Annotated in this window: 54 protein-coding genes, 5 tRNA genes and 1 pseudogene (1 of these 60 running past the window's edge); 21 read left to right on the top strand and 39 right to left on the bottom strand. The window is 59.3% G+C overall.

Annotated features, from left to right (window positions below; all coding sequences use genetic code 11):
• Positions 1-1,406: the 5' portion of a DUF1631 domain-containing protein gene (locus BLU75_RS00305; RefSeq protein ID WP_084376371.1), read on the bottom strand. It extends 778 nt beyond the left edge of the window; only the first 1,406 of its 2,184 coding nucleotides appear in the window; its start codon is at positions 1,404-1,406; its stop codon lies beyond the left edge, outside the window.
• Between the two features lie 278 nt (positions 1,407-1,684).
• Between BLU75_RS00305 and nadC the strand changes: the two genes are divergently transcribed.
• On the top strand, positions 1,685-2,533 hold the full coding sequence (nadC, locus tag BLU75_RS00300) for a carboxylating nicotinate-nucleotide diphosphorylase (RefSeq protein WP_084376372.1): 849 nt from the start codon (positions 1,685-1,687) through the stop codon (positions 2,531-2,533).
• A 72-nt stretch (positions 2,534-2,605) separates the two neighbouring features.
• On the opposite strand, the gene BLU75_RS00295 is transcribed toward nadC, so the two are convergent.
• The 4 genes from BLU75_RS00295 to BLU75_RS00280 form a co-directional block, all read right to left on the bottom strand.
• Positions 2,606-2,911: a DUF6388 family protein gene (locus BLU75_RS00295; RefSeq protein WP_084376373.1), complete on the bottom strand. Its 306-nt coding sequence runs from the start codon at positions 2,909-2,911 to the stop codon at positions 2,606-2,608.
• 135 nt (positions 2,912-3,046) lie between these two features.
• Positions 3,047-3,119, bottom strand: a tRNA-Thr gene (locus tag BLU75_RS00290).
• A 39-nt stretch (positions 3,120-3,158) separates the two neighbouring features.
• On the bottom strand, positions 3,159-4,577 hold the full coding sequence (locus BLU75_RS00285) for an O-antigen ligase family protein (RefSeq protein ID WP_090221338.1): 1,419 nt from the start codon (positions 4,575-4,577) through the stop codon (positions 3,159-3,161).
• A gap of 70 nt (positions 4,578-4,647) precedes the next feature.
• Positions 4,648-5,061 (bottom strand): pilin, encoded by a 414-nt coding sequence (locus tag BLU75_RS00280; protein ID WP_084376514.1) that lies wholly within the window; start codon positions 5,059-5,061, stop codon positions 4,648-4,650.
• A 249-nt stretch (positions 5,062-5,310) separates the two neighbouring features.
• On the opposite strand from BLU75_RS00280, the gene BLU75_RS00275 reads away from it, so the two are divergent.
• From BLU75_RS00275 to yacG, 4 genes are read left to right on the top strand one after another with little or no spacing between them, the layout of a single operon-like run.
• A complete protein-coding gene (locus BLU75_RS00275) occupies positions 5,311-6,519 on the top strand; it encodes a type II secretion system F family protein (RefSeq protein ID WP_084376375.1) in 1,209 nt (402 codons plus the stop codon).
• A gap of 2 nt (positions 6,520-6,521) precedes the next feature.
• The gene (locus BLU75_RS00270) at positions 6,522-7,394 is read left to right on the top strand and encodes a prepilin peptidase (protein WP_084376376.1); all 873 of its coding nucleotides are present in this window, start codon (positions 6,522-6,524) and stop codon (positions 7,392-7,394) included.
• Positions 7,391-8,014 carry a dephospho-CoA kinase gene (coaE, locus tag BLU75_RS00265; protein ID WP_084376377.1) on the top strand — a complete coding sequence of 208 codons (624 nt, stop codon included), beginning with the start codon at positions 7,391-7,393 and terminating at the stop codon, positions 8,012-8,014. The genes BLU75_RS00270 and coaE overlap by 4 nt, the downstream gene beginning before the upstream one ends.
• Positions 8,011-8,211 carry a DNA gyrase inhibitor YacG gene (gene yacG, locus BLU75_RS00260; RefSeq protein WP_003188437.1) on the top strand — a complete coding sequence of 67 codons (201 nt, stop codon included), beginning with the start codon at positions 8,011-8,013 and terminating at the stop codon, positions 8,209-8,211. Before coaE ends, yacG begins: the two co-directional genes overlap by 4 nt.
• Here yacG and BLU75_RS00255 read toward each other — a convergent pair.
• Both BLU75_RS00255 and BLU75_RS00250 read right to left on the bottom strand, forming a co-directional pair.
• Positions 8,208-8,423, bottom strand: a complete 216-nt coding sequence (locus BLU75_RS00255; RefSeq protein WP_084376378.1) for a hypothetical protein — start codon at positions 8,421-8,423, stop codon at positions 8,208-8,210. The two genes, yacG and BLU75_RS00255, sit on opposite strands and share 4 nt — an antisense overlap.
• 63 nt (positions 8,424-8,486) lie before the next feature.
• Positions 8,487-9,176 (bottom strand): energy-coupling factor ABC transporter permease, encoded by a 690-nt coding sequence (locus tag BLU75_RS00250; RefSeq protein WP_084376379.1) that lies wholly within the window; start codon positions 9,174-9,176, stop codon positions 8,487-8,489.
• A 228-nt stretch (positions 9,177-9,404) separates the two neighbouring features.
• On the opposite strand from BLU75_RS00250, the pseudogene BLU75_RS00245 reads away from it, so the two are divergent.
• The 3 genes and pseudogenes from BLU75_RS00245 to BLU75_RS00235 all read left to right on the top strand — a co-directional run bounded on the left by BLU75_RS00245 (position 9,405) and on the right by BLU75_RS00235 (position 11,719).
• Positions 9,405-10,035 (top strand): annotated as a pseudogene (locus BLU75_RS00245) (DUF1780 domain-containing protein).
• A 151-nt stretch (positions 10,036-10,186) separates the two neighbouring features.
• Positions 10,187-10,360 carry a DUF3094 family protein gene (locus BLU75_RS00240; protein WP_084376381.1) on the top strand — a complete coding sequence of 58 codons (174 nt, stop codon included), beginning with the start codon at positions 10,187-10,189 and terminating at the stop codon, positions 10,358-10,360.
• Between the two features lie 60 nt (positions 10,361-10,420).
• A complete protein-coding gene (locus tag BLU75_RS00235; protein WP_084376382.1) occupies positions 10,421-11,719 on the top strand; it encodes an NAD(P)/FAD-dependent oxidoreductase in 1,299 nt (432 codons plus the stop codon).
• Positions 11,720-11,847: 128 nt separating this feature from the next.
• Here the strand turns inward: BLU75_RS00235 and BLU75_RS00230 are convergent.
• The 7 genes from BLU75_RS00230 to rluD form a co-directional block, all read right to left on the bottom strand.
• Positions 11,848-11,924 (bottom strand) — tRNA-Pro (locus BLU75_RS00230).
• A 96-nt stretch (positions 11,925-12,020) separates the two neighbouring features.
• Positions 12,021-12,096 (bottom strand) — tRNA-Lys (locus BLU75_RS00225).
• A gap of 5 nt (positions 12,097-12,101) precedes the next feature.
• Positions 12,102-12,178: transfer RNA gene (locus tag BLU75_RS00220), tRNA-Pro, on the bottom strand.
• 9 nt (positions 12,179-12,187) lie between these two features.
• Positions 12,188-12,263: transfer RNA gene (locus tag BLU75_RS00215), tRNA-Asn, on the bottom strand.
• A 407-nt stretch (positions 12,264-12,670) separates the two neighbouring features.
• Entirely contained in the window at positions 12,671-15,235 is a 2,565-nt protein-coding gene (clpB, locus tag BLU75_RS00210; RefSeq protein ID WP_084376383.1) for an ATP-dependent chaperone ClpB, read from the bottom strand.
• Positions 15,236-15,389: 154 nt separating this feature from the next.
• A complete protein-coding gene (gene pgeF / locus BLU75_RS00205) occupies positions 15,390-16,115 on the bottom strand; it encodes a peptidoglycan editing factor PgeF (protein ID WP_084376384.1) in 726 nt (241 codons plus the stop codon).
• Positions 16,112-17,074, bottom strand: a complete 963-nt coding sequence (gene rluD, locus BLU75_RS00200) for a 23S rRNA pseudouridine(1911/1915/1917) synthase RluD (RefSeq protein ID WP_084376385.1) — start codon at positions 17,072-17,074, stop codon at positions 16,112-16,114. Before rluD ends, pgeF begins: the two co-directional genes overlap by 4 nt.
• Before the next feature lie 149 nt (positions 17,075-17,223).
• Here rluD and BLU75_RS00195 point away from each other — a divergent pair, with 149 nt between their 5' ends.
• Both BLU75_RS00195 and BLU75_RS00190 read left to right on the top strand, forming a co-directional pair.
• The gene (locus BLU75_RS00195) at positions 17,224-18,249 is read left to right on the top strand and encodes an outer membrane protein assembly factor BamD (protein ID WP_084376386.1); all 1,026 of its coding nucleotides are present in this window, start codon (positions 17,224-17,226) and stop codon (positions 18,247-18,249) included.
• A 125-nt stretch (positions 18,250-18,374) separates the two neighbouring features.
• Positions 18,375-18,608, top strand: a complete 234-nt coding sequence (locus tag BLU75_RS00190) for a PP0621 family protein (protein WP_084376387.1) — start codon at positions 18,375-18,377, stop codon at positions 18,606-18,608.
• Between the two features lie 52 nt (positions 18,609-18,660).
• Here the strand turns inward: BLU75_RS00190 and thiO are convergent, their stop codons facing one another.
• The 5 genes from thiO to pilV are packed head-to-tail and all read right to left on the bottom strand — an operon-like array spanning position 18,661 to position 21,942.
• Positions 18,661-19,758 (bottom strand): glycine oxidase ThiO, encoded by a 1,098-nt coding sequence (gene thiO, locus BLU75_RS00185; RefSeq protein ID WP_084376388.1) that lies wholly within the window; start codon positions 19,756-19,758, stop codon positions 18,661-18,663.
• Positions 19,759-19,818: 60 nt separating this feature from the next.
• Positions 19,819-20,217 carry a type IV pilin protein gene (locus BLU75_RS00180; protein ID WP_084376389.1) on the bottom strand — a complete coding sequence of 133 codons (399 nt, stop codon included), beginning with the start codon at positions 20,215-20,217 and terminating at the stop codon, positions 19,819-19,821.
• Between the two features lie 12 nt (positions 20,218-20,229).
• Positions 20,230-20,727, bottom strand: a complete 498-nt coding sequence (locus BLU75_RS00175) for a pilus assembly PilX family protein (protein ID WP_084376390.1) — start codon at positions 20,725-20,727, stop codon at positions 20,230-20,232.
• Positions 20,728-20,755: 28 nt separating this feature from the next.
• Entirely contained in the window at positions 20,756-21,460 is a 705-nt protein-coding gene (locus tag BLU75_RS00170; protein WP_084376391.1) for a prepilin-type N-terminal cleavage/methylation domain-containing protein, read from the bottom strand.
• Positions 21,457-21,942: a type IV pilus modification protein PilV gene (gene pilV / locus BLU75_RS00165; RefSeq protein WP_084376392.1), complete on the bottom strand. Its 486-nt coding sequence runs from the start codon at positions 21,940-21,942 to the stop codon at positions 21,457-21,459. Before pilV ends, BLU75_RS00170 begins: the two co-directional genes overlap by 4 nt.
• A gap of 236 nt (positions 21,943-22,178) precedes the next feature.
• Here pilV and BLU75_RS00160 point away from each other — a divergent pair, with 236 nt between their 5' ends.
• Complete coding sequence (locus tag BLU75_RS00160; RefSeq protein WP_084376393.1) at positions 22,179-22,760, top strand: GspH/FimT family pseudopilin; 582 nt, start codon at positions 22,179-22,181, stop codon at positions 22,758-22,760.
• On the opposite strand, the gene ispH is transcribed toward BLU75_RS00160, so the two are convergent.
• The 6 genes from ispH to murJ form a co-directional block, all read right to left on the bottom strand.
• A complete protein-coding gene (ispH, locus tag BLU75_RS00155; protein ID WP_084376394.1) occupies positions 22,714-23,661 on the bottom strand; it encodes a 4-hydroxy-3-methylbut-2-enyl diphosphate reductase in 948 nt (315 codons plus the stop codon). The genes BLU75_RS00160 and ispH overlap by 47 nt on opposite strands.
• Before the next feature lie 160 nt (positions 23,662-23,821).
• Positions 23,822-24,259 carry an FKBP-type peptidyl-prolyl cis-trans isomerase gene (gene fkpB / locus BLU75_RS00150; RefSeq protein WP_172832089.1) on the bottom strand — a complete coding sequence of 146 codons (438 nt, stop codon included), beginning with the start codon at positions 24,257-24,259 and terminating at the stop codon, positions 23,822-23,824.
• 7 nt (positions 24,260-24,266) lie between these two features.
• A complete protein-coding gene (gene lspA / locus BLU75_RS00145; RefSeq protein WP_084376396.1) occupies positions 24,267-24,794 on the bottom strand; it encodes a signal peptidase II in 528 nt (175 codons plus the stop codon).
• On the bottom strand, positions 24,787-27,618 hold the full coding sequence (gene ileS, locus BLU75_RS00140; protein ID WP_084376397.1) for an isoleucine--tRNA ligase: 2,832 nt from the start codon (positions 27,616-27,618) through the stop codon (positions 24,787-24,789). The genes lspA and ileS overlap by 8 nt, the downstream gene beginning before the upstream one ends.
• A gap of 14 nt (positions 27,619-27,632) precedes the next feature.
• Entirely contained in the window at positions 27,633-28,571 is a 939-nt protein-coding gene (ribF, locus tag BLU75_RS00135) for a bifunctional riboflavin kinase/FAD synthetase (RefSeq protein WP_084376398.1), read from the bottom strand.
• A 118-nt stretch (positions 28,572-28,689) separates the two neighbouring features.
• Positions 28,690-30,228 carry a murein biosynthesis integral membrane protein MurJ gene (gene murJ / locus BLU75_RS00130; protein ID WP_084376399.1) on the bottom strand — a complete coding sequence of 513 codons (1,539 nt, stop codon included), beginning with the start codon at positions 30,226-30,228 and terminating at the stop codon, positions 28,690-28,692.
• A gap of 254 nt (positions 30,229-30,482) precedes the next feature.
• Between murJ and rpsT the strand changes: the two genes are divergently transcribed.
• Positions 30,483-30,761, top strand: a complete 279-nt coding sequence (gene rpsT / locus BLU75_RS00120) for a 30S ribosomal protein S20 (protein ID WP_003215870.1) — start codon at positions 30,483-30,485, stop codon at positions 30,759-30,761.
• A gap of 171 nt (positions 30,762-30,932) precedes the next feature.
• On the opposite strand, the gene BLU75_RS00115 is transcribed toward rpsT, so the two are convergent.
• The 5 genes from BLU75_RS00115 to rplU all read right to left on the bottom strand — a co-directional run bounded on the left by BLU75_RS00115 (position 30,933) and on the right by rplU (position 34,680).
• Positions 30,933-31,397 (bottom strand): CreA family protein, encoded by a 465-nt coding sequence (locus BLU75_RS00115; protein ID WP_084376400.1) that lies wholly within the window; start codon positions 31,395-31,397, stop codon positions 30,933-30,935.
• 16 nt (positions 31,398-31,413) lie between these two features.
• Positions 31,414-32,532: a glutamate 5-kinase gene (gene proB, locus BLU75_RS00110; protein ID WP_084376401.1), complete on the bottom strand. Its 1,119-nt coding sequence runs from the start codon at positions 32,530-32,532 to the stop codon at positions 31,414-31,416.
• Between the two features lie 123 nt (positions 32,533-32,655).
• Positions 32,656-33,879: an Obg family GTPase CgtA gene (gene cgtA / locus BLU75_RS00105; protein ID WP_084376402.1), complete on the bottom strand. Its 1,224-nt coding sequence runs from the start codon at positions 33,877-33,879 to the stop codon at positions 32,656-32,658.
• A 194-nt stretch (positions 33,880-34,073) separates the two neighbouring features.
• On the bottom strand, positions 34,074-34,331 hold the full coding sequence (rpmA, locus tag BLU75_RS00100) for a 50S ribosomal protein L27 (RefSeq protein WP_003176049.1): 258 nt from the start codon (positions 34,329-34,331) through the stop codon (positions 34,074-34,076).
• 34 nt (positions 34,332-34,365) lie between these two features.
• Positions 34,366-34,680, bottom strand: coding sequence for a 50S ribosomal protein L21 (rplU, locus tag BLU75_RS00095; RefSeq protein ID WP_003176051.1), 315 nt, complete (start codon positions 34,678-34,680; stop codon positions 34,366-34,368).
• Between the two features lie 239 nt (positions 34,681-34,919).
• Between rplU and BLU75_RS00090 the strand changes: the two genes are divergently transcribed.
• From BLU75_RS00090 to BLU75_RS00080, 3 genes are all read left to right on the top strand, one after another.
• The gene (locus BLU75_RS00090; protein WP_084376403.1) at positions 34,920-35,888 is read left to right on the top strand and encodes a polyprenyl synthetase family protein; all 969 of its coding nucleotides are present in this window, start codon (positions 34,920-34,922) and stop codon (positions 35,886-35,888) included.
• A 171-nt stretch (positions 35,889-36,059) separates the two neighbouring features.
• Positions 36,060-36,401, top strand: a complete 342-nt coding sequence (locus BLU75_RS00085) for a zinc ribbon domain-containing protein YjdM (RefSeq protein ID WP_084376404.1) — start codon at positions 36,060-36,062, stop codon at positions 36,399-36,401.
• A 194-nt stretch (positions 36,402-36,595) separates the two neighbouring features.
• Positions 36,596-36,853 (top strand): PA4570 family protein, encoded by a 258-nt coding sequence (locus BLU75_RS00080; RefSeq protein ID WP_084376405.1) that lies wholly within the window; start codon positions 36,596-36,598, stop codon positions 36,851-36,853.
• Positions 36,854-36,998: 145 nt separating this feature from the next.
• On the opposite strand, the gene BLU75_RS00075 is transcribed toward BLU75_RS00080, so the two are convergent.
• The 4 genes from BLU75_RS00075 to BLU75_RS00060 all read right to left on the bottom strand — a co-directional run bounded on the left by BLU75_RS00075 (position 36,999) and on the right by BLU75_RS00060 (position 41,393).
• Entirely contained in the window at positions 36,999-37,616 is a 618-nt protein-coding gene (locus tag BLU75_RS00075; RefSeq protein ID WP_084376406.1) for an FKBP-type peptidyl-prolyl cis-trans isomerase, read from the bottom strand.
• Positions 37,617-37,762: 146 nt separating this feature from the next.
• Positions 37,763-38,251 (bottom strand): TIGR00645 family protein, encoded by a 489-nt coding sequence (locus BLU75_RS00070; protein WP_029292073.1) that lies wholly within the window; start codon positions 38,249-38,251, stop codon positions 37,763-37,765.
• 172 nt (positions 38,252-38,423) lie between these two features.
• Entirely contained in the window at positions 38,424-38,753 is a 330-nt protein-coding gene (locus BLU75_RS00065) for a PA4575 family protein (RefSeq protein ID WP_084376407.1), read from the bottom strand.
• Positions 38,754-38,954: 201 nt separating this feature from the next.
• Complete coding sequence (locus tag BLU75_RS00060) at positions 38,955-41,393, bottom strand: Lon protease family protein (protein ID WP_090221335.1); 2,439 nt, start codon at positions 41,391-41,393, stop codon at positions 38,955-38,957.
• A gap of 264 nt (positions 41,394-41,657) precedes the next feature.
• Between BLU75_RS00060 and BLU75_RS00055 the strand changes: the two genes are divergently transcribed.
• From BLU75_RS00055 to BLU75_RS00040, 4 genes are all read left to right on the top strand, one after another.
• Entirely contained in the window at positions 41,658-42,146 is a 489-nt protein-coding gene (locus tag BLU75_RS00055) for a DUF3015 domain-containing protein (protein ID WP_084376409.1), read from the top strand.
• Positions 42,147-42,237: 91 nt separating this feature from the next.
• Positions 42,238-44,091 carry an Lnb N-terminal periplasmic domain-containing protein gene (locus BLU75_RS00050; protein WP_084376410.1) on the top strand — a complete coding sequence of 618 codons (1,854 nt, stop codon included), beginning with the start codon at positions 42,238-42,240 and terminating at the stop codon, positions 44,089-44,091.
• A gap of 35 nt (positions 44,092-44,126) precedes the next feature.
• Positions 44,127-44,432, top strand: a complete 306-nt coding sequence (locus tag BLU75_RS00045) for a chorismate mutase (RefSeq protein ID WP_084376411.1) — start codon at positions 44,127-44,129, stop codon at positions 44,430-44,432.
• A 132-nt stretch (positions 44,433-44,564) separates the two neighbouring features.
• Entirely contained in the window at positions 44,565-45,062 is a 498-nt protein-coding gene (locus BLU75_RS00040) for a GreA/GreB family elongation factor (RefSeq protein WP_084376412.1), read from the top strand.
• Here BLU75_RS00040 and gdhA read toward each other — a convergent pair.
• Complete coding sequence (gene gdhA / locus BLU75_RS00035; protein WP_084376413.1) at positions 45,059-46,396, bottom strand: NADP-specific glutamate dehydrogenase; 1,338 nt, start codon at positions 46,394-46,396, stop codon at positions 45,059-45,061. The genes BLU75_RS00040 and gdhA overlap by 4 nt on opposite strands.
• 461 nt (positions 46,397-46,857) lie before the next feature.
• Entirely contained in the window at positions 46,858-48,522 is a 1,665-nt protein-coding gene (gene ettA, locus BLU75_RS00030; RefSeq protein WP_084376414.1) for an energy-dependent translational throttle protein EttA, read from the bottom strand.
• A gap of 285 nt (positions 48,523-48,807) precedes the next feature.
• Here ettA and BLU75_RS00025 point away from each other — a divergent pair, with 285 nt between their 5' ends.
• A complete protein-coding gene (locus BLU75_RS00025) occupies positions 48,808-52,659 on the top strand; it encodes a bifunctional diguanylate cyclase/phosphodiesterase (RefSeq protein WP_090221334.1) in 3,852 nt (1,283 codons plus the stop codon).
• A gap of 216 nt (positions 52,660-52,875) precedes the next feature.
• Positions 52,876-54,129: a serine hydroxymethyltransferase gene (glyA, locus tag BLU75_RS00020; protein WP_084376416.1), complete on the top strand. Its 1,254-nt coding sequence runs from the start codon at positions 52,876-52,878 to the stop codon at positions 54,127-54,129.
• A gap of 202 nt (positions 54,130-54,331) precedes the next feature.
• Here glyA and yjiA read toward each other — a convergent pair whose 3' ends face one another.
• The 3 genes from yjiA to BLU75_RS27610 all read right to left on the bottom strand — a co-directional run.
• On the bottom strand, positions 54,332-55,291 hold the full coding sequence (yjiA, locus tag BLU75_RS00015; protein ID WP_084376417.1) for a GTPase: 960 nt from the start codon (positions 55,289-55,291) through the stop codon (positions 54,332-54,334).
• 150 nt (positions 55,292-55,441) lie between these two features.
• A complete protein-coding gene (locus tag BLU75_RS00010; RefSeq protein ID WP_084376418.1) occupies positions 55,442-55,639 on the bottom strand; it encodes a YbdD/YjiX family protein in 198 nt (65 codons plus the stop codon).
• 15 nt (positions 55,640-55,654) lie between these two features.
• The coding region (locus BLU75_RS27610) for a carbon starvation CstA family protein (protein WP_331717135.1) at positions 55,655-56,054 on the bottom strand (400 nt) is incomplete at its 5' end.

Below are 56,054 nucleotides of genomic sequence, written 5' to 3'. Positions count from 1 at the left end.
GTGCGCTGTTCGAGCAGTTCACTGCGGCGTTTTTCGTCTTGGGTAAACGCGGTGAATTCTTGCAGCAGTCGAGAGAAAATCGCCGGGTCGTCGCCAAATTCATTCAACAGGCATTGGACCACTTGCTCGATGCGCAGATACAGGCTGTCGCGCTGATAGTCGTCACGCTTGGCCCAACCCAGGGCGGCCGCGCCGATTTCATTCAGCAAGCGCCGCGCCGGGTGGCTGCCACGACTGAAGAAACTCTTGTCCAGCACGGCCACTTTCAGCATCGGAATCTGCAGGCGGGCAATCAACGCCTTGAGGGAATCGGGTAACGTAGCATCGTCGAGGATGAATTCGAACAGCATCGCGATCAGGTTGATCACATCCTCATCCGCCTCCTCCACCACCCGCGATTTACCGCTCTTGACGCTGACGCGGGTGAGCAACTGCTCCAACTGGCCGCGCAGGTCAAAATCGTCCTCGACGGCAGGCTCCGGCACGTATTGCTGTAAATGAGACAGCAGACGCAGCAGGTCACGGGTCGAGATCGGCTGAGCCTGGGCACTCGCCTCCAGGGTCGGGGCCACACTACCCCGTACCGCCAGCAGCAACTCTTGCAGGGCGGCGAATACCTGCTGCTCGGCGTCATCCACCGAGTGCTCCCCCCTGGGCGCGACCTCGATGGCCGGGCTGACTCGGCTGGAGCGTTCACCGGGACGCCGCGATGGGACAGCCTTGAGTTCGGGCAATACACCGGTGGCGATCAACAGTTGATTGGCTTCGCCGTACAGATGATCCGCATCGCTGAGCACGTACTTTTCAAACAGCTTGAGAATGATCAGTTTGACCCGGATCTCGACGCCCAGGCTGCGCCCCGCGCGCAGGAAGTAATCACAGAGCATTGCCGGTCCGAGGGGATTTTCGCGGTCTTCCAGTCGCTTGCCCAGCAGCGCGCCCAACCGGGCCGTCAACTGCCCAAGGGCGAGGCCGTCACGGTGCATGACCCTGCCCAGCATGGCCTCCAGCGCCACGGCTTTTTCCAGGTCGTCGGCGGACGCGTCAGGCTGTGCCTCGTAGGAGACCGTTGGCAGCAATTGCAGCTCATCCTGCCCCGCGTGTCCCAGATTGGCGAACGCTTCGAAGTACTGCTGCATGAAGCCACGCTCGAAATTCTTGCGCTTGAGGCGCAGGTCGCGCATGGCTTCAAAGAAAATGTTGTGATCGACGTTATTCCTGGCCTTGTCGGCCATTTCGAACAGGGTGTCGTCGGCGTTATCGAACAGCTCCTGCAAGCCCCGATCAAGCTGCTGCGCCGCCTTGTCACGAACCTGAAGCAATATTACCGGCAGGCGGGCGAGCGGCGACGGCATTGTCTGTGCGACAAGCTTGTCGATCGGCACCACCTTTCCGTCATTGTGCATCCTGGCCTCCTGAAACGGCGGGGTTCGGTCTTGCGAAAAATCGCTACAAACGCCAACAAAAACCAGCGCATTTCAAAACTCACTGGATATAACCAGAACGTCAAAGCTATGACGCCAATCCCAAGGCGCCGATTATCTTGCAAATAGACCAGGTCGCGCCAGCAAACTCTGCACTTGCCGCGCAATAAGGCCGACCCGGCCATTTGCCCGCGTTTCGCGCCTTGGGTTAGCCGTCGCCATGCCCCTATAATCGGGCCACTTTGTTTGTGGAGCCTGTTATGCCGAATCTATGCCTCGCCGACCTGACCGCCGAAATTGAAGCCAACGTGCGCCGCGCATTGCTGGAGGACATCGGCAGCGGCGACATCACCGCGCAGTTGATTCCGGCCGAACGGCTGGCCAAAGCCACGGTCATCACCCGCGAGGCCGCCGTCATCAGTGGCACCGCCTGGGTCGATACCGTATTCCGTCAGTTGGATCCGCGTGTCGCCGTGCATTGGCAAGTGCGCGATGGCGAGCGCGTCAGCCCCAATCAGGTGTTGTTTCACCTCGAAGGGCCCGCTCGCTCACTGCTTACCGGTGAACGTAGCGCCTTAAATTTCCTGCAGCTGCTGTCAGGTGTGGCCACCCGTGCGCAGTATCTGGCGGACTTTGTCGCCACCACCCAGGTCAAGTTGCTGGACACCCGCAAGACCTTGCCGGGCCTGCGCCTGGCGCAAAAGTACGCGGTCACTTGTGGCGGTTGCCACAATCACCGCATCGGCTTGTACGACGCCTTCCTGATCAAGGAAAACCATATTGCCGCCTGCGGGGGCATTGCCCAGGCCATCAGCGCCGCCCACAAGATTGCCCCGGGCAAACCGGTGGAAGTCGAAGTGGAAAGCTTGCAAGAGTTACGCGAAGCGCTGGCGGCGGGTGCCGATATCATCATGCTGGATGAGTTGAGCCTGGACGACATGCGCGAGGCCGTACGGTTGAACGGTGGCACGGCCAAGCTGGAAGCCAGCGGCGGGATCAACGAAACGACGCTGCTGCCGATTGCCGAAACCGGCGTGGACTACATCTCGATCGGCGCGATGACCAAGGATGTGAAGGCCGTGGATTTGTCGATGCGACTCAGTATTTGAAGACAGTGAGCTGCAAGCTGCAAGAGGGTCGGGCGACACTTGCAGCTTGTAGCTCGCAGCTTGTATCAGCGCTCAGACCACCAGATTGTTCATCTCGCAGTACTCGTCCCACTCGACACCCAGTACGTCTGCAGCCTCTTTGTGCAAGACCAGGCGCGCAGCTTCGAATTCTTCCGGCGTGGAGGTGTACTTGAGGGTCAGTTCCCAAGGCTGCAAGCCCTGGCTCTCGGCCTCGTCCTCGAATGCCCACTGGATCTGGTCGCGCTGCTCATCGGCGCTCAGATCCTTGATTTCTTCCTTAAGTTGCGGCAATTCCTCGAGGTATTTATCGAGGGCCGTCTGGTGCCGAGCTTCCTGGGTCATGTCTGTCGTGGTCATGTCGTTCTCTTAGATCAAGGAATGGGGATGCATCTGGGTCATCAAGGTTGCGCAGATACAAAAGAACGGGCATGAATACCGGTTCGTCTGGCCTTCAGAACCATTCTGGGATCATTTGAAAACTGTGTTGCCTTATGCCCGAGACAGGAATCGAACCTGCGACCTTCGCGTTACGAGTGCGCTGCTCTACCAACTGAGCTACACGGGCGGTGGGCTAAAGCTAGCATTGCCTTGGACGTCCGGCAACTCAACGCGCTTCGCGGGCGATAACGCCTTGGGCCCAGAAGCGTGGCTGCAGATGCGTTTTGACGCGGTCGATATAATGTTGGTTGCGTTCAGTGGTGTGAGGCAGGTCCCGGCACCCCACATATATCAGCCCGGCCACTGCCAGGACCGTCAGCACTCGCCATGCCCGATGCAACAGCGGCATCGCCCCGCTGGCCGGGGTTCGTTGCGGGTGCAACGCCAGCAGCCAGCCAACGACCAGCGCCAGCCATAATTGCGAGTTAGGCATTACGATCACGCCATCGACCATCGACTGGCTCAGTGCGCCGATCAACGCGGCAAACAAACACAGACGCATTCGGTCCGTCGAGACCTGCGTCTGTGCACGCTGCTGCTGCACCCGCAGCGTCGCCCATAGCCCGCGCAATGCGAGGACCATCACACACAAGGTCGAGGGTACGCCCCACTCACTGGCCCATTGCAAAATCGCCTGATGCGGATGGGTGGCGACAGGGTTGGCGATATCGGCGAAATGCATCGGCCCGAACCCCAATAACGGACGTTCGCGAATCATCTCCCAGGCTTGCCACCAGATAACTTCGCGACCCGAAAGGCTGGCCGTCAGGCGTTCTTGCGCAACGTTGAAAGCCTGTACCCCTAATTGCTGCGCCAGCACACTGAATAACAGCCAGTAAAACAGCAGGCCGCCGCCCAGCGCCGCCAATTGCCAGGCGACCCAACGACGGCCCCAGACGCCCAAAAAAACCAGGACCATCGCGGCGGCGCCCATGCCGAGCCAGGTACCACGGGTGCCACCGCTGATCGCGATCAACCACCAGGTACACAACAGCGCAAATACCAACCCGCGCACAACCCGTGAGGTCGTGGGGAGCAGCAACGGCAGTGCGAGCAAGGGCAAGGTAAAGGTCTGGAACTGGCCATAAAAGCGCTTATTCGAAAAGCCCGAAAGCAGCCGACCCATATCCAGTGTCGAGGCCCCGCTGGTAAACGTCAGAACAACAGCGTGACCGTACTGAAGACTTTTGATCAAACACAACAGCAGCACGAACAGCATCAGCCTACGGTCGAGGGTTTCGTCGCCATTGCGCCGCACCATCGCGAAGGCTGCGGCAATGGCCCCACAGGTGATCAGCAGCGCCCATTCGGTCAACGCCCAGAGCGGCTGGTGCGCCAACCACGAAGACCCCAGGCCCAACCCGAGAATGATCACCAGTGCGCTGGCGGTGGGCGTATCTACCAGTCGTTGCCCGCAGCGGGCGGTGCCCCCCGACAGCCCATAAAGCAGCGAGCACAACCCGACACCGATCTGCACACTGCGTTGCCAGTCGTGGCCGCTGAAAGAGGGCGTGATGCACAGCATCAACAAAGCCAATGCCACCGTCAGAAACACGCGTCCTCGTTGCTGCACGGATAACGTCATGGGCGGCGTCTACTTATTTGTGGGGGGTGGAAGAGCCAGGCATCAGCTTGCGCATGCCGGGCTCAAGCCGTCACGCACCGTCAGCCGTACAGCCTTTCGCCGCATATTGTTCTTCGACCGTGGTGGCACACTTCCAGCCATCGGTGGCACTGCGAATCAAGGTGATGGTCTTGCCCTGGACGGGGGCCGGCGCATCGAGGATTTCACAGGCAATCGAGCCCGCGCCACTGGCCACGTCCCCGGCCACGGTAATCACACAATTGGCCGTCGGACTGGTGCCGCCGATCAATGCCAGCGTCGGAACAGCCCCCTGGTTAAAGGTGTCCTCGAATCCAGCCTTCAGTGCCGAGATTTCCGCCAACCCAGCGGTAAATTTCGCCTTGGCCTGGTGTTTCGTATACATGGGCAAGCCGATAGTGGCCAAAATGCCAATGATCGCTACGACGATCAACAACTCGATCAGGGTAAAACCTTTCTGACGCATCATGCTCACTCTCCAGAATAGAACAGCATCGCAGGGCGCATCCTGCGCCCTGCTCTCAGCAGCCGCGCCAGTGTACTCATCCAGGCCGTGGCATTCCTGCACAAGACGCACAATCTGACATTTTTTCACCCCTCGAGCCGCTGCCGAACACCCGAGGCTGACTAAGCTGTAAAGCTTCACCAGCCCCGCACGGTAGCGCGCAATGAATGCTTTGACCTTCCACACGACGAGCACCGGTAAAGCCCAGCCATGACCACCGCGCCCACGACCTACACTTGGGAAGGCACCCTGCACAACGGCCGTAAAGTCGCTGGCGAAACCAGTGGCTACAACCCCGCGCTGATCAAGGCACAGCTACGTCGCCAGGGCATCATCCCTGGCCGGGTCCGAGTGAAGTCGAACCGCCTGTCGAGCCTCGCCAGCCCCATCCGTCCCGCCGACATCGCACTCTTCACCCGACAGCTGGCCACGCTGCTGAGAGCCGGAATCCCCATGCTGCAAGCATTCGATATCATCGGTGACGGTTTCGACAACCGGCACATGCGCGTATTGGTGCAGGCGCTGAAGCAGGACATCGCCGCCGGTAGCAATCTGTCTCTCGCGCTGCTGAAAAGGCCACGGTACTTCGATACATTGTATTGCAACCTGATCGCGGCCGGCGAACAGGCCGGCGCGCTCGAAACCCTGCTGGAACGCGTAGCGATTCATCTGGAAAAGAGCGAGCAACTCAAGGCCAGGATCAAGAAAGCCATGACCTATCCGTTGGTTGTCCTGATCGTAGCCATCGTCGTCAGCGGTATTCTGCTGATCCACGTCGTGCCGCAGTTTCAAGGGCTGTTTGCCGGCATCGATGCGCCCTTGCCGGGGTTCACCTTGACGGTTATCGCGCTGTCCGCGTTCATCCAGCATGCCTGGTGGATGCTGCTCATGGCAGTGTTTGCCGGTGTTTTCAGCCTGCGCCACGGTTATGCTCGCTCGCCCGCATTTCGCTTATGGCTGGATGCCAGTTTGTTGAAAGTGCCGCTGGCAGGCACACTGCTGAAAAAGTCGGCCGTGGCCCGTTATGCGCGCACGCTCTCGACGACTTTTTCGGCCGGAGTGCCGTTGGCGCAAGCATTGGATTCGGTGGCAGGAGCCACCGGTAACGGGTTATTCAAACAGGCAATCAAGCGTATGCGTGAAGACGTGGCCACAGGGATGCAATTGAGCCAAGGCATGGCAGCCAGCGGCCTGTTTCCCGGCATGGCAATTCAGATGACAGCCATCGGCGAGGAGTCCGGCACCCTCGATCGCATGCTGGAAAAGGTCGCCAATCACTACGAGGCGGATGTCGATAACCTGGTGGACAGCCTGACCAGCCTCATGGAGCCCCTGATCATGGTGGTGCTCGGCAGTATTGTCGCAGCCCTGGTAATCGCCATGTACCTGCCGATCTTCCAACTCGGCACGGCATTCTGAACATGACACTGAGCCAATTGCTGAGCCTGCAACCCTGGGTATTCATATCCACCGCGCTGGTGCTCGGTTTGATCGTCGGCAGCTTCCTCAATGTGCTGACATGGCGCCTGCCGACAATGCTGGAGCGGGATTGGCGTGCCCAGGCCCGTGACATCCTCGGACTTGATCCGGAACCGGTCGGCCCGCCCTACAACCTGATGCACCCCAACTCTTGCTGCCCCCATTGCGCCCAACCGATTCGCCCCTGGGAAAATATCCCGCTGCTCAGTTATCTGTTGCTTAAAGGTCGCTGCGCGCATTGCAAAGCCCCCATCAGTGCGCGCTACCCCCTTACCGAACTGGCTTGCGGGCTGATTTCGGGGTTTATTGCCTGGCATTTCGGTTTCGGCTGGACGGCAGGCGCCGTGTTGCTGTTGAGCTGGGGGTTGCTGGCCATGAGCCTGATTGATGCCGATCACCAGTTGTTGCCCGATGTGCTGGTTCTGCCCCTGCTGTGGCTCGGGTTGATCCTCAACTCTTTTGAGCTGTTCACCTCATTGCCAGACGCGCTGTGGGGCGCCATCGCCGGCTATCTGAGCCTGTGGTCGGTGTTCTGGGTGTTCAAGCTGATCACCGGAAAGGACGGCATGGGGCAAGGGGATTTCAAACTGCTGGCAATGCTCGGTGCCTGGGGCGGCTGGCAAATCCTGCCGATGACACTGTTGCTGGCTTCGCTGGTCGGCGCCGTCTCGGGGCTGGTCCTGCTGCGTCTGCGCGACGCCCAGACGTCCACGCCGCTACCTTTTGGCCCTTATCTGGCCACTGCCGGCTGGATTGCATTGCTCTGGGGTGGTCAAATAACCGACTTCTATTTGCAGTCTGTCGGTTTCAGATGACCACTTCTGTTGTAACACCCTGGATTCTCGGCCTCACGGGCGGCATCGGCAGCGGTAAAAGCGCGGCGGCCCAGCATTTCATTGACCTTGGCGTCGACCTGATCGACGCCGACCACGCTGCCCGCTGGGTCGTGGAGCCCGGGCGGGCGGCGCTGGCGAGTATTGCCGAACATTTTGGCGCCGAGATTCTGCTGCCGGACGGCCAACTGAATCGGGCGGCCTTGCGCAAGCGTATATTCGAAGCCCCGCAACAACGTCTGTGGCTGGAAGCCTTGCTGCATCCGCTGATTGCCGAAGAGATTCGCAGCCATCTGGCTCGTGCCCGATCGCCTTATGCAATTCTGGTCTCGCCGTTGCTGATCGAATCCGGTCAGTACAGCATGACCCAGCGCATCCTGGTGATCGATGTGCCGCAATCACTGCAGATTCAGCGTACCCTGCAGCGCGACGGCATCAGCGAAGAGCAGGTGCAGGCAATTCTCAAGGCCCAGTCCAGCCGGGAAGACCGCCTGAACCATGCCGATGACGTGCTGGTCAATGACCAGGACCTCGCCTGGCTGCACAGCGAGGTCGAGCGACTGCACCACTTTTACCTTACTTTGCGTGGAGGCCGATCATGAGCCAACCCTTGACCGTCGACTGCCCAACCTGCGGCGCACCCGTGGAATGGAAAGCGACCAACCTCAATCGTCCGTTCTGCTCGGACCGTTGCAAACTGATCGACCTGGGTGCCTGGGCCGCTGAAGAACACAAGATTCCCGTCGCCCCGGACGCCGAAGATGAACTGTTCTCCGAGGACCTGCCGCCGCGTCATTAAGGCCGCATAAAGGCATATTCCTGCTGGTCGTCGAGGTTTTCCGCAAGGTACTGCAACTCATCGGCCAGGTCCTCGAAACTGCGTACGCCCTTGCTCTGTTGCACCACTGCACTGAGCAGGGCCCGCAAGGTCAAACCCGGGTCAAAGCCGATTTCCTGTGCCGCATCCTGGCTTCTGCGCAATTCCTGCCGTGCCCATTCGTACACACTCATGATCATGCTCCTGAAAGTTTGGTGAAGCATGCGACCACTTGCACCTCCAGGATTTGATTTGGATCAAGAGCGCGAATCGTCGTCCTTCCAGGGCGCCGAGAGGTAGCGTGTACGATTGAAGGTCTCCAGCCACTCCGGGCAAAAGACCACCAGCGCACTGATCACCACGCCATTGATGAACGCCTCGGGAAAGATGATCAGCCATAAGTAGCCGACGAAATCCTCGATCCACTCCGGCATCGCGAAACGACCGTCCAGCCAAAGCAGACCGAGACCCGCCAATAGACACAACAGCGCCGAGAGCGCCGCGGCGAAAAAACCCGAGCAGAAGATGTACACAAACGGATTGCGTGGCTGAGCCCGTTCCACCAGCACCGCGCACGCTTCGGTCACCAGCACGGGCAGCAGAATCAGCAACAGGCCATTGATCCCGACCGCTGCCAGGTCCTGGCGACCGAGTGCAACCAGCCCCATCTGTGCCGCCAACCCGCCGACAATAGCCAGAGGCCAGTCGAGCAACAGGGTCACGGCGGTCATGCCGATAAAATGATAGGACACACCCGTGTCGAAATCTCGGCGTACCAACCACAGCATAAACAGCGCGAACACCGTGCCGAACAACAAATGCTGGCGCCGTCGGTCAGAAAACAGCTCGACCCAAGGTGAATGCAGGATCGCCCACATCACCACCGGCGCATATAACAGCCAGCCAATGCTGAGGGTTTCCGGTGCGAGGACGCTGGCGCTGATCACGGGTGCAACGCCTGGCGCAAGTGAGTGGCCGAATCGCATTCGTACCCGGGCACCCGTTGCTCTCCGACTGCAACCGCCCGGACCCACGGCGACAAAAGACTCAGAAACATCACAACAGAACACTTCACTGCGAACTCCTTGTGCAAAACCACCGACCGAGTGGCAGTTTACACCGAGCTTTTGCAGCAGGACTTCCTGCAGTCATCATTTGAACGCTAAGCTTGGGCCATGGATGACTCAGATTATTTGCGCCTGCTGACCATAGCGGCCGAACAAGCCAATGCGTTCCTGTCCAATGCCCGCAAATGGGAGCGGGAGCGTTGGGTCTGCCAGCGTCTGCTGCAAGGATTGAATGTGCCCTACCGTGCCGAAGAATTTCATGCGGCCGGGCAAGAGCCGCCGGACGTGCTGTTTCGCGACGCCAGTTTCGAGGTGTTTTTTGTTCTAGACGAGGGCCGGCGCCTCAACGACGAATGGCGCGACGAGTTGCTACGCCGACGCAGTGCTTTCTCCCTGAGCCAACTGGTGCGACGCGAGGCCAAACCCAAACGCATCCCCGCCCATGAATTTCTACTGCGCTTGGCACCGACCTTGCGCAAGAAAGCCCACAACTATAAAGAGCGCGGCATGGACCTCGCAGAGCTGGACATCGTCGCGTTCGCCAGCCTCAAGCGCGAAGTGCTGGATCTGAACAGCCATTTCCCGCCCCCCCACCGAATACTTGCGCCAGGGTTGGCGCTCGCTGTCTCTGGTCGGTCCGACGTTCGCCAGGGTGCTGTTCGCGCATCCCGACGCTCCGGACTTTTTGCGTAACAATCTGGGACGCAGCATCGTCTTTGATGTCGGCATCAGCCTTTGAGCCAACGCCCACATGGCGAAACACCAAGGCTGGTGATACAAAGAGCAGGCAATTTTCCCTGCCGACTGCCAAAGAACGAAAGCCGTGAGGTTCAACGGCTATGCTTGTGTAACGTTCACCGCCTTTGCAACGTCTACCTGACGAGGCCCTTATGACCAGCCGCCTGAACCCCGACGACCAACAGCATGTCGAAGAGTACCTGCAACTGTCCCAGCACCAGGTCGAGCGCAAGCCTTTCCGGCCGTGGCTGCTCCTTGGCGTGATACTGGTGGTGGTGATCGGACTGGGTCTTTTAAGCCGCTTTCTGAGTTACCTGACGCTATGAGCTGCCTTGCGCTCGCTCGGGTAATTGCACCGATTTCCTTTAGCCTTGCGAGATATCCCCATGACCCATCGTATTATTATCGTCGGCGGCGGCGCCGGCGGCCTGGAGTTGGCTACCCGCCTGGGCAAGACTCTGGGCAAGCGCGGCACCGCCAGCATCACGCTGGTGGACACTAACCTGACCCACATCTGGAAACCTCTGCTGCATGAGGTCGCCGCCGGCTCGCTGAATTCCTCGGAAGACGAACTCAACTATGTCGCCCAGGCAAAATGGAACCACTTCGAGTTCCAACTGGGGCGCATGAGCGGGCTTGATCGTGAGCAGAAGAAAATCCAATTGGCCGCGACCCTCGATGAGGAAGGCCGGGAACTGGTGCCCGCACGCGTCTTGAGTTACGACAGCCTGGTCATTGCCGTCGGCAGCACCACCAATGATTTCGGCACCGAAGGCGCGGCCCAGCACTGTCTGTTCCTGGACACACGCAAGCAAGCCGAGCGTTTCCACCAGCAATTGCTCAATCACTACCTGCGTGCCCATGCCGGGCAAACCGATACGGTGGAGCAAATCAGCGTAGCGATCGTGGGTGCCGGCGCCACTGGCGTCGAATTGGCCGCCGAACTGCATAACGCCGCCCATGAACTGGCAGCCTATGGCTTGGACCGGATCAAGCCGGAAAACATGCATATCACCCTCATCGAAGCCGGCCCGCGAGTCCTGCCGGCCCTGCCGGAGCGCATCAGCGGGCCTGTGCACAAGACCCTGGAGAAGCTCGGAGTAACGCTGATGACCAACTCGGCCGTGAGCGAAGTCACCGCCGACAGCTTGATCACCAGCAGCGGCCAAGTGATTCCAGCCAGCCTCAAGGTCTGGGCCGCCGGTATCCGCGCGCCGGCGTTTCTCAAGGACATCGACGGCCTGGAAACCAACCGCATTAATCAACTGCAGGTACTGCCGACGCTGCAGACCACCCGCGACGAAAACATCTTCGCCTTCGGCGACTGCGCGGCCTGCCCGCAACCGGGCACGGATCGCAACGTACCGCCACGCGCGCAGGCAGCCCATCAGCAGGCGTCGCTGCTGGCCAAGTCGCTGAAACTGCGCATTGAAGGCAAGACACTGCCCACCTACACGTACACCGACTACGGCTCACTGATCTCGCTGTCGCGTTTTTCGGCGGTGGGTAACTTGATGGGCAACCTGACGGGCAGCGTGATGCTGGAAGGCTGGCTGGCGCGGATGTTTTATGTGTCGTTGTACCGCATGCACCAGATGGCGCTGTACGGGTTCTTCCGCACCGCGATGCTGATGCTGGGGAGCAAGATCGGCCGCGGCACCGAGCCGCGTCTCAAACTGCACTGATACCACCGCCCCGGATGGGACTCGGTCAATGTGGGAGGGGGCTTGCTCCCACATTTGATCTGCGGTGCTTTCAGGATTTGTACAGGCAAAAAAAATCCCCGTATCTTTCGATACGAGGATTTTTAATATGGTCGGGGTAAGGGGATTCGAACTCCTGACATCCTGCTCCCAAAGCAGGCGCGCTACCGGACTGCGCTATACCCCGGTAAAAAAAAGGCGACCTTTTCAAGTCGCCTTCTTCGATCAGCGCTTTTGGCCTCTGATCTTAAGATTCGATTCCAGCGCTAACTGGTCTCAAAAATGGTGGGTCGTGTGGGATTCGAACCTACGACCAATTGGTTAAAAGCCAACTGCTCTACCAACTGAGCTAACGACCCAAATATGGTCGGGGTAAGGGGATTCGAACTCCTGACATCCTGCTCCCAAAGCAGGCGCGCTACCGGACTGCGCTATACCCCGGTTTGAAATTGGCTCCGTGACCAGGACTCGAACCTGGGACCCAATGATTAACAGTCATTTGCTCTACCGACTGAGCTATCACGGAACTACATATTTCAAGGTACTACTTTACGGCTTACTGCCTTCTCTTCGACTTGCCCGTATTGCTACGTTCATGTCTCTGAGGCGCGCTATTCTACAATCTTAAAAACCCCTGTCAACCCTTTAAATTGCTTTTAAGACAATGATTTGCGCTTGTTTCTGATTTCTTCTTGGGGAGAAGAAACCCGTGGGCTGACGTTGCTGCGGGGCGCACTTTACAAGCCTTTGTCTTACAGTTCAACGCCCTATCGAAAAAAAAAGCCCTGCTACACGGCAATGCGGTTGTAGGAGCGAGGGGGCGCTTAGCCCTTGCTCGCGAAAAACCTAAACGATAACGCAGCAATGCTTGAGTAACGAGGCGCTCTCAGGTTCTTCGCGAGCCAGCTCGCTCCTACAATAACCCCGGCAGTTTCAGTGGAAAACGATTTCGTCGTTCTCAACCGTCGCTGTAACACTGGTGCCAGGCAAGAAGCTGCCCGACAGAATCAGCTGGGCCAGCGGGTTCTCGATCCAACGCTGGATCGCACGTTTCAACGGCCGTGCGCCATACACTGGGTCGTAACCGACCGCGATCAGCTTGTCCAACGCCTCTCGGCTCAGTTCCAGGGACAACTCGCGTTCGGCCAAGCGACTGCGCAGGCGCCCCAACTGAATCTCGGTAATGCCGGCGATCTGATCTCGTGCCAGGGGCTCGAAGATCACCACCTCATCGACCCGGTTGATAAATTCCGGGCGAAAGTGAGTGGTCAGCGCATCCATCACCGCCGCACGCTGGGCTTCACGATCCCCTACCAGTTCCTGGATCTGTACCGACCCCAGGTTGGAGGTCATCACAATCACCGTATTCCGGAAATCCACGGTGCGCCCGTGGCTGTCCGTCAGACGGCCATCTTCCAACACTTGCAGCAACACGTTGAACACATCCGGGTGAGCCTTCTCGACCTCATCCAGCAGAATGACCGAGTAAGGCTTGCGGCGTACCGCTTCGGTCAGATAACCGCCTTCTTCGTAACCCACATAGCCTGGTGGCGCCCCAATCAGGCGAGCCACGGAATGTTTCTCCATGAACTCAGACATATCGATACGCACCATGGCCTCTTCGGTATCGAAGAGGAACTCCGCCAATGCCTTGCACAGCTCGGTCTTACCCACACCGGTCGGGCCGAGGAACATGAACGAGCCGCTCGGACGGTTCGGGTCGGACAAGCCGGCCCTGGAACGCCGTACCGCGTTGGACACCGCCACCACGGCCTCTTCCTGACCAATGACGCGCTGGTGCAACAGGCTTTCCATCTTCAGCAGCTTGTCGCGCTCGCCTTCAAGCATTTTCGACACCGGAATGCCGGTCCACTTGGACACCACCTCCGCAATTTCTTCCTCGGTCACCTTGCTGCGTAGCAACTGGTTTTCGCTGTGACCGTGCTGGTCGACCATTTGCAGGCTGCGCTCCAGGTCCGGGATCACTCCGTACTGCAACTCGGCCATGCGGTTCAGGTCGCCTTTGCGGCGGGCGGCTTCCAGTTCCTGACGTGATTGCTCGATCTTTAGCTGGATCTGCGCGGAACCCTGTACTTCGGCTTTTTCCGAGGTCCAGATTTCCTCGAGGTCCGAATACTCACGCTCCAGACGGACGATTTCTTCCTTGAGTTTTTCCAGGCGTTTCTTGGCCGCGTCGTCGTCCTCTTTTTTCAGTGCCTGGGATTCGACTTTCAGTTGAATCAGGCGCCGCTCCAGGCGATCCAGCACTTCGGGCTTGGAGTCGATCTCCATGCGGATGCGACTGGCCGCTTCGTCGATCAAGTCGATGGCCTTGTCCGGCAACTGACGGTCGGTGATATAGCGATGGCTCAGCTTGGCCGCCGCAATGATCGCACCGTCAGTGATTGCCACCTTGTGGTGGACCTCATAGCGCTCTTTCAGGCCACGCAGGATCGCGATGGTGTCTTCTTCGCTGGGTTCTTCCACCAGGACTTTCTGGAAGCGCCGCTCCAACGCAGCATCTTTCTCGATGTACTGGCGATATTCGTTGAGCGTGGTAGCACCGACGCAGTGCAGCTCGCCGCGCGCCAGGGCGGGCTTGAGCATGTTGCCAGCATCCATGGAACCTTCGCCTTTACCGGCGCCGACCATGGTGTGCAGTTCGTCGATAAACAGAATGATCTGCCCTTCCTGCTTCGACAATTCATTCAGCAGGGATTTCAGACGTTCTTCGAACTCGCCACGGAACTTCGCACCAGCGATCAACGCCCCCATGTCCAGGGAGAGCAGGCGCTTGCCCTTGAGGCCGTCCGGCACTTCACCATTAATGATGCGCTGGGCCAGGCCCTCGGCAATCGCGGTTTTACCCACGCCAGGCTCACCGATCAACACCGGGTTGTTTTTGGTACGGCGCTGCAGGACCTGAATGGTGCGACGGATTTCATCGTCCCGGCCGATCACCGGGTCCAGCTTGCCGTCTTCGGCGCGCTTGGTCAGGTCGACAGTGTATTTATCCAGGGCCTGACGGGACTCCTCATGATTAGGGTCGTTCACCGCCTCGCCGCCACGCAGATTGTTGATGGCGTTTTCCAGGGCTTTTTTGCTCACGCCCTGGCCCAGCAACAGTTTGCCGAGCTTGCTGTTGTCATCCATGGCGGCGAGCAACACCAGTTCACTGGAGATGAACTGGTCGCCCTTCTGCTGGGCCAGGCGGTCGGCCTGATTGAGCAGGCGCGCCAGATCCTGGGACATGTTCACGTCGCCCGTTGGATTCTGGATTTTCGGCAGTTGATCGAGCTCTTTGCTCAATTCCTTGCGCAGGCTGTTGACGTCAAAGCCCACCTGCATCAACAGGGGCTTGATAGAACCACCCTGCTGCTCGAGGAGCGCCTGCATCAAGTGCGCAGGCTCGATGGCCGGATGGTCGAGGCCAACCGCCAGGGATTGTGAGTCCGATAACGCCAATTGTAATTTGCTGGTTAAACGATCAATACGCATTAGTCACCTTCCTTTTGAGCAGGCCGGAGCTATGTAGGAGCGAGTTTGCTCGCGAGAAACACATCCTGAATGAAGAAACCTGCCAGATGCCCTTATAGATGGGGTGGATTCTGGAAGAATCAAGCGGGCGCTGCTTGATATGGATCAGCAGAGTCTAGCGTTCGAGCCAGATAAGGGAGGCAAATCGACCGGTGCGAGGACTGCGACGGTAAGAAAAGAAGCGCGGATCGTTCACGGTACAAAAACCACCACCGTAGACCGCCGTTATTCCACGAGCAGCCAGGCGCAGGCGAGCCAACTGATAGATGTCGGCCATGAACTTGCCCGGGGATTGGCTGGGAGCGAAGGCTTGCGACGTTTGCGGATGCCGCCGCATAAAGGCTTCACGCACTTCCGGGCCAACTTCGAAGGCCTGCGGACCGATGGATGGGCCCAGCCAGACCAGCACTTGGTCAGGCTCGACCTGCAGACAGTCGACCGTCGCCTCCAACACACCTGCCGCCAACCCTCGCCAACCGGCATGAGCGGCGGCAACGCGGCTGCCGTCTCGCGTGCAAAACAAGGCCGGCAAGCAGTCCGCGGTCATCGCCGTGCACGCGATGCCCGGGGCGCTGGTCCAACTGCCGTCGGCTTCGGCAATCCGGCCAGGATCGGCTTCGACCACGCTGACCCCATGAACCTGGCGCAGCCAGGCCGGCTGGATATTGAACGCGTCGGTAAGACGGCGGCGATTCTCAAGGACGGCCTCAAGGCTGTCCTCGACATGGTCGCCAAGATTGAGGCTGTCGAACGGCGCCAGACTGACGCCGCCCGCACGCGTGGTGACACAGGCTTTCACCCCGATAGGCGCAGGCCAGTCAGGAATCAGCCAGTTACTCACCCGACAAACGCCTCGCGATCCTGCTTGAGCAGCGACAACAACCAGACAAAATCGTCCGGCAGTGGCGATTCCCAGCTCATTCGCTTGCCGCTCGTCGGATGATCCAGTTCCAGGAAGCGTGCATGCAAGGCCTGGCGCGGGAATGTCTTCAGCGATTCAACCATGGTCTGACTGGCCGCTGGCGGAATGCGGAAGCGACCGCCGTAGGCCGGGTCGCCGACCAACGGAAAGTTGATGTGCGCCATATGTACCCGAATCTGGTGGGTCCGGCCGGTTTCCAGCTTGACCCGCACATGGGTGTGGGAGCGGAAACGCTCCAGCACGCGGTAATGGCTGACAGCTTGTTTGCCGCCCTCCATCACCGCCATGCGCTGGCGCTGCTGGCCGTGGCGACCAATGGGCGCATTGATCTTGCCACCGGCCACGACCACCCCGATCACGATGCATTCGTAGATCCGGCTGACGCTGCGGCTTTGCAGTTGTGTTACCAACTGCGTCTGCGCCTGAATGGTCTTGGCCACCACCATCAGACCGGTGGTGTCCTTGTCCAGACGGTGGACAATGCCGCAGCGCGGGACATTGATGATGTCCGGCACATGGTGCAACAGGGCATTGAGCAAAGTGCCATCAGCGTGCCCGGCCGCCGGGTGAACCACCAGGCCTGCGGGTTTGTTGATGACCAGGATATCGTCGTCTTCATAGACGATATCCAGCTCGATGTCCTGGGCAATCCATTCTCCCTGGGCTTCCTGCTCGGCAGTCAGCTCAAGGATCGCACCGCCATGGACTATGTCTCGCGGGCGGATAACCGCTCCATCCACAGTCAGGCGGCCGTCTTTGATCCAGGCGGAAAGGCGCGAGCGCGAGTGCTCAGCGAATAATTGTGCGGCGACTTGATCGAGGCGTTGGCCGCCCAATTCGGACGGCACCTCTGCGCGAAGTTCAATTTTATCGGACATGCTCAGACTAGGCGTGGCACAGCCTTTGGTTTCGGCTGCGCGCTTGTGGTTAAATACGGCGTCTTTTGCCCCGAGGCTTTCAACGGGGCACTCATCATAACAGGACGGCCCCGCCCAAGACAGCGGCCGTCATAGGGACGCAAGCCGCCATGCAAGTGAAACACCTGCTGCTGATCGCCATCCTCGCCATGACTGCTGCTTGCTCGTCAACCAAGGACGTCGTTGACGAAAACCTCAGCGAAGTCGAGCTGTACCAGCAAGCTCAGACCGATCTGGACAATAATAGCTACACCAGCGCTACCACCAAGCTCAAGGCGCTGGAGTCGCGTTACCCGTTTGGTCGCTATGCCGACCAGGCCCAGCTTGAGCTGATCTACGCCAACTACAAGAATGCCGAGCCGGAAGCTGCCAAGTCCGCCGCCGAGCGTTTTATCCGTCTGCACCCTCAGCACCCGAACGTGGACTACGCCTACTACCTCAAGGGCCTGACCTCGTTTGACCAGGACGTCGGCCTGCTGGCGCGCTTCCTGCCGCTGGACATGACCAAGCGTGACCCCGGTGCCGCTCGCGACTCCTATAACGAGTTCGCCCAGCTGACCAGCCGCTTCCCCAACAGCCGCTACGCTCCCGACGCCAAGCAGCGCATGATCTACCTGCGCAACTTGCTGGCGTCCTACGAAATCCATGTGGCACATTACTACCTAAGCCGTCAGGCGTATGTAGCAGCCGCCAACCGTGGTCGCTACGTGGTGGAAAACTTCCAGGAAACCCCTTCGGTGGGTGACGGCCTGGCAGTGATGACCGAGGCTTATCAACGCCTGCATCTGGACCAGCTGGAGGCCACCAGCCTGGAAACCTTGAAGCTCAACTACCCGGATCATCCGAGCCTGCAGGACGGCCAGTTCGTCCCACAGGTTGCCGAAGCGGACAACCGCTCGTGGCTGAGCAAATACACCCTGGGCCTGATCGAATCCCGTCCTCCGCTGCCGCCGGGCGAAACCCGCGCCAACCAGGACGTGATCAAGCAGTACCAGGATGCCAAGGACGCCATTCCTGCGGAATTGAAACCTCAGGATGAAAACGGCGACGTGATTGAAGAGCAGGAACCCGAAGCGCTCGGCAACAATGAAGACCGCTCGTGGTTCAGCTACATGACGTTTGGCGTCTTTGACTGAGACAGGTCGGCAACATCAAAAAAGGAGCCCGCGAGGCTCCTTTTTCATGGCGCGACTTTATTGCTCTGTGCGTCGACCGCGTCCTTGGCTAAACTGGCGCATTCCCTGTCGAGAAGCTACTTCCCATGGTTCGTCTACTGTTCTGGATTGCCCTGATTGCCGCCGCGATATGGCTGTGGCGCCGGCTCAAGCGTCCTGCCTCAACGCAACAACGGCCCAACGAGCAAAGCGCGGCGCCGATGGTACGCTGCTCGCACTGCGGCGTGCACCTGCCCCAGGACCGGGCGCTGAGCCAGCGTCAGGAGTGGTATTGCACTCAAGCGCATCTGGAACAAGGCCCCAAATCCATCGAGCGTTGAAATCAACTGCCGGAGCGAGTACAGCAGCTCCGGGCCTGATGGATGCCGCCGATTAAATCCGGCCCGCCGGCGCATAAGGTGCTGGATCAATGATTGGCTGGCGCCCGAGCAGCAGATCAGCAAACAACTGGCAGGACGCCGGCGCCAGCACCAATCCATTGCGGTAATGCCCGCAGTTGAGCCATAACCCTTCAAATCCAGGCACCTCGCCGATGTAAGGAATACCTTGCGGCGATCCAGGCCGTAATCCCGCCCAATGCCCCACGACCTCGGCATCAGCCAGGGCAGGAATCAACTCCACAGCCGACACCTTCAGGCTTTCCAGGGCATTTTCGGTCGGCACCTTGTCGAAGCCCGCATGCTCCAGCGTGCTGCCAATCAGAATATGCCCATCCCGGCGCGCAATGGCATAACGCCCCTTTGCCAGAACCATGCTCGAAAGAAAATCCGGCGCGCACTTGTACAAGATCATCTGCCCCTTGACCGGCTCCACCGGCAACACAAGGCCAAGGCTGTGCAGCAGTTCCCCACTCCAGGCGCCAGCCGCGAGGACCACATGCTCGCCGCGTATCTCGCCAGAGGCGGTATTGACCCCGACAATCCTGTCCCCCTCGCGAATGAACCCTTCTACCGCGCAATGCTCATGAATCGTCACACCGGGCAAGGCCAGCAACGCAGCCTTGAGGGATTTGACCAACCGTGGGTTTCGTACGTTAGCCACATCTGCCATGTAAATGGCCCGGGAAAATCCAGGGCCCAGTACCGGCACGGCATCACGGGCAGCTGAAACATCCACCGGACTCAACGGTCGGCCTTCGCGAACAGCCCAGGCGAGCGCCTCGGCCTCATCCTCCAGGTCCAGCCAGTACAACCCCGTGGTATGTACCTCGGGATCGACGCCCGTGGCCGCGAAGAGACGCTCGGCCAACTGTGGATAAAAATCCTGCGACCAATGCGCCAGCGCAGTGACTGCGGGACTGTAGCGCCACGGGTATAACGGCGAAACAATCCCGCCGCCCGCCCAGGACGACTCTTGCCCCAGCGCCGAACGGTCGAGCAAAGCCACCGCCTGCCCTTGGGTCGCCAGATTGAATGCCGTCAACAACCCGATCACACCGCCACCGACAATCACTGTTTGCTGCTTAGTCATTATTTGATCCAGCCAATAAAAAGAAAGTGCGTTGCCGCCCCCTTCGTAGCCCCAATGCCTTCATCGCCCCCAACATTCTTGACGGGTTACGCCAGGCTCCGCACCCGGATTGGTTCGCGCTCCGCTACTGCTCAAGCTGAAATCACCACATCGGTCACCCGCCATTGCGCTGCTGAGCGGCGTAGCGATCAAGCTGAAGTCCTGCGCATTCAACATCACCGTGATTCTATAGCGATCGTTACCAGCGCTGACGCCCGTTGCATCAATAAAAGAGCCATTTCTCAGATAGTGCCGCTCCAGGCGCTGTGCTTGTTCGGTGAGTAACCCGACGATTTCCGTGCGATACACCTTTTTCATATGGGCGATGTAGCCGGGATAGGCCACTCCAGACAAGATGGTGATGATCGCCAGTGCAATCAATAACTCGATCAGGCTAAATCCGTTGCGGATACTGTTCATTGCGCAGCCCACCTAGTGAAGTTGTCGCCACAAGATTCGTCGAAAGCGTTCCCCCCTCGCATCCCCGGGTAGTACCCGGGCATAAACCGTTTCCAGCACCGTGCGCGAGTGGCCGCTGATCCCTACGGCGGTGACCCGATACAGGGTCGCCGGGGTTTCTGGCGGCAAATGCGCCTGCCCCATTCCGCGTCCCAGGTTCTGAATGCCGTAGACCCCTTGCTTCATACCGACCCAACTGACCGCCGAGACCGGATCGACACCCGGAACACCGACCGAAATCGATTCGCGAGGCGGCGCACAGCTGACCTCTGTCAGACAGGGAGGCAGCTCAAACCCTGGCACCTGTATGGCGGATTCGCCAAATCGGAGTCCGCTTTCCGCGGCCTGAAAGGACAGGTTGCGGTGCCTGAGACTGCCTGCGAGTTTTTCCTGCACAGTGGCGCCTTGCATCGAAGACATGCCAATCAGCGTCAACAGCAGCAAAAGCACCAGGCTGATCAGCAAGACCATGCCTGTCTGCCCATCTGTCGTGCGCCAGCTACTCAAGGCGGTTACGCAGGGCGGCTACCACGCCATATGTCTGGTCCCGGACATGGCCGCCTGGGTCCTCGAGGGTCAGCACCACTCGAACGCTACGGATCAGAGACGGGTCATCGGGCTGGCTATCGTATCGAGCCACGACACCGGACTCCGGCGCGGCTGCGACCCCGAAACTGAGTTCAAATGCGCGCACGTTATCCACCAGAACAACTTTGGCTGGAGACGCGGGAGTACTGAGCTTTAATTGACCCGACTCAAAGGTGTAGGTCAGCTTACGAATGGGAAAACTGATCTGCCCTGCTTCCGGCTTGAGCGATCCTGCATAAGCGCGGGCACTTTCGACGCAATTGGACAGCACCGTCCAGTCAGGCTTACTGCCCTGGACGCTAACATCAGCGGTGACCAGCGTCAGGCTGGTTGAGTCGCCCTCAGCGAACCAGCCGACGGGCCGGGAGAATTCCATCGGCGCATCGCTGATGGATGGGAGCGCCATGCAACCGAACATGCCTGCCAGGCGAATTTCCCGGATCATCTTGCTCAGGACAAATCGCGCATCATCCTGCAGGACCGCCGATGCATGCTGGCTGGCATAAATACTGCGGGCTGCAAGTGACACCTGGATAGCCGCCAATATCACGAGCAGCCCCAAGGCCAGCGCCAATAGCAACTCAACCAGTCCAAAACCCGCATTCGCACGGTTCATTGCGCCGGCCTCGGGTCGACGGCAATACGACTGGCGAGCACGAAGGTTTCTCGGGCTTCACCGACGCTGGTCCCCCGGGCGTCATCCCAACTGATGCGGATGCTGACCTCTCGCTGATTGACGGCGATCGAGCCTTTGGCGGTTTTTCCCGCAAAACCGCTGACATTCGCTTCAAAGTCGCGCAAATCCACATCCCGCACACTCGCCGTCGACGCATGGGCGGGAGCAACGCCGTGATTCTCCCACGCGTAGTCCGCGCCTGCGTTGGCGCGAATCCGGTCGAGCATGTCATAGGCGATAAAGCTCGCCTGACTGATCATCCGGGAACTGTCGGTGTACTTGAGCGCATTCAGCTGGACCGCGGCCGCTCCCAGCAGACCGACGCCGAGGAGCACTACCGCAACCAACACTTCAATCAAACTCATACCTGCCTGCCCGGGGGCGACAGATGCAGCGCAAGAGGTTACCGGGTACGCATTCATTACCATCGCCATCCATGTCGAAGGTCATCAAATAAGCCGGAGTGATTCCGCTCACCCAAGACTAGCGTTGCTCATCCAGCCGCGCAGCCCCTCGGAATAACGCGAAATACTTTGGCCAGGAAGGCCATCATTCAACACGCCGACTTCGAGGCTATAACTGTGACTGTCATCTGGCCGCCCGTCTTTTTCAGGTTTGGCCAACACCAGGTGACAGAACGTCCATGGAGGGACGACGTATGAAGCAACGAGGTTTTACCTTGATCGAACTGCTGTTCGCTTTGGTATTGAGCGGTTTCCTGGCTCAGTTGGTGGTACCCGGTTTCAAGAACCTGCTGGAATCACAACGACAGCAAAGCGCCGCGCAAACACTGGCTGGCGGCCTGCGCTACGCGCGTACGGAGGCAATTGCACGCAATCGAAGCGTGATTATCCACGCGCTGGACGATGACTGGAGCCAGGGCTGGAAAGTGATAGTGGACTTGAACGGACGCGGCCACCTGGACGATGACAATCCGATATTGCTGGAGCGCCAGGACAGCGGACGCATACCGATTGTGGGCAATACCCCGGTGCGGACCCAGATTCGCTTCAGTGCCCTGGGTGAACCGCTATTATCGACAGGAGGTTTCAGGGCCGGCACCGTGCATATTTGTGCAACCGAGCAGCCGTTGAGCCTGTACCAGGTGGTGCTGGCGCCCAGCGGGCGTATCAGCCTGCGCAGTGACAAGACCGAGCAGGCACTATGCCGGGGTTATGTGGGTGGCCTGAACCTCAGAGCAGCGAACGAACCCGCAGCTCCTTGGGCATGGAAAAGGTGATGTTTTCCTCGCGCCCCGCCAGCTCATCGGCGCCCGTTGCACCCCATGCCTGCAATTGCTGGATCACACCACGCACCAGGACTTCCGGAGCCGAGGCCCCGGCGGTGATACCGATACGCTGGATGCCATCGAACCAACTGCGCTGCAAATCTTCGGCGCCATCGATCAAGTACGCCGGGGTGCCCATGCGCTCGGCCAGTTCCCGCAGACGGTTGGAGTTGGAACTGTTGGGACTGCCCACCACCAGCACTACGTCGCACTCATCGGCGAGTTGTTTGACGGCATCCTGGCGATTTTGTGTGGCGTAGCAAATATCGTCCTTGCGCGGCCCGCCAATGGCAGGGAAACGCGAACGCAGGGCATCGATGACGCGGCTGGTGTCATCCATGGACAACGTGGTTTGCGTCACAAACGCCAACCTTTCAGGGTTTTCCACTTGCAACGCGGCGACGTCTTTTTCGTCCTCCACCAGATAAATCGCCCCACCATTGCCGGCATCGTACTGCCCCATGGTGCCTTCGACTTCCGGATGGCCGGCATGGCCGATCAGGATGCATTCACGGCCGTCGCGACTGTAGCGCGCCACCTCGATATGCACCTTGGTCACCAGCGGGCAGGTGGCGTCGAAGACTTTGAGGCCACGGCCTGCAGCCTCGGTACGCACAGCCTGGGAAACCCCGTGGGCACTGAAGATGACAATCACGTCATCCGGGACCTGATCCAGTTCTTCGACAAAGATCGCACCACGCGCGCGCAGGTCTTCGACCACGAATTTGTTGTGGACCACTTCATGACGCACATAGATGGGCGGTCCGAAGACTTCCAGGGCACGGTTGACGATTTCGATCGCCCGGTCCACGCCCGCGCAGAAGCCACGGGGGTTGGCGAGTTTGATTTGCATACTGTGCCTCGTGTCTTGCGCGCGAAAATTCAATGCGCCCCCGTTGCTGTAGGAGCGAGCTTGCTCACGAAAAACGTTAACGATAACGCGTTTATCCAGATTAAACGCGGGGTCCTCAGTTTTTTCGCGAGCAAGCTCGCTCCTACAGGGGGCAGGTCAATCAGATTGCTTTAACGTCGATGATTTCAACATCAAAGGTCAAGGTTTTACCGGCCAACGGATGATTGAAGTCGACGGTCACCTGAGCGTCATCAAACGTTTTGACCACGCCCGGCAACTCGGTATTCGCCGCATCATTGAAGATCACCAGCAGGCCTTCCGACAAGTCCATGTCCTGGAACTGCGAGCGCGGGATAATTTGTACGTTCTGCGGGTTGGGCTGGCCAAAAGCGTTTTCGGGCAGGATCTGCAGGGTGCGCTTGTCGCCGGCCTTGAAGCCGAACAAAGCTGCTTCAAACCCCGGCAGCAGGTTGCCGTCGCCGACCTTGAAGGTCGCCGGCGCCTTGTCGAACGTGCTGTCGACCGTGTCGCCATTCTCCAGGCGCAATGCGAAATGCAAAGTAACTTCCGTGTTCTGACCGATGCGTTGCTCAGCCAATACCTGTTCAGTCATGAACGGTCTCTCCGGTTTTTTTGCTTTTGAACATATCCAGCGCCAGCATAATCGCACCGACAGTGATCGCACTGTCGGCAAAGTTGAACGCGGGGAAGTACCAACGGTTTTGCCAATGCACCAGGATGAAGTCGATCACATGGCCCAGGGCAATGCGGTCGTACAGGTTACCCAGCGCACCGCCGAGCACCAACGCCAGCGCAACCGCAAGCCAGGTGTCATCACGCCCCAGGCGCTTGAGCCACACCACCAGCACCGCACTGACGACAATGGCGATCAGGGCAAACAGCCAACGCTGCCAACCACCGCCATCAGCGAGGAAGCTGAAAGCGGCGCCAGTGTTATAGGCCAGGGTCCAGCTGAAGTAGTCGGGAATGACCACGATCTGCTGGAACATTTCCAGGCTGCCCTCGAAATGAACCTTGCTGACCTGGTCGATGACCAGCACCAGCAGGCTCAGCACGAGCCAGCCCAAACGCCCGAAACGACCGGCTGAATCAGTCCCGGATGGATTAGGCATAGTGACGGACCTCGCCGACGCCGCTGATGTTGTCGACGCAACGACCGCAGATTTCCGGGTACTCCGGGTTCACCCCGACGTCTTCACGGCAGTGCCAGCAACGGGCGCACTTGGCGAAGGCCGACTTGACCACTTTGAGCTTGAGACCAGGCACCTCGGTCGCCACCGCATCGGCCGGGGCCTGGGCGAATGGCGCCAGGCTGGCGGTCGAGGTGATCAGCACGAAGCGCAGTTCGTTGCTCAGCTTGCCCAGGTCAGCGGTCAGGCCGTCCTCGGCGAACAGCGTGACTTCGGCCTGCAGGTTGCCGCCCACGGCCTTGGCCGCACGCTGGACTTCCAGTTCCTTGTTCACCGCGACCTTGACGGCCATCACGCCTTGCCAATACTCGCGGCCCAGTTCGAAGTCGGCCGGCAATTCGCTCAGGTCTTCGTACCAGGTGTTGAGCATCACGGACTCGTTGCGTTCGCCCGGCAGGTACTCCCACAGCTCATCGGCGGTAAACGCCAGGATCGGCGCGATCCAGCGCACCAGCGCTTCGCAGATGTGATACAGCGCGGTCTGCGCCGAACGGCGAGCCTTGCTATTGGCACCGGTGGTGTACTGGCGGTCCTTGATGATGTCGAGGTAGAAACCACCCAACTCCTGCACGCAGAAATTGTGGATTTTCGAGTACACGTTCCAGAAGCGGTATTCGCCGTAATGCTCCTGCAACTCGCGTTGCAGCAACAAGGTACGGTCCACGGCCCAACGGTCCAGGGCGAGCATGTCCTCGGCCGGCAGGAGGTCGGTGGCCGGATTGAAGCCAGTCAGGTTCGACAGCATGAAACGTGCGGTATTGCGGATACGCCGGTAAGCATCGGCGCTACGCTGCAGGATCTGCTCCGATACTGCCATCTCACCCGAGTAGTCGGTGGAAGCCACCCACAGGCGCATAATATCGGCACCCAGGGTGTCGTTGACCTTCTGCGGGGCGATCACGTTGCCCAGGGACTTGGACATCTTGCGACCGTTCTCGTCGACGGTGAAACCGTGGGTCAGCAGCTCGCGGTACGGTGCGTGATCGTCGATCGCGCAACCGGTCAGCAAGGACGAATGGAACCAGCCACGGTGCTGGTCAGAGCCTTCCAGGTACAGGTCGGCGCGCGGGCCGCTCTCGTGGCCCATCGGGTGCGAACCGCGCAGGACGTGCCAGTGCGTGGTGCCCGAGTCGAACCAGACGTCGAGGGTGTCGCTGATCTTGTCGTATTGCGGTGCTTCATCGCCCAGCAGTTCGGCGGCGTCCAGCTTGAACCAGGCTTCGATGCCTTCCTGTTCAACGCGTTGGGCCACCAGTTCCATCAGTTCGACGGTACGTGGGTGCAGCTCGCCGCTTTCCTTGTTCAGGAAGAACGGGATCGGCACGCCCCAATTGCGCTGGCGGGAGATGCACCAGTCCGGACGATTGGCGATCATCGAGTGCAGGCGTGCCTGGCCCCAGGCCGGGACGAACTGGGTGTCTTCGATGGCTTTGATCGCGCGCTTGCGCAACGTCTCGCCGGCGACCGGTTCCTTGTCCATGCCGATGAACCACTGCGCCGTCGCGCGGTAGATCAGCGGGGTCTTGTGGCGCCAGCAATGCATGTAGCTGTGGCTGATGGTTTCGGTGTGCAGCAGCGCACCGACTTCCGACAGTTTTTCAACGATGGCCGGGTTGGCCTTGAAGATGAACTGGCCGCCGAAGAACTCCAGCGACGGCGAATAGACGCCATTGCTTTGCACGGGGTTGATGATGTCGTCGTTGACCAGGCCGTATTGCTTGCAGATCACAAAGTCGTCCACGCCATACGCGGGCGAGCAGTGAACCACGCCGGTACCGGCCCCCAGTTCGACGTAGTCAGCCAGGTAGATCGGCGACAGACGGTCATAGAACGGGTGACGGAAATTGATCAGCTCCAGCGCCGCACCCGTGGTCGTGGCAATCACCGCACCTTGCAGGTTGTAGCGGGTCAGGCAGGCCTCGACCAGTTCTTCGGCCAGCACCAGCAGGCGATCACCGACATCCACCAGGGCGTAGGTGAACTCGGGATGCACGTTCAACGCCTGGTTGGCGGGAATGGTCCACGGGGTGGTGGTCCAGATCACGATGGCGGCAGGCTTGGACAGGCTCGCCAGGCCAAAGGCTTCGGCCAACTTGGCGTCGTCGGCAACCGGGAACGCCACATCGATGGTCGAGGACTTTTTGTCTTCGTACTCGACTTCCGCTTCAGCCAGCGCCGAACCGCAGTCAAAGCACCAGTTCACGGGCTTGAGGCCCTTGAACACGAAACCGCCCTTGACGATTTCGGCCAAGGCGCGGATTTCACCGGCCTCGTTCTTGAAGCTCATGGTCTTGTACGGGTTGTCCCACTCGCCCAACACGCCCAGGCGGATGAATTCGGACTTCTGCCCTTCGATCTGCTCGGTGGCGTAGGCACGGCACAGCTCGCGGGTTTTATCCGCGCCCAGGTTCTTGCCGTGGGTCACTTCGACCTTGTGTTCGATCGGCAGGCCGTGACAGTCCCAACCAGGGACGTACGGCGCGTCGAAACCCGCAAGGGTCTTAGAGCGCAGGATCATGTCCTTGAGAATCTTGTTCAGCGCATGACCGATGTGAATCGTGCCGTTGGCATAAGGAGGGCCGTCGTGCAGGACGAACTTCGGACGATCCTTGCCAATTTCGCGCAACTTTCCGTACAGGCCAATACTGTCCCAGCGCTGCAGGATCTGCGGTTCGCGCTGTGGCAGGCCGGCCTTCATTGGGAAGGCGGTGTCCGGAAGGTTTAGCGTGGCTTTATAGTCGGTCATTTAAGGCTCTTCGGTTAGCGATGGGCGCTAGGTGCGGCTAGTGCACGGGCGGCGGCGACATCCGCATTGATCGCCGTTTTCAGCGCCTCCAGGGAGGCGAAACGCTGCTCTTCACGCAGCTTTTGGTGGAAAACCACCGTCAAGCGCCGGTCATACAAATCCCCGGCAAAATCCAAAAGGTGAACTTCCAGGTGGGCCTTGCCATCACCTGCAACCGTAGGCCTGACGCCTATGTTGGCGACTCCCGGCCACGATTGGCCGTCGATGTCGACACTCACCAGATACACCCCGGTCAGCGGCACACGACGGCGCTTGAGTTGCACGTTGGCGGTTGGCGTGCCCAGTTGGCGCGCCAGCTTCTGACCGTGCAAGACCCGTCCGGCAATCCGGAACGGGCGACCGAGCAAGCGCTCGGCCAAATCGAAGTCGGCAGCAGCCAGGGCATTTCGCACCTGGGTACTGCTCACGCGCAGGCCGTCCAGTTCGACGGTTTGCGCGGCTTCGACGGTAAAACCCTGGGCAATGCCGGCATGCTGCAGGAAATCGAAATCCCCGACCCGGTCGCAACCAAAGCGGAAATCGTCACCGACCTCCAGATGCTGCACCCCCAAACCATCAACGAGGATACGGTCAACGAACTCGGTGGCGCTGAGGCTGCGCAAACGCTGGTTGAAGGCCAGGCACAGAACGCGGTCCACGCCCTCCTCGGCCAGCAGTTGCAACTTGTCCCGCAGGCGCGCCAAACGCGCCGGCGCCGTCTCGGGGGTGAAAAATTCGCGGGGCTGTGGTTCAAAAATCACCACGCAGCTGGGCACGCCCAACTCGACCGCGCGCTCGCGCAGCCGGGCCAGGATAGCCTGGTGGCCACGGTGAACACCGTCAAAGTTGCCAATAGTGGCGACGCAGCCCCGATGCTCGGGGCGCAGGTTGTGAAGACCTCGAACCAGCTGCATAACGCGCTTCTTGCTCATAAAGTGGTCGATTATAACCACACCCGGCTCCGGACGACAGGCAACAGCGCAGGGCAAATGGGTTGAATCGAGAAAACAGACGGCTAATTGCCGCCTATCATCAATTCAGCGCCTTGCGATTGAAGTCCCGCAGGCGGAACCCCATCAAGAACAGCATGCCAAAGTACGCCACGACACCCGCCACCACCAACAGCCCCAAACGCGAGAAACGCTCCAGCATGTGGCCTTGGTCCCAGGCGGGCATCAGTTGCATCAGCCCCAGCAATACCGCCGACATCACCGCCACGGCCACCAGCAACTTAAGGGCAAACATCCCCCATCCAGGCTGCGGCTGAAACATTTGCTGTTTGCGCAACTGATAAAACAGCAGGCCGGCGTTGATACACGCGCCGACACTAATGGCCAGGGCCAGGCCGGCATGCGCCAGCGGCCCGATGAAGATCAGGTTGAACACCTGCGTGACCACCAGGGTGAAGATCGCAATTTTTACCGGAGTCCGAATGTTTTGCTGGGCGTAGAAGCCCGGCGCCAGGACCTTGATCACGATAATCCCCAGCAGCCCCACTGAATAGGCGATCAACGCACGCTGGGTCATTGAGGCGTCGAACGCGCTGAACTGACCGTACTGGAACAAGGATACCGTCAGCGGCTCGGCCAGAATCCCCAAGGCCAGGGAGCACGGCAGCACCAGCACAAAGCACAGGCGCAGGCCCCAGTCGAGAATCCGCGAATATTCATGACGGTTCTTGTTGGAGTAAGTCCGCGCCAAGGTCGGCAGCAAGATAGTGCCCAAAGCCACACCCAGCACGCCGGATGGCAACTCCATCAGGCGGTCGGCGTAATACATCCACGACACCGAGCCCGAAACCAGCAATGAGGCAAAGGCTGTGTTGATGATCAACGAGATCTGGCTGACCGAAACCCCGAGAATCGCCGGCAACATATTTTTCATCACGCGCCAGACCCCGGTGTCCTTGAGGTTCAGGCGCGGCAACACCAACATGCCGATCTTCTTCAGGTGCGGCAGTTGGTACAGCAGTTGCGCCAGGCCACCCGCCAGAACAGCCCAACCCAACGCCATGACCGGTGGATCGAAATACGGCGTCAGGAACAAGGCAAAGATGATCATGCTGACGTTGAGCAAGGTCGGCACGAACGCGGGCACCGAGAAACGATTCCAGGTATTGAGGATCGCCCCCGCCAGCGACGACAGGGAAATCAGCAATATATAAGGAAAGGTCACCCGCAACAGATCAGTGGTCAGGGCAAATTTTTCCGGTGTATTGGCAAACCCTGGGGCCGTGGCCCAGATGATCCAGGGCGCGGCAAGCATGCCGGCGATGGTCACCAGCATCAGCACCAGGGTCAGCAGGCCCGACACATAGGCAATAAAGGTGCGGGTCGCCTCCTCGCCTTGCTGGGTCTTGTATTCCGCGAGGATCGGCACGAACGCTTGGGAAAAAGCGCCCTCGGCGAAGATCCGCCGCAGCAGATTGGGCAGCTTGAAGGCAATAAAGAAAGCATCCGTGGCCATGCTCGCGCCAAAAATACGCGCGATTAGGGTGTCACGCACAAACCCCAGAACCCGGGAAATCATCGTGATAGAGCTGACGGCGGCCAACGACTTGAGCAGATTCATTGAAAGAGTTTTTGCCTATAGATAAAGAGAGGCGAACAAAGCGCCTACATATGCGATACTACGCGCCTGCAAAACAGCACAGAGCCAAAGCTCGCGAGTTTACAGGTCAAGCGCCGGAAATAAATCACCCGCCTCTTCAGATCGACCACTCAGCAGTTCGCATCAGCCGCCCTTGACAAGACTTCAACTCATCGGCATGATTCGCGGCCTATTTTGTTTGCTATTTCCTAAAAAGTCTTTCGAGGAGCTCGACGGTGGCCAACACACCTTCCGCCAAAAAACGTGCAAAACAGGCTGAGAAGCGTCGCAGCCACAACGCCAGCCTGCGTTCCATGGTTCGTACCTACATCAAGAATGTAGTTAAAGCCATTGACGCAAAAGACGCTGAAAAAGCTCAAGCTGCTTACGTTCTGGCCGTGCCAGTTATCGACCGTATGGCCGATAAAGGCATCATCCACAAGAACAAGGCTGCTCGCCATAAAGGTCGCCTGAATGGCCACATCAAGGCTCTGAACCTTGCTGCTGCAGCCTAAGCGATAAGCGTGTTAAAAAACCGACCCCAGGGTCGGTTTTTTATTGCCTGCGATTTGCCCAGCCCGTCGTAGGAGCGAGCTTGCTCGCGAAAAACTCAAGGGCGCCGCGCTTAACCAAAATGCGCGCGTTATCGTTGACGCTTTTCGCGAGCAAGCTCGCTCCTACAGTACTTATTGCGCAGTCGGCCACGGCAGGATCGGGATTGCCGTCACCGCATTCTGCGGACTGCCTTCGATCAGGCGATCGCTGTAGACCAGATACACCAGGGTATTGCGCTTCTTATCAAGGAAACGCACCACCTGCATGGTCTTGAACACCAGCGACGTGCGCTCCTTGAACACCTCGTCGCCATCCTTCAATTCACCCTTGAAGCGAATCGGCCCCACCTGACGGCAGGCAATCGACGCCTCGGCGCGATCCTCCGCCAAGCCCAGACCGCCCTTCACCCCGCCGGTCTTGGCACGCGACAAATAGCAGGTCACGCCGTCGACCTTGGGATCATCAAACGCCTCGACTACGATCCGGTCATTCGGCCCGACGAACTTGAACACGGTAGACACCTGACCCACCTCTTCGGCCGAGGCCAACAACGGCATTGCCAGCAGCAACCCGAACAATCCCTTCATTACGCGCATCAAGTCGTCCTTCCCCTTACACCAAAATCAGATTGTCGCGATGAACCAGTTCCGGCTCCGCCATATAACCCAACAGACCGACAATCGACTCAGACGACTGCCCAATGATTTTCTGCGCCTCAAGCGCACTGTAGTTAGCCAGGCCACGGGCGATCTCACGACCGTCCGGCGCCACGCACACCACCATCTCACCACGCCGGAAACTGCCCTGGACCAATTTGACACCCACCGGCAGCAGGCTTTTGTTGCCCTGGGACAGCGCCGCGACAGCACCCGCATCCAGCACCAAGGTGCCACGGGTTTGCAGATGCCCGGCCAGCCATTGCTTGCGCGCCGCCAGCATCCCGCGCTCCGGGGACAGCAGCGTGCCGATGCGCTCACCCGCCTTGAGGCGATCCAGCACACGCTCCAGGCGCCCGCCGACGATGATGGTGTGGGCACCGGAACGCGCAGCCAGGCGCGCCGCACGCAGCTTGGTCTGCATGCCTCCTCGCCCCAGGGCACCACCGACACTGCCCGCCACCGCATCGAGCGTCGGATCATCGGCGCGCGCTTCGTAAATCAACTGGGCATCGGGGTTATTGCGCGGATCGGCATCGAACATGCCGTCGCGATCCGTAAGGATCACCAGCAAATCGGCCTCCACCAGGTTGGCCACCAGCGCCGCCAGGGTGTCGTTATCGCCGAAACGGATTTCGTCGGTCACCACCGTGTCGTTCTCGTTGATCACCGGGATCACCTTGAGGTCGACCAGTGCGCGCAGGGTGCTGCGGGCATTGAGATAGCGCTTGCGGTCGGACAGGTCATCATGAGTCAGCAGAATCTGCGCTGTATGCCGACCATGTTCGGCAAAACTGGACTCCCAAGCCTGTACCAGGCCCATCTGGCCAATCGCAGCCGCCGCCTGCAGCTCGTGCATCGCGCTGGGTCGCGCGGTCCAGCCGAGGCGGCTCATCCCGGCGGCAACCGCCCCGGACGACACCAGCACCAGCTCGACACCCGCCTCATGCAAAGCCACCATCTGCTCCACCCAGACGCTCATGGCCGCTCGATCCAGCCCCTTGCCATCCGCCGTCAGCAGCGCACTGCCGATCTTCACGACCCAGCGTTGCGCACCCGTCACCTTGCTCCGCATCATCTTCAACCTTAGATTGAGGCCAGCGCGACCCAGCGCTGTCCATAACGTTATTCGTGACTACCGATTTCCAGATACCAAAACGCCGCTCGATTGAGCGGCGCTTAAGTTTACTGCAACGAATCAGTCGCGCACGTAAATGATTTCCGGACCGTCTTCATCATCCACATCATCTTCGTCCCAGTCGTCGTCGCCAATATCATGGACCGACTTCACGCCGCTGCGGCGCAGGGCACGCTGGTCATCCAGAGCCTGCAACTGAGCACGCGCCTCGTCTTCGATGCGCTGATCGAGTTCGGCGAGCTCGGCCTTGAACACCGGATCGGCGGCCAAACGGTCGGCACGGTCTTCCAGATAACGCATGATGTCGCGGGTCAGGCGCTCGGTACCTTCCTTGGCGATCGCCGAGATCACGTAGACCGGCCCCGTCCACTCCAGGCGATCAACGATTTCCTTGACCCGCTCTTCGTGCTCTTCTTCAAGAATCTGATCGCACTTGTTCAGCACCAGCCAGCGATCACGCTCAGCCAGGGACGGACTGAACTTGGTCAGCTCGCTGACGATCACTTCGGCGGCATCCGCAGCGCTGGTGTCATCCAGCGGCGCCATGTCGACGAGGTGCAGCAACAAGCGCGTACGGGACAAGTGCTTGAGGAAGCGAATCCCCAGGCCGGCACCGTCGGAAGCCCCTTCGATCAGGCCCGGGATATCGGCCACAACAAAGCTCTTCCAGCGATCGACACTGACCACGCCCAGGTTCGGCACCAGCGTCGTGAACGGATAGTCGGCCACTTTTGGCTTGGCCGCCGATACCGAGCGGATGAAGGTACTTTTGCCAGCATTCGGCAAACCCAGCAGACCGACATCCGCCAGCACTTTCATTTCCAGCTTGAGGTCACGCTGCTCGCCCGGCTTACCAGGGGTAGTCTGGCGCGGCGCACGGTTGGTACTGGACTTGAATCGGGTGTTACCCAGACCGTGCCAGCCACCTTGCACCACCATCAGCTTTTGGCCGGCCTTGGTCAGGTCGCCAATGACTTCCTGGGTCGCAGAATCGATGATCGTGGTGCCGACCGGTACACGCAATACCAGATCTTCACCCTTTTTACCGGTGCAGTCGGTGCTGCCACCATTGGAGCCACGCTCAGCATCGAAGTGCCGGGTGTAACGATAGTCGACCAGGGTGTTGAGGTTTTCGTCGGCCATCATGTAGATGGAACCGCCATCACCGCCATCACCGCCGTTTGGACCACCGTTTTCGATGAACTTCTCGCGACGGAAACTCATGCAACCGTTACCGCCGTCGCCAGCTTTTACTCGGATCGAAACTTCATCAACGAACTTCATAACAAAACGCCTCTCGCCGCACGGACGAGCTTAAAAAACCAAGACATAAGACTCTTGCAAAAATGAGCGCAGCGACCTCAAGCAACGACCGCAAATCCCGCTGCCTTCGCCCATCACAAACAGCTTTGCAAGAGACTCACCCCACAAACGAAAAAGCCCCGTCGCAAGACAGGGCTTTTCCAGCGATCTCGCAATTAAGCTGCGACAACGCTCACGTAACGGCGGTTGAACGCGCCCTTTACTTCAAACTTGATCACGCCTTCGATTTTCGCGAAGAGGGTGTGATCCTTACCCATGCCAACACCGTAACCGGCGTGGAATTGGGTGCCGCGCTGACGCACGATGATGTTGCCCGGAATGATTTTCTGGCCGCCATACATCTTCACGCCAAGGCGTTTGGCTTCTGAGTCGCGACCGTTACGGGTACTACCACCAGCTTTTTTGTGTGCCATGAGTCAATTCTCCTAGTGAGGAATTAGGCTGAAATTAAGCCTGAATACCGGTGATTTTGATCTCGGTGTACCACTGGCGGTGGCCCATACGCTTCATGTGGTGCTTACGACGACGGAACTTGATGATGCGGACTTTATCGTGACGACCTTGGGAGATCACTTCAGCCACAACGGTAGCGCCAGCAACAACTGGAGCGCCGATGTTCACGTCATCGCCATTGGCGACCAACAGAACGCGATCAAAAGTAACGGATTCGCCAGTAGCGATTTCCAGTTTTTCGATCTTCAGGTATTCACCTGGGGCGACCTTGTATTGCTTGCCACCAGTAACGATTACTGCGTACGACATGGTATTTCTCCGATAATCCTGCTCACCCAGCGCTTTATAAGAAGAGGTATTGGCTGGCATGGCTGCATGGGATGGACGTCCCGTATGCAATTGCGTAAGGCAGGTGCTGCCCAGGAAGTTCAGGGTGCGCGATTGTACGCAAGCAATCGACGCCTTGCAAGTAGCCGTCTATCGCGCCTTGACACTCGCGGGCGCGGGTCCTAGCATGCCGCGCAACCCTTCTGGAGCGACTGTCGCTGATGCAACCCCAAGCTTTCTACCGCGCGGTGGCGGACGATTTTAGCGCCGTCGACGGCATCATCAAGAAGCAACTGACTTCTAAAGTGCCGCTGGTCTCCAAAATTGGCGACTATATTACCTCGGCTGGCGGTAAACGCCTGCGTCCTTTATTAGTGTTGTTGTGCGGCAAGGCCCTGGGCCGCGAAGGCGACGACCTGCGCCTGCTGGCCGCCACTATCGAGTTCCTGCATACCGCGACTCTCTTGCATGACGACGTGGTCGACATGTCCGGCATGCGCCGTGGCCGCGAGACCGCCAACGCCATGTGGGGCAACGCACCCAGCGTGCTGGTGGGCGATTTCCTGTACTCGCGCTCGTTCGAAATGATGGTCGAACTGGGCTCGATGCCGGTGATGAAGATTCTTTCCCAGGCCACGCGCATCATCGCCGAAGGCGAAGTCTTGCAACTGTCCAAAGTGCGTGACGCCAGCACGACGGAAGAAACCTACATGGAAGTGATTCGCGGCAAGACCGCAATGCTCTTCGAAGCCTCGACCCACAGCGCCGCCGCCCTGTGCGGTGCGACCGCCGAGCAAGCCGAAGCCCTGCGCACCTTTGGTGACCACTTGGGCGTGGCCTTCCAATTGGTCGACGACCTGCTCGACTACCGCGGCGACGCTGAAACCCTGGGCAAGAACGTCGGTGACGACCTGGCCGAGGGCAAACCCACGCTGCCGTTGATCTACACCATGCGCGAAGGCACGCCGGAACAGGCGGCACTGGTGCGCAAGGCGATCCAGAAAGGTGGTATCGAAGACCTGGAAAGCATCCGCGCCGCCGTCGAGGCGTCGGGGTCGCTCGACTATACCGCGCAACTGGCCCGCGATTATGTGGCGCGCGCAATCCAGTGCCTGGAAGCCCTTCCAGCCAGCGAATACCGCGACGCGCTGGTCGAGCTGAGTGAGTTTGCAGTCGCACGTACTCACTGATTGCCCTTTGCACTGTAGGAGCGAGCTTGCTCGCGAAGAACTCAAAGACACCGTGCTGAATTTGGATGAGCGCGTTATCGTTAAGGTTCTTCGCGAGCAAGCTCGCTCCTACAGGTAAAAAACCCTATATAATGTGCGACTTTTACCCATCCTGAAACTCAAGGAGCCTTAGTGAGCACATTGCCACCCTGCCCGAAATGCAGTTCCGAATACACCTACGAAGATGGCGTCCAACTGATCTGCCCGGAATGCGCCCATGAGTGGTCCGCCAGCGGCGAACCCGAAGCGGCTAGCGATGAAGCCGTGAAGAAAGATTCGGTCGGCAACGTCCTGCAGGACGGCGACACCATCACCGTGATCAAGGACCTCAAGGTCAAGGGCACCTCGCTGGTGGTCAAGGTCGGCACCAAGGTCAAGAATATCCGCCTGTGCGATGGCGACCACGATATCGACTGCAAGATCGATGGTATCGGCCCGATGAAACTCAAGTCCGAGTTCGTCCGCAAAGTCTGATTGTGCTGCCACCCTCTCGTGCCCTGCGCGAGAGGGCGCTTCACCCTCCCCGCGACAAACCCTCTTCAGTAGCAAAAGCCGTCCTTTTTGACAGCGCACACTGCCTACACAGAAAAACCAGTAATTCACCAATAGGGACTTGCTATTCTACGAATAAGAATTATTCTCATTGAATCCCTCAAGGAGATGTGACCATGACTTATTTGATAGATGCCTGGCTGGACCGTCCACACCCCTACCTGCGGATACTCCATCGGGAGACCGGGGAAGTCTGTGCGGTGCTCGAAGAAGAAGCGTTGAATGAACTGCAGGCTCAGGGCGACCTGGACGTCAATGGGCTGAGTTCCAGTGAACCGGGTGTGTTGAAGGAGGTGGTGCGCAATCTGTTTCTGTTCTGCTATGCCCGAGCATTGCGCCCGGTGACGGAACTCAATGGCAAGTTTCATCCATGAGCGACCCTGAAAGCCCCTGTAGGAGCGAGTTTACTCGCGAAGAACGTCAACGATAACGCGCCCATTCTGGATGAACGTATCGCACTCCGCTCTTTCGCGGGCAAGCCCGACTCCTACATAAGGCTAGGGCAACAAGCAGCAGGTCTTACAGAACGTCGAGCAGCTCGACGTCGAATACCAGAACGCTGTGCGGCGGGATGCTGCCAACGCCTTGAGCGCCGTAAGCCAGTTCGCTCGGCACGTACAGACGCCATTTGCTGCCGGCATTCATCAATTGCAGGGCTTCGGTCCAACCAGCAATCACACCACCGACCGGGAATTCCGCAGGTTGGCCACGCTCGTAGGAGCTGTCGAAGACAGTCCCATCGATCAATGTACCGTGGTAGTGAGTGCGCACCTGGTCTTCACGGGTCGGCTTGGCACCGTCACCCGCCGTCAGCACTTCGAATTGCAGGCCGGAAGCCAGGGTAGTGATGCCTTCACGCTTGGCGTTGTCAGCCAGGAAAGCCAGGCCAGCGCCTGCGGCAGCTTCAGCCTTGGCAGCGGCTTCGGCTTGCATGATGTCGCGGATCACCTTGAAGCTGGCCGCCATTTGCTCTTGATCCACACGGCTTGGCTCGCCGGCGAAGGCGTCGGTCAGGCCGGCCAGGATTGCGTCCAGGCTCACGCCCGGTGGCGGGTTGTCGCGCAATTGGTCACCCAACTGGCGGCCAATGCCGTAGCTGACACGGGTTTCGTCGGTGGACAGATTGACTTCGGACATTAAAGGGCTCCGCTGTAGGACAACTGCAAAACCTGCAAAACCGCAGGGTTCTGCGCGTCATCCAAACTAAAAGGGCGAGCAGACTAGCACACTCGCCCCACGCTTGATGAGCCCAAGACACAGCGCCAGGAAGCGCCCGGCACTGATCAGTGTTTGGTCACTTTATCCAGATAACCCATGGCAAACGCCGAAATCACGAACGTCATGTGAATGATCACGTACCACATCAGGTGCTGAGGATCGACGTTCTTGGCATCCATGAAGATCCGCAGCAGGTGGATGGAAGAAATCGCCACGATGGAGGCCGCCACTTTCATCTTCAGCGACGAAGAGTCCATGGTGCCCAACCAATTGAGCTTCTCCTTGTTGTCATCGATATCCAGTTGCGAGACGAAGTTCTCGTAGCCGGAAATCATGACCATCACCAACAGACCGCCGACCAGGGCCATGTCGATCAACGACAGCAGCACTAGAATCAGCTCCGACTCGGCCATCGCGAAGACATTGGGCAGCAGGTGAATCACTTCCTGAAAGAACTTCAGCGCCAGCGCCAGCAGCCCGAGCGACAGGCCGAAATAGATCGGGGCCAGCAGCCAGCGCGAAGCGTACATTGCATTTTCGATAAAACGTTCCATTGAATCTCACACAGCGTGGCTAGAAATGCTGGCGAGTATATCAGTCGCGCACAGTGCCCAGAACCACCCGAAAAACCGACCTGCAACACTTTTATGGCCCGCGCACCGCGCTGAACACCGTGCAGTAAAGGTTCGAGGTAAAGCTGAACAAGCTTGAGACAAAATAGCCGGCTCAGGAGTGAATATCGCTCAGCGCCCTCGCCCGTCCGCCATTGAGCTGTCGCAGGTGCGCCTGCAGATGCAAACACCATATCTGTGGGTCATCCGCCAGCACGTAGCCATGCAACAGCAGGCTCTGCACCACGGATTCAAGGATATGTTCAGCCACGAACGGCCCATGAAATGGACCTTGGGACTTGATGGTCGAGGGTTGCTCGCCGCTCATGCCGGCGGCAAACAACAAGGCCCACATGCCGGCATCCCCCGCAAGGGGACGAATGGAGCATTCAATTCGGGTGACCAGGCCCAGGCACTGGCGAGTGAGGCAAAGGTTGCGCGGCATGGCGGCGACCCTCGGCAGATCGGCATTCAGCCTCTCGAAGGACGAGGCTGTTTCTATCCAGCGACTCTTGTGGATATCCCTTGAGCTGAGAATAGAAGAAAACCCGTACAAACCAAGGACGCAGAGACCAACGGCGACGTCGGCCTGGGCTGTCGGGTCAAAAATATGACGAGGGGAGCAACTCCCCTCGCCCTGCACCCGTCAACTCGGCTTGGCTTCGGCCAATGCCTGCTGCGCCAGTTCCTTTTCCGCTTCCTTGAGGTCTTCCTCGCTGATCATCTCGGCGATCGCCCGCAAACGCTCCACAACCCGCGCGTTGACGGTGCCCTCCGGGAATTGCCCTTCCTCATCTGGGTCTCCGGCCGGCTCGCCCACAAGCAAGCTCAAGGCCTCGTCGGCCTGGCGCACCGCGTAGATATGAAACTGTCCGGCCCGAACCGCCTGCAAGACCTTCTCATCCAGCATCAGCGTCGCAACGTTCGCCTGGGGAATGATCGCCCCCTGCTCACCGGTCAGGCCACGCGCCTCGCAAAGACGGAAGAAGCCCTCGATCTTCTCGTTGACCCCGCCCACCGCTTGCACTTCACCGAACTGGTTGATCGAACCGGTGATCGCAAAGCACTGTTTGAGCGGCGTCTTCGACAGCGCCGAAATCAAGGTGCAGGCCTCGCCCAGGGATGCACTGTCGCCGTCGACGTAGCCGTAGGACTGCTCCAGGGCAATGCTCGCGGAAATCGCCAGAGGGAATTCCTGGGCATAACGGCTACCCAGGTAACCGGTGAGGATCATCACGCCTTTGGAGTGAATCGGCTGCCCGAGGTTAACTTCGCGCTCGATATCGACAATGCCGCTGCCACCCGGATACACCGTGGCGGAAATCCGCGCCGGAACGCCAAAGGCCGAGTCGCCCACCTCGAGCACCGTCAGCCCGTTGCACTTGCCCACCGCCGCGCCCGCGGTGTCGATCAGGATCACCCCCGCGAGCATATCGTCGAGAATCCGTGCCGATACACGCCCGGTGCGTGTGGCCTTGGCCTTAAGCGCCCGCTCGATATGCCCGGCGTCGGTCATCTCATCAGCCGCCAGGTGACGGATGAAATCGGCTTCGCTGACCAACTGGAACAGATCACCAATACGTGCCGACAGCCGCCCCTGATGCTCCGCCAGGCGTGCGCTGTAGGTCGCCAGGCGCGCCACCGCATCCGACGTCAATGGCGCCATGCCCTCTTCCGAAGTGCGGGTCTTGAGCAACTGGGCAAACTGCTCCAGGCTTTCGTCGACCATCGGGATGTCTTCATCGAAATCCACCAGCACCCGGAACATTTCCTGAAAGTCCGGATCCAGGTCTTGCAGCGTGTAGTACAGCGAACGGGCACCGATGATGATGACCTTGACGTTCAACGGGATCACTTGCGGGTTGAGTGTCACGGTGGCCAGACGACCCAGTTCACCGAGAGGCGATTCCATCTTCAACTTGCGCGATTGCAGGGCGCGCTTGAGCGCGTCCCAGACAAACGGCTCGCTGAGCATTTTTTCGGCTTCCAGAATCAGGAAACCGCCGTTGGCGCGATGCAACGCACCCGCGCGCAACTGCCGGTAGGTGGTGTAGAGCGCGCCCTGGTCGGTGCTGTATTCGATACGCCCGAACAGATTGTCGTAGGTCGGATGCGGTTCGAACACCACCGGCGCGCCGCCATTGCTCGGGTGACCAACCACCAGGCTCGGACAGTACTGTTCCTCCAGCAACTTGCGGGCCTGGGCGTCGGTTTTTGCATCGTCCACCAACTGTTCGACCACGGTTTTCAGCAGATAAACCTGCATCGCTTGCAGGTAGCCGCACACGCCGGCGTTTTCCGCGTACTTCTCCGACAACGGCGCCAGCAATGGCTGCAAGGCCAGAGTGATGGTTTCCTCGTTGAATTGGCGCATCTGGTTGTTGGACTCGCGCTTCCATTGCGGCAGGCTGGCGAGTTCTTCGTTGAGGCGCTCTTCAAGCTCCGAAATATCGCTGTGGAAACGCTCGCGATCGACCTCCGGCAACTGCGAGAACTCGGCCTCGTCCAGCGCCTTGCCATCGAGCATCGGCGTGAACGCAATATTGGTGCTGTCGCGGTACAGCGCCACGTCTTTTTCCAAGGCCAGGCGCTCGATCACGTCCAGCGCTCGGTCATAACGTTGATTGAAGGAACGGTCGATGGCGCTTTTACGCTGTTGATAGGTCGGGTGCTCGAACACCGCCGGGAAGGTCGCCACCAGGTTATCGATCAGCCCGTTGATATCGGCGATGAACGCCGCCGCCCCGCCCGCGGGCAACTCCAGGGCCCGGGGTTCGCGAGGTTCGTCGAAATTATTCACATAGACCCAGTCCGCCGGGGTCTGCAGGCGTTTGCCTTCGGCCTTGAGATAGCGTTTGACGAACGAAAAGCGGCCCGTACCGGGCTCGCCCATGACAAATACGTTGTAACCGGGACGTGGCATGGCCACGCCGAACTGCAAGGCTTCGACCGCACGTTCCTGGCCAAGCACACCGCGAAAGGGCTCCAAATCATTGGTGGTCGAGAAGCTGAACTGTTCAGCGGAAAAAGGACGAGTCAGCGCTTCGGGCGCTAGACGCAAGCTGGCAGCTACAGGATCAGGCATCGGGCTTCCTTACATCAGGCGGGGCAGATGACGGCATTCTGGCGCCGCGTATGGCTGGCTGGCAAGGCACGGTTTAGGGAAAGCATAGACACAAGCCGCCTCCTGTAAAAAACACCCATTCGCCGATTGTTTTACAAAAACTCACGGAACCCTTGGTTCATGCCTAAACTCAATACTGCGCGGGGTGGACTAATAACCGCCCCCTAGGGCGCTAGAGGCGCCTGAATCCTTGTCCATTGGTTCGCACACAAAGAGAACAAAGCTATGAAACGGATCCTTCTCGGTACTCTCTTCACCGTCGTCTCCCTCAATGCAATGGCTGAAGCGCCAGGTGGCCCGAACTGCGGTTGGGGCAACATGCTGTTTGAAGGCCAACGTGGCACGCCCGCCCACTTCCTGGCCTCCACCACCAACGGTACTTCGGGTAACGCCACCTTCGGCATGACCTCAGGCACTAACGGTTGCAGCACCAACAGCGCGCTGTCTTACGGCGGCAAATCGTGGATTGCCATGAATGGCATGATGAACGAGCTGTCCGAAGACATGGCCAAAGGCAATGGCGAAGCACTGACCACCTATGCCGTGGTGCTGGGTGTCGCGCCTGAAGATCGCGACCACTTCGCAGCAGTGACTCACGAGCACTTCCAACAAATTTTCAGCAAGGCTGACGTGACCGCAGAAGATGTGCACACCAACACCCTCGCCGTCCTGAAAGGCGACGCCCGTCTGGCGAAATATGCCACCCAGGCTTAAGCTCGACCCACCCGCGCCTTGCGAGGCGCGGGTTTTGTTTTTTGGACCTGCCCCCTTTGGGTCTTTATTTATTCCGACTTAAGTTGCCCCTATGCTCAAACGCTTTGCCTGGCTGGCACTCTTCACCTGCGCCCCGCTGTACGCGGCGCCGCACATTGATGATCAACGTTTGCAGCAACTGGCCAACGATCCCTTCTGGTTGTCGCTGGGGCACTACGAAAGCGGCAAGCTCAGCGGTTGGCGCAGCTATGTCAGCGACCAGCGATTCTTTCTTGCCAAAGACGGCGCGCATCATCCGGACGCCGAACTGCAGGCTACCGTGCAAGCGCTCTACGCGCCGGCCAGTCTCGGCGAAAAACACGCCCAATGCGTTTATCCGGCACGCACCCGCTGGCTCAAGGACCAATTGCAACTGACTGACTTGCCCGCCGCGGACTGCAAGGAATTCAAGCAATGGTTCAAGGACGTCGCGCCCCACAGCGCGGTGATGATCTTCCCGGCGGCATACCTCAACAGCCCATCGTCGATGTTCGGACACACCCTGCTGCGCATCGACCAGGCTGACGTGCAGCGCAACAACACCGCCCTGCTCAGCTACGCAATCAACTTCGGCGCCTATATCGAAGGCTCTGACAACAGCCTGCTGTACGCCTGGAAAGGCCTGATGGGCGGCTATCCCGGACTGTTCGCGCTGGTGCCGTACCAGGAGAAACTCTCGGAATACCGCAGCCTGGAAAACCGCGACCTGTGGGAATACCGGCTGAACCTGACCCAGGTCGAAACCGAGCGCATGGTCGAGCACGTGTGGGAACTCAAGCAGATCCAGTTCGACTATTTCTTCTTCGACGAAAACTGCTCTTACCGTCTGCTGGAGCTGCTGCAAGTGGCTCGCCCCGGTCTGCGCCTGACGGAACAGTTTCCGCTGACGGCCATTCCCACCGACACCGTCAAAGCCGTGAAAGACGCAGGCCTGGTGGAAAAAATCGATTACCGCCCCTCCCGCGAGCGTGAGTTGCTGGAGCGTGCCAAGCCCCTGGACAGTGACGAGCAGCAATGGGTGCTGAAGATCAGCGACGACCAGAAACAGCTGCAGGACCCGACCTTCAAGACCCTCGCCAAAGACCGCCAGGCCTTGATCATCGATGCCGCCTATCGCCTAGGCCGCTACCGCGCCAATGGGCTTGAGCGCGACCCTGAACGTTCCCAGCGCAGTTTCGAACTGCTGCGGGCCATCAATCAGAACCCGGCTCCAAACCTGCAAATCGAACGTCCGGGCCTGCCCGAGAACGGCCATCAATCACGCACCTGGCAAGCCGGTATCGGCACCCGGGGCGATAAAGCATTCGGCGAATACGGCCTGCGCATGGCCTACCACGACCTCAACGACAACGCCGAAGGCTTCCCCTTGGGCGCGCAGATCGAAATCCTGCAAATGAAACTGCGCCAGTACGAAGGCAATAACTGGCAATTGCAGCAATTGGACCTGGCGACCATCCGCTCATTGACGCCGCGCAACGAGCTGCTGCAACCGTTGTCCTGGCAAGTCACCGGGGGCCTTGAGCGTGTACCGGGCAAACATGACGACGAAACCCTGGTCAGCCACGTCAACGGCGGCGCCGGCGGCACCTGGCAACTGCGTGACGACATGCTCGGCTTCGCCCTCGGGACCGTGCGCGTGGAGCATAACAACGATTTCAGCGAGTTCATCTCCCCCGCCGCCGGTTTCAACACTGGCCTGTTGTGGAGAAATCCGCTGGGCAACCTCAGCCTGGAAGCCAAGGGCGATTTCTTCACCAACGGCGAAGTGCGGCGTAGTATCAGCCTCAATCAACAGTGGGAAGTGTCACGCAATCTTGGCGTGCGCTTGAGCGCGCAACGCGAGTTCAGCCATTTGGCGACACCGGTCAATGAGGTAATGCTTGAGGTGAAGTGGTATCACTACTGATTGGCGCGTTCATTCAATAAGGAGTTCCAACCGACATGGCCGTTACCTGCAGCAACCTTGAGCAAGTCAGGGAAAACATTGATCGCCTCGATCGCCAGATCGTTGCTCTGTTGGCCGAACGCGGCGGATTCGTCTCACAGGCCGCCCGTTTCAAAAAAGACAGTGATGGGGTAAAGGCGCCTCAGCGCGTCGAACAGGTAATCACCAAGGTGCGTGATTTATCGCACGCCCTGGGCGCCAACGCCGATGTCACCGAGCAGGTTTATCGGGCAATGATTGCGGCGTTTATCCAGCAGGAGTTGGCGGAGCATGCTGTGCTTTCGAGTGAGCCGCAGGCTTAGGCCGCTGTGATCGGCTTAAGCACCATCCCTCACCTGACCTTCACATCATCGTCCGAAACAGGTCGCTTTCAGACATCCATCGAAACTAATCACCTGCGACCATGGCCCAAACTCCATTGCAGGAGAAATGTCATGAGTCGAGCTTTCGTCAACGAAGACAGCGCCGCTGCCCAGGCCAGCCAGCCGGTGGAGCGCCAGGTCAGCGCGCAACCCAACCATCTTACCGCCCACGGGCTGGGGCAGTTGCAGGCCAGGGTGGCCCAGTTGCAGCACGAACATGCCCAAGAGTCGACCAAAGGTGAACAGGTGGACAAGCAACGCTTGGCCGACCTGGAGCGGGATTTGCGTTATTTCAATCAGCGGCTGCACAGCGCCCTCGTCGTCGCCCCGGCCACTTCCACCGAAAAAGTGCAGATCGGCAGTTGGATCACCTTTGCCAACGAACAGGACGAACAGCAGCGCATTCAACTGGTGGGTGAAGACCAGGCCGATGCCGCTTTGGGCCTGATTAACTGGGGCTCACCGCTGGGGAAGGCGCTGCTGGGTGCACAGGTCGGTGACGAGGTGCTATGGAAGCGCCCCATCGGTGATCAATTGATCGAGATCCTGCGGATTGAACCCGAGGCTTAAACGATACCCTGGGCCAGCATCGCATCCGCGACTTTCACAAAGCCCGCGATGTTCGCGCCCTTCACGTAATTGATCCGGCCGTTCTCTTCGCCGTAGTGCACGCAGGCATGGTGGATCGACTGCATGATGTTGTGCAACTTGCTGTCCACTTCGCCAGCGGTCCACAGCAGACGCATGGCGTTCTGCGACATTTCCAGACCGCTCACCGCTACACCGCCTGCGTTGGAAGCTTTACCCGGTGCGAACAGAATGCCGGCGTCGATAAAGATATCCACAGCCTCAAGGGTAGCCGGCATGTTGGCGCCTTCCGCCACGCAAACACAGCCATTGCGCAACAAGCTGCGTGCAGCCTCGGCGTCCAGTTCGTTCTGGGTCGCGCATGGTAGGGCAATGTCGCACGCCAGCTCCCAGGGCGTCTGGCCGGCGCGGAATTCCAGGTCGAAGCGCGACGCCAACTCACTGATGCGACCGCGCTGGAGGTTTTTCAGCTCCAGCACAGCTGACCATTGCGCTTCGGTCAAACCGCTTTCGCTGTAGAGGGTGCCCTCGGAATCGGACAAGGAAATCACCTTGCCGCCCAGGTCCATGACCTTGCGCGCCGCGTATTGCGCCACGTTACCGGAACCTGAAATGGCCACGCGTTTGCCGTCGACACTTTGCCCCTGGCGCTTGAGCATTTCTTCAGCGAAATAAACACAGCCAAAACCGGTGGCTTCCGGGCGGATCAGACTGCCGCCGTAGCTCATGCCCTTGCCGGTCAGGACCGAAGTGAACTGGTTGCTCAAGCGCTTGTACTGGCCGAACAAAAAGCCGATTTCCCGGGCGCCCACGCCGATATCGCCAGCCGGCACGTCAACGTCCGCGCCGATATGGCGATACAGCTCGCTCATGAACGCCTGGCAGAAACGCATGACCTCGGCGTCGCTCTTGCCCTTGGGATCAAAGTCCGAGCCGCCCTTGCCGCCGCCCATGGGCAGCGACGTCAGGGAATTCTTGAAGGTCTGCTCGAAGGCGAGGAATTTCAGCACCCCGAGATTCACCGAGGGGTGGAAACGCAGGCCACCTTTGTAAGGGCCGATGGCGCTGTTCATCTGGATACGGAAACCGCGATTGACCTGGACCTTGCCGTGATCATCCACCCACGACACGCGGAAGGTAATGGCGCGTTCCGGTTCGCAAATGCGCTCCAGGATGCCGGAGGCCAGATAGTGGGGGTTGGCTTCAAGAAACGGCCACAGGCTGCGTAGGACTTCTTCAACGGCCTGGTGGAACTCAGGCTGATCCGGGTCACGTTTTTTGAGGCGGGCAAGGAAGGATTCAACGGTTTCGATCATGAAAAGTCCCGGCAAATTATTGTCGTTAGCGAAGATTTGAGCCGAACTTTAACAACTCGACACGCACCGCGACAGAGCAAAGTGTCGCATTTGTGAATTTAAATGGTGCATTAGATATAAATAAGTCACCTTTTTGAGATTTACTGCACCTGGATGGGGATGCCAAAAGTTGATCTTGCCCCCATAGACAAACCGCCTTCGCGAGCAAGCCCGCGCCACCTGAAAAAATCGAAAAAAAAGCGGAGCCAAGGCTTAATGCCGATCAGTTAAGCCTTTTTCTGTAGGAGCGAGGGGGCGCCTAACCCTTGCTCGCGAAGAACGCCAAGGCACCGCGTTTATCCAGAATGCACGCGTTATCGTTGACGTTTTTCGCGAGCGAGCTCGCTCCTACAGTAGTCGGCGTTCCCTTAACTGACCGGCATTTGAGCCAAGGCCCCGCTTTTTTTAATCACCGACCTGAATCAGGCCAGTTTCTTGTGTCGCACACGGTGCGGCTGGGCTGCGGCTTCGCCCAGGCGCTTCTTGCGATCCGCTTCATACTCGGTGTAGTTACCTTCGAAGAACACCGCTTGCGAGTCGTCTTCGTACGCCAGGATGTGCGTGGCCACGCGGTCAAGGAACCACCGATCGTGAGAAATCACAATCGCGGCGCCCGGGAAGTCCAGCAAGGCCTCTTCCAGGGAACGCAGGGTTTCGACGTCGAGGTCGTTGGACGGTTCGTCGAGCAGCAGGACGTTGCCGCCCTCTTTCAGGGTCAGAGCCAGGTGCAAGCGACCACGCTCACCGCCAGACAGGTCCTTGACGAACTTCTGCTGGTCGCCGCCCTTGAAGTTGAAACGACCGACATAGGTGCGCGACGGAATTTCATAGTTGCCGATACGGATCTGGTCGGAACCATCGGAAATCTGCTGGAACACCGTCTTGCTGCCGTCGAGGTCGTCACGGCTTTGGTCCACGCAAGCCAACTGCACGGTTTCGCCGATCTCGATGCTGCCCGAGTCCGGCGTTTCCTTGCCCATCAGCATGCGGAACAGGGTCGATTTACCGGCACCGTTACCGCCGATCACGCCCACGATGGCGCCTTTAGGCATGGCAAACGACAGGTTGTCGATCAGCACGCGATCGCCATAACCCTTGCTGACGTTCTTGAATTCGATGACCTTGTCACCCAGGCGCGGACCGGCCGGGATGTAGATCTCGTTGGTTTCGCTGCGCTTCTGGAATTCCTGCGACTGCATTTCTTCGAAGCGCTGCAGACGTGCCTTGGATTTCGACTGGCGGGCCTTGGCGCCTTTGCGCACCCATTCCAGTTCTTCCTTCATGGCTTTTTCGTGGGCCGATTGTTGCTTGGATTCGGCAGCCAGACGGTCGGACTTGGCTTCCAGCCAGCCGGAGTAGTTGCCCTCGTAAGGGATACCGGCGCCACGGTCAAGTTCCAGAATCCAGCCGGCAACGTTGTCCAGGAAGTACCGGTCGTGCGTGATCGCGACCACGGTGCCCGGGAAATCGTGGAGGAAATGCTCCAGCCAGGCCACGGAATCGGCGTCCAAGTGGTTGGTCGGTTCGTCGAGCAGCAGCATGTCGGGAGCCGACAGCAGCAGGCGGCACAGGGCCACACGACGTTTCTCACCACCCGACAGGTGCTCGACCTTGGCGTCCCACGCGGGCAAGCGCAGCGCATCGGCGGCCACTTCGAGTTGGCGCTCCAGGTTATGGCCGTCGCTGGCTTGCAGGATGGCTTCCAGCTTGGCCTGTTCGGCGGCCAGTTTATCGAAGTCGGCATCTTCTTCAGCGTAAGCGGCGTAGACCTCGTCCAGGCGGGCCTGAGCGTTCTTGATCACGCTGACCGCTTCCTCGACCACTTCACGCACGGTCTTGGTCGGATCGAGGATCGGCTCTTGCGGCAGGTAGCCGATGTTCAAGTCTGGCATCGGGCGAGCTTCGCCTTCAAATTCAGTATCGACACCCGCCATGATTTTCAGCAGCGTGGATTTACCCGAACCGTTAAGGCCGAGCACGCCGATCTTGGCGCCAGGGAAGAAGGACAATGAAATGTTTTTCAGGATTTCCCGCTTCGGCGGAACAACTTTGCCCAGCCGATGCATGGTGAAGACGTATTGAGCCATGGTGAACCTAGCGTCAGTGACTGATGAATTAAGCGGGCGTAACCCGTGCCAGGCCATGCGCGGCGCGGGCCGTTGATGATTATCAATGCCTGCGTGCGGAAAGAGCCTGATTGTTTGGGGCTGGAACGCCCTCGCGTAACCGGCAAAGCTACCTGAATGCGCCTGACCCGTCCAGCCGAGCAGGGCTGGCACTTTGCCACAACACAAGGCATGCTAGCCGCCCTTCGGGCGTCCGGCTTATAGTGCACGTCGCGCGCCAATCCAGCCAAACCGCAGGATCACAGCTTGACCAACGTAACAAAGCCAAGTCCCCTGCGCGCAGCCCACATTGCGCCGGGCACGCCCCTGCACGGAACCCTCAAGGGCGCATTGGCGACGCTGGTCTTGTTGCTGCTCGCCTTATTGTTCTGGCAACTGCTGGACCAATTGCAGCAGAACCAGAAGAACCAACAGCAGCACACCATTGACCACAGCGCCGACCTGGCCGAGAAGATCAGCCTGAACATGGCCCTGAGCGCGCAGATCGCCCTCAACCTGTTGCCGATTGTCGAGCCCCCGGGTGACCTGGAGCAGCAGCAAGCGCTGATGCGCACCCTGCAACGTTCCTTGCCAGAGCTGCGTAGCCTGGCCCTGCTTGCCCCCAGCGGCGCGATGATCCGCGACACGGCCGATGACAGCCTGGACAGTGCCTGGCTCGAAGAACTGGTCAAGCGCAGCCACGGCCAGCCTTATTACCTGAGCAACAACAACGACGGCAGCGTGATCTATCTGCTGCTGCATCAGCCCAGCGGCGGCGCCAAGCTGTACTGGGCGCTGCGCCTGGCGCCCAACTACCTGACCAACCTGACCCAACAGGATGAATACTGGCAGCGGCCGATGTGGATCATCGAAAACCACCTGAACCAGCGGATCGTCAGCCGGGACAGCGGCATGTCAGTCCAGTCGTCGGCCTCCCTGACCCCGGACGAGCTGAACAAAACCGTGCTGGTCACCCCCTTGAGTAAAAGTGACTGGCAACTGCGTGAGCTGTTTGATCGCACCGCCGTGCTCGAACAGCTACTGCCCGCGTTTATCGGCAAATGCCTGCTGGGCCTGGCCTTCTCGCTGATCCCGGTGGTTGTCCTGCTCAACATGCGGCGCCGCCAGCGCCAGGTCAACGAAGGCCGACGGCGCTACCAGGATATTTTCGATGGTACCGGCGTGGCCTTGTGTGTGCTCGACCTGTCAGGTCTGCCAGGACTTTTCGAAAAAGCCCGCCTGCACAGCCGCGAGCAGTTACAGGAGTGGCTGCAAAACAGCCCTGAGCAACGCCAGCAACTGCTCAAGGAGCTGCGCATCACCGAGGTCAACCAGGTGGCTGTGCGCCTGCTCAATGTGGCGTCCTGCGAGCAAGCCTGGGAGCGCCTGATCGAAGGTGGCCCGCTGCAACACATCGCGATTGGCGATCAAGTGCTCGAGGCGGTACTCACCCAGCAGAAACAGTTGGAACTGGAGATTCAGCTCAGCGACATACAGGGCAACGGCCAATACTTGTGGCTGGTCATGCGCCTGCCCGAAGAGCAGCACGACTATAAAGCCGTGATCCTCAGCATCAGCGACATTACCAGCCGCAAGCTGATCGAACTGTCACTGGTCGAGCGCGAAGGGTTCTGGTCGGACGTGGTGCGTACCGTGCCCGATCACCTGTATGTGCAGGACGTGATCAGCCAGCGGATGATTTTCAGCAACCACCATCTGGGGCACACCCTGGGCTACAACAAGTCCGAGCTGCAGCAGATGGGTGAGTACTTCTGGGAAATCCTGCTTCATCCCGAAGACGCCATGGCGTATCACGACCTGCGCCAGCAACAGCGCAGCGCCGGATACATGAGTCAGTTGCAATGCCAACTGCGCTTTCGCCACCGCAACAATCAATGGCGCTGTTTTGACATCCGCGAGCAGGCTCTGGCGCGAGACAAGAACGATCAGGTCACTCGCATCATTGGCGTGGCCAAGGACATTACCGACCAGATCGAAGCCAGCGAGTCCCTGCGTGACAGCGAGCAGCGCTACCGCATGCTGGCCGAAAGCATCAGCGATGTGATTTTTTCCACCGACAGCAAGCTGACCCTCAACTACGTCAGCCCGTCAGTGAATGCCGTGCTGGGCTATGAGGTCGACTGGATCTTCAAGAATGGCTGGCAATCGACGATCGCCAACCCGCAACAGCTGATGGGTATCTACACCCTGATAGAACGCGTCAGCCGCGCCCTGGACAAACCCGACGCCCTGGCGTTACTGCGCGACGACGTGCAGACCCAGGTGTTTCTGTTCGACTGCCTGCGTGCCGATGGGCGCAAGGTACCGATCGAACTGCGACTGGTACTGGTCTGGGATGAACAAGGTACGTTCGAAGGCATCCTCGGGGTGGGTCGCGATATCAGCCAGCAACGCCGTGCCGAGAAAGACCTGCGCATGGCGGCCACGGTATTCGAACACTCGACCTCAGCGATCCTGATCACCGATCCGGCCGGTTATATCGTACAGGCCAACGAGGCGTTCAGCCGGGTCAGTGGCTATGCCGTGGCCGATGTGCTCGATCAATTGCCGAACATGCTGACCGTCGACGAGCAGCAGGAAGCCCACCTGCGTTACGTCCTCAAGCAATTACACCAGCACAGCACCTGGGAAGGTGAAGTGTGGCTCAGGCGGCGCAGCGGCGAGCACTATCCGGCCTGGGTCGGGATCACTGCCGTGTTCGATGACGAGGGTGACCTGGCCAGTTATGTATGTTTTTTCAGCGACATCAGCGAGCGTAAGGCCAGCGAACAGCGCATCCACCGCCTGGCCTACTATGACGCCCTGACTCACTTGCCGAATCGAACCCTGTTCCAGGATCGGTTGCACACCGCATTGCAGTCGGCGGAGCGGCAAAAGTCGTGGGTGGTCTTGATGTTCCTCGATCTGGACCGCTTCAAGCCGATCAACGACTCCCTGGGCCACGCCGCCGGCGACCGCATGCTCAAGGAGATGGCCACCCGCCTGCTCGGCTGCGTGGCTGAAGACGACACCGTGGCGCGCATGGGCGGCGACGAGTTCACCCTGCTCCTGCAGCCCCGCACCAGTCGGGAAATGGCGCTGAACCGAGCGATTCACGTGGCCGAGCAGATCCTGGCCAGCCTGGTAAAGCCCTTTGTGCTGGAAGGCCGTGAGTTTTTTGTCACCGCCAGCATCGGTATCGCACTGAGCCCTCAAGACGGCAACGAATTGAGCCAGTTGATGAAAAACGCCGACACCGCGATGTACCACGCCAAAGAGCGTGGCAAGAACAACTTCCAGTTCTACCAGGCCGACATGAACGCCAGTGCGCTAGAGCGCCTGGAGCTGGAAAGCGACCTGCGCCATGCCCTGGACCAGAACGAGTTCGTGCTGTATTACCAACCGCAATTCAGCGGCGACGGCAAACGCCTGACCGGTGCCGAAGCCCTGCTGCGCTGGCGTCATCCGCGCCGGGGACTGGTCCCGCCGGGGGATTTCATCCCGGTACTGGAAGAACTGGGGCTGGTGGTGGATGTGGGTGACTGGGTGATCGGCGAGGCGTGCCGCCAACTCAAGACCTGGCACCAGAACAAGGTGCGGGTACCCAAGGTCTCGGTGAATATTTCGGCGCGGCAATTCTCCGACGGTCAATTGGGCAGGCGGATCGCCAATATCCTCAAGGACACCGGTCTGCCGCCGGCTTGCCTGGAGCTGGAATTGACCGAAAGTATCCTGATGCGCGAAGTCAATGAAGCGATGCAGATCCTCGCCAGCCTGAAAAACCTCGGCCTGAGCATCGCCGTGGACGACTTCGGCACCGGCTACTCATCGCTCAACTACCTCAAGCAATTCCCTATCGACGTGCTGAAAATCGACCGCACCTTTGTCGATGGCCTGCCGTCCGGTGAGCAAGATGCGCAGATCGCACGCGCCATTATCGCCATGGCCCACAGCCTGAACCTGGCGGTGATCGCCGAAGGCGTGGAAACCCACGAGCAACTGGACTTCCTGCGCGAGCACGGCTGCGACGAAGTCCAGGGCTACCTGTTCGGGCGGCCAATGCCTGCGAATCGTTTCGAGGCGCAGTTCTGTAGTGATGCGCTGTTCATGTTCGACTGACATTCGGTTGTGAGGCCAATGGTCCCTTCGCGACCAAGCCCACGGGGGAATGCATTTCAAATGTGGGGAGCGGGCTTGCTCGCGAAGGCGACACATACACCCCCAATCATCCAGATGAGCCCCGCTTGTCCGCGACATGATGTCCTTTCATATGCCTTCTAAAACCCATTGAGTTAGAATGCCCTCCTTTTCTGCCCCCGATCCTTGAGGACCGCCATGTTCAGCCGTGATTTGACTATTGCCAAGTACGACGCCGATCTCTTTGCCGCCATGGAGCAAGAAGCTCAGCGCCAGGAAGAGCACATTGAGCTGATCGCTTCGGAAAACTACACCAGCCCTGCGGTAATGGAGGCTCAAGGTTCGGTTCTGACCAACAAATACGCCGAAGGTTATCCGGGCAAGCGTTACTACGGCGGTTGCGAGTTCGTCGACGTCGTTGAACAACTGGCCATCGACCGCGCCAAGGAACTGTTCGGCGCCGATTACGCCAACGTCCAGCCACACGCCGGCTCCCAAGCCAACGCAGCCGTGTACCTGGCCCTGCTGCAAGGTGGCGACACCATCCTGGGCATGAGCCTGGCCCACGGTGGTCACCTGACCCACGGCGCCAGTGTTTCCTCCTCCGGCAAGCTGTACAACGCCGTTCAATACGGTATCGATGCCAACGGCCTGATCGACTACGACGAAGTCGAGCGCCTGGCGGTCGAGCACAAGCCAAAAATGATCGTGGCCGGTTTCTCTGCCTACTCGCAGATCCTCGACTTCCCACGTTTCCGCGCTATTGCCGACAAAGTGGGCGCCTACCTGTTCGTCGACATGGCTCACGTAGCGGGCCTGGTCGCCGCCGGCGTCTACCCGAACCCGGTGCCTTTCGCTGACGTGGTGACCACCACCACCCACAAGACCCTGCGCGGTCCACGTGGCGGCCTGATCCTGGCTCGCGCCAACGCCGAGATCGAGAAAAAGCTCAACTCCGCCGTATTCCCGGGTGCCCAGGGCGGCCCACTGGAGCACGTGATCGCCGCCAAGGCCATCTGCTTCAAGGAAGCCTTGCAGCCTGAGTTCAAGACCTACCAGCAACAAGTGGTGAAAAACGCCCAGGTCATGGCGTCCGTCTTCATCGAGCGCGGGTTTGACGTGGTCTCCGGCGGTACTGAAAACCACCTGTTCCTGCTGTCGCTGATCAAGCAGGACATCTCCGGCAAAGACGCGGATGCCGCTCTGGGCAAGGCGTTCATCACCGTGAATAAGAACTCGGTGCCGAACGACCCACGTTCGCCGTTCGTCACCTCGGGCCTGCGCTTCGGCACCCCGGCCGTGACCACTCGCGGCTTCAAGGAAGCCGAGTGCAAGGAACTGGCTGGCTGGATCTGTGACATCCTGGCCGACCTGAACAACGAAGCGGTGATCGATGCCGTGCGTGAGAAGGTCAAGGCTATCTGCAAGAAGCTGCCGGTATACGGCGCGTAATTACAGTCGCCTGAATAAGAAGCCCGGCGCCTGCGCCGGGCTTTTTTATGTCGATATGAATTCGAAATGCCGTTGACATGTGGGAGCAGGCTTACTCGCGAAGGCGGCGGATCAGTCAGTTTATTTGTGGCTCACACACTGTTTTCGCGAGCAAGTCGAATCGTCGCACCACCGCTCCCACCTTTGCTGATCGCATTTCAAATCAGGCTTGATGAACCTTTGCAAAGCCCTGGCGAATCTTGTCTTCCGGCAACTCATCGGCAATAAACACAATCACACTTTCGCGCGTCTCGCCTTCGGCCCATTCGGTGTCCCAGTCGAACCCGTAAAGCTTCAACACGCCCTGAAACACCATGCGCCGGTCTTCTCCAGCAATGTTCAGCACGCCTTTATAACGCAGCAACTGTTTGCCGTGGTCTTCCAGCAGTTCATTCATGAACTCGCTGAGGCGATCGATATCCAGCGGCTGTTCGGTGCGCAGCACCAGGCTGGAAATGCGATCGACGGACGGCGCCTGGCGGACCGGGCGCAGGCTCATGCCGGCGTTGAGATTGAAGCCGCGCACATCCAGCAGTTCGGCGAGGTCGATCTGCCCGTGTTGCACCACGCGGATTGGCGCGCGGCGGTTGATGCGGGTCAGGCGTTCGCTGAGGGCCTCGAAGCTGGCGTCGTCGACCAGGTCGCGCTTGCTGACCAGCAGCCGATCGGCAAACCCGATCTGCGCCTGGGCGATGGTCTGGGTCAGGTGATGCTCGGCATGGGCCGCGTCCACCAGGGTGATGATGCCGTCGAGCAGGTAGCGCTCGCGCAGTTCTTCGTCGATGAAAAAGGTCTGGGCCACCGGCGCCGGATCGGCCAGGCCGGTGCATTCAATCACCAGGCGATCAAAGGCAATCTCGCCACTGTCCAGGCGCTCCAACAGCAGGTACAGGGCTTTGGTCAGGTCGGTGTGGATGGTGCAGCACACGCAGCCGTTGGACAGGGTCATGACTTGCACCGGCTCATCGCCCAACAGTTGGCTGTCGATACCGGCATCGCTGAATTCGTTTTCGATCACGGCAATCTTCAAGCCGTGCTCGGTCTTGAGCAGGTGACGCAGCAACGTGGTCTTGCCGGCACCGAGAAAGCCACTGAGGACTGTGACGGGAATGGGAGAGGACAAACGCAATTCTCCTTAAAAATGGGTAAGCAAAAACAACTGTAGGAGCGAGCTTGCTCGCGAAGAACTCAAGGAAACCGCATGAATCCAGAATAAGCGCGGTGTCTTCAGTTTTTTCGCGAGCAAGCTCGCTCCTACAGAGGGACTACTGGGTCAACAGCACTTGGGCCCACCCTTGCCGCCGTAACGGGCTTCCTGGCGTTCCCGGAAGAACGCCTCGTAGTCCATCATCGGCTTGTCCGGGTGCTTGGTTTGCATATGCTCGACGTAGGTGTCGTAGTCGGGCATGCCGACCATCAGGCGTGCGGCCTGACCGAGGTATTTACCGAGGCGACTCAGGTCATTGAACATCTTTGCAACCCTCTATTACGCGTCCGGAACCGCCTGGAATGGCGCTTCTTTATCCGTACGTTCCTTGTTGCCCCAGGCGGCGATGCCAACCTTGAGCGCGTAGAACAGGATGCTGAAGACCACGAACAGGAACAGCACCGTCAACGTCGCGTTGGTGTAGGCGTTCCAGATCACGTGCTGCATCTGTTCGATACTCTTGGCCGGAGCCAGAATCTGCCCGCTGGCCAACGCATCGCTGTACTTCTTCGCCAGCGACAGGAAGCCGATCGCCGGGTTGGCGTCGAACAGCTTGATGAAGCCTGCGGCGGTGGTGCAGATCAGCAGCCAGATGGCCGGCAACATCGTCACCCAGATATAGCGTTGGCGCTTCATCTTGATCAGCACCACGGTGGCGAGCATCAATGCGATACCGGCC

It is taken from the genome of Pseudomonas mucidolens (genome assembly GCF_900106045.1).
GTDB classification, from domain to species: domain Bacteria; phylum Pseudomonadota; class Gammaproteobacteria; order Pseudomonadales; family Pseudomonadaceae; genus Aquipseudomonas; species Aquipseudomonas mucidolens.
This window is presented reverse-complemented; position numbering and strand designations above follow the sequence as displayed.

What these genes read in the sequence shown, in the direction of transcription:
- nadC (WP_084376372.1), top strand. Translation starts at nt 1,685, where the DNA reads ATGCCGAATCTATGCCTCGCCGACCTGACCGCCGAAATTGAAGCCAAC.
- BLU75_RS00295 (WP_084376373.1), bottom strand. Translation starts at nt 2,911, where the DNA reads ATGACCACGACAGACATGACCCAGGAAGCTCGGCACCAGACGGCCCTC.
- BLU75_RS00285 (WP_090221338.1), bottom strand. Translation starts at nt 4,577, where the DNA reads ATGACGTTATCCGTGCAGCAACGAGGACGCGTGTTTCTGACGGTGGCA.
- BLU75_RS00280 (WP_084376514.1), bottom strand. Translation starts at nt 5,061, where the DNA reads ATGCGTCAGAAAGGTTTTACCCTGATCGAGTTGTTGATCGTCGTAGCG.
- BLU75_RS00275 (WP_084376375.1), top strand. Translation starts at nt 5,311, where the DNA reads ATGACCACCGCGCCCACGACCTACACTTGGGAAGGCACCCTGCACAAC.
- BLU75_RS00270 (WP_084376376.1), top strand. Translation starts at nt 6,522, where the DNA reads ATGACACTGAGCCAATTGCTGAGCCTGCAACCCTGGGTATTCATATCC.
- coaE (WP_084376377.1), top strand. Translation starts at nt 7,391, where the DNA reads ATGACCACTTCTGTTGTAACACCCTGGATTCTCGGCCTCACGGGCGGC.
- yacG (WP_003188437.1), top strand. Translation starts at nt 8,011, where the DNA reads ATGAGCCAACCCTTGACCGTCGACTGCCCAACCTGCGGCGCACCCGTG.
- BLU75_RS00255 (WP_084376378.1), bottom strand. Translation starts at nt 8,423, where the DNA reads ATGAGTGTGTACGAATGGGCACGGCAGGAATTGCGCAGAAGCCAGGAT.
- BLU75_RS00240 (WP_084376381.1), top strand. Translation starts at nt 10,187, where the DNA reads ATGACCAGCCGCCTGAACCCCGACGACCAACAGCATGTCGAAGAGTAC.
- BLU75_RS00235 (WP_084376382.1), top strand. Translation starts at nt 10,421, where the DNA reads ATGACCCATCGTATTATTATCGTCGGCGGCGGCGCCGGCGGCCTGGAG.
- clpB (WP_084376383.1), bottom strand. Translation starts at nt 15,235, where the DNA reads ATGCGTATTGATCGTTTAACCAGCAAATTACAATTGGCGTTATCGGAC.
- rluD (WP_084376385.1), bottom strand. Translation starts at nt 17,074, where the DNA reads ATGTCCGATAAAATTGAACTTCGCGCAGAGGTGCCGTCCGAATTGGGC.
- BLU75_RS00195 (WP_084376386.1), top strand. Translation starts at nt 17,224, where the DNA reads ATGCAAGTGAAACACCTGCTGCTGATCGCCATCCTCGCCATGACTGCT.
- BLU75_RS00190 (WP_084376387.1), top strand. Translation starts at nt 18,375, where the DNA reads ATGGTTCGTCTACTGTTCTGGATTGCCCTGATTGCCGCCGCGATATGG.
- thiO (WP_084376388.1), bottom strand. Translation starts at nt 19,758, where the DNA reads ATGACTAAGCAGCAAACAGTGATTGTCGGTGGCGGTGTGATCGGGTTG.
- BLU75_RS00180 (WP_084376389.1), bottom strand. Translation starts at nt 20,217, where the DNA reads ATGAACAGTATCCGCAACGGATTTAGCCTGATCGAGTTATTGATTGCA.
- BLU75_RS00175 (WP_084376390.1), bottom strand. Translation starts at nt 20,727, where the DNA reads ATGGTCTTGCTGATCAGCCTGGTGCTTTTGCTGCTGTTGACGCTGATT.
- BLU75_RS00170 (WP_084376391.1), bottom strand. Translation starts at nt 21,460, where the DNA reads ATGAACCGTGCGAATGCGGGTTTTGGACTGGTTGAGTTGCTATTGGCG.
- pilV (WP_084376392.1), bottom strand. Translation starts at nt 21,942, where the DNA reads ATGAATGCGTACCCGGTAACCTCTTGCGCTGCATCTGTCGCCCCCGGG.
- BLU75_RS00160 (WP_084376393.1), top strand. Translation starts at nt 22,179, where the DNA reads ATGAAGCAACGAGGTTTTACCTTGATCGAACTGCTGTTCGCTTTGGTA.
- ispH (WP_084376394.1), bottom strand. Translation starts at nt 23,661, where the DNA reads ATGCAAATCAAACTCGCCAACCCCCGTGGCTTCTGCGCGGGCGTGGAC.
- lspA (WP_084376396.1), bottom strand. Translation starts at nt 24,794, where the DNA reads ATGCCTAATCCATCCGGGACTGATTCAGCCGGTCGTTTCGGGCGTTTG.
- ileS (WP_084376397.1), bottom strand. Translation starts at nt 27,618, where the DNA reads ATGACCGACTATAAAGCCACGCTAAACCTTCCGGACACCGCCTTCCCA.
- ribF (WP_084376398.1), bottom strand. Translation starts at nt 28,571, where the DNA reads ATGCAGCTGGTTCGAGGTCTTCACAACCTGCGCCCCGAGCATCGGGGC.
- murJ (WP_084376399.1), bottom strand. Translation starts at nt 30,228, where the DNA reads ATGAATCTGCTCAAGTCGTTGGCCGCCGTCAGCTCTATCACGATGATT.
- BLU75_RS00115 (WP_084376400.1), bottom strand. Translation starts at nt 31,397, where the DNA reads ATGCGCGTAATGAAGGGATTGTTCGGGTTGCTGCTGGCAATGCCGTTG.
- proB (WP_084376401.1), bottom strand. Translation starts at nt 32,532, where the DNA reads ATGCGGAGCAAGGTGACGGGTGCGCAACGCTGGGTCGTGAAGATCGGC.
- cgtA (WP_084376402.1), bottom strand. Translation starts at nt 33,879, where the DNA reads ATGAAGTTCGTTGATGAAGTTTCGATCCGAGTAAAAGCTGGCGACGGC.
- rpmA (WP_003176049.1), bottom strand. Translation starts at nt 34,331, where the DNA reads ATGGCACACAAAAAAGCTGGTGGTAGTACCCGTAACGGTCGCGACTCA.
- rplU (WP_003176051.1), bottom strand. Translation starts at nt 34,680, where the DNA reads ATGTCGTACGCAGTAATCGTTACTGGTGGCAAGCAATACAAGGTCGCC.
- BLU75_RS00090 (WP_084376403.1), top strand. Translation starts at nt 34,920, where the DNA reads ATGCAACCCCAAGCTTTCTACCGCGCGGTGGCGGACGATTTTAGCGCC.
- BLU75_RS00080 (WP_084376405.1), top strand. Translation starts at nt 36,596, where the DNA reads ATGACTTATTTGATAGATGCCTGGCTGGACCGTCCACACCCCTACCTG.
- BLU75_RS00075 (WP_084376406.1), bottom strand. Translation starts at nt 37,616, where the DNA reads ATGTCCGAAGTCAATCTGTCCACCGACGAAACCCGTGTCAGCTACGGC.
- BLU75_RS00070 (WP_029292073.1), bottom strand. Translation starts at nt 38,251, where the DNA reads ATGGAACGTTTTATCGAAAATGCAATGTACGCTTCGCGCTGGCTGCTG.
- BLU75_RS00065 (WP_084376407.1), bottom strand. Translation starts at nt 38,753, where the DNA reads ATGCCGCGCAACCTTTGCCTCACTCGCCAGTGCCTGGGCCTGGTCACC.
- BLU75_RS00060 (WP_090221335.1), bottom strand. Translation starts at nt 41,393, where the DNA reads ATGCCTGATCCTGTAGCTGCCAGCTTGCGTCTAGCGCCCGAAGCGCTG.
- BLU75_RS00055 (WP_084376409.1), top strand. Translation starts at nt 41,658, where the DNA reads ATGAAACGGATCCTTCTCGGTACTCTCTTCACCGTCGTCTCCCTCAAT.
- BLU75_RS00050 (WP_084376410.1), top strand. Translation starts at nt 42,238, where the DNA reads ATGCTCAAACGCTTTGCCTGGCTGGCACTCTTCACCTGCGCCCCGCTG.
- BLU75_RS00045 (WP_084376411.1), top strand. Translation starts at nt 44,127, where the DNA reads ATGGCCGTTACCTGCAGCAACCTTGAGCAAGTCAGGGAAAACATTGAT.
- BLU75_RS00040 (WP_084376412.1), top strand. Translation starts at nt 44,565, where the DNA reads ATGAGTCGAGCTTTCGTCAACGAAGACAGCGCCGCTGCCCAGGCCAGC.
- gdhA (WP_084376413.1), bottom strand. Translation starts at nt 46,396, where the DNA reads ATGATCGAAACCGTTGAATCCTTCCTTGCCCGCCTCAAAAAACGTGAC.
- ettA (WP_084376414.1), bottom strand. Translation starts at nt 48,522, where the DNA reads ATGGCTCAATACGTCTTCACCATGCATCGGCTGGGCAAAGTTGTTCCG.
- glyA (WP_084376416.1), top strand. Translation starts at nt 52,876, where the DNA reads ATGTTCAGCCGTGATTTGACTATTGCCAAGTACGACGCCGATCTCTTT.
- BLU75_RS00010 (WP_084376418.1), bottom strand. Translation starts at nt 55,639, where the DNA reads ATGTTCAATGACCTGAGTCGCCTCGGTAAATACCTCGGTCAGGCCGCA.